The following is a 57,671-nucleotide window of genomic DNA, read 5'->3' on the forward strand; positions in this document are numbered from 1 at the left end:
CTTCTCAGGCAGGACTTTACGTTGCAAATCTTTACAGCCTACTCGCTCAAAAGGCAGGAGTTTCAGCCATTGGTACCGAGAGATTGGAAAATACTGTGATTCTTGAAAAAGCGGCTAATGACCTGTGGAAATCAAGAGGTAAGTCGATTGTCGTTAGTGGATCAAATGACAAAAATGTTCAGCTTTTAGTAATCGCTATCAATGATCTTCTTCAAAGCTATGGATCTACTATAGATCTTTCTAGAAGCGTAAATACCAGAAAAGGCAACGACTTAGCGGTTGCTCAACTAGTTAGTGATGTGAAAGAAGGATTAGTTGGTACGGTGATTTTCTACAATTGCAACCCAGCATATGATCATCCATTGGGAGCTCAGCTTGTTAGTTCACTAGGCAAAGTGAAAACAACTATTTCCACTTCGGATAGAATGGATGAGACGAACAGTTCTGTTAAATACATAGCTCCAGATCATCATTACCTTGAATCATGGAATGACTTTGAGCCGGTAACTGGTCACATCACGCTTTCTCAGCCAACAATTCAAAATATTTTTAATACTAGACAAGCACAGGAATCTTTCTTAAGGTGGTCAGATAATACATCTTCTTATTACTCTTTTGTAAGAGAAGGATGGCAACCTCTTGCCTCTGGAGATTTCAATGGATTCTTTGATAAGTGCTTGCATGATGGATTCTATAATGCGGAGTCAGCAGCTAATAATACAAGTATATCTGTAGATGCAGTTGTAGTAGCTGGTAACTTAAAAGGATATTCGGCCAAGTCTGATGGACTTGAGTTTGCACTTTACGCGAACTATTCAGTAGGAGATGGAATTCAGGCAAATAACCCGTGGTTACAAGAAATGCCAGATCCGATCACAAAGGCATGCTGGGATAATTACTTGACTGTTTCTCCAAGACAAGCTCGAGAAAATGACTGGGATGTCTTAGGTGGTGATATGGATTATAAGGTTGCTACTCTAACGGTAAATGGAAAGTCTGTAACTGCTCCAGTCATACCTCAGCCAGGTCAGGCATATGGTACGGTTGGTTTATCTGTAGGATATGGAAGAACTAAAGCTGGTAAAGTAGGGAATGGCGTAGGAGTGAATGCTTACGAGTTGGTGAGTGGTTATACAAATGGACTTAGTTACAGCGGCAAAGCAACACTTGAGTTGAATGGAGAAGAACGCAAAGTCGCTCAAACTCAAACAGCTCAGACATATGCAGGAAGAGAAACAGTAATTCAGGAAGCTACACTTGGTGAGTATCAAAAAGATCCTCAAGCTGGAAGAAGCTTCCCAATGATATCAAAAGCGGATGGCTCTAAAGTAAGACCTCATGCGGTTTCACTTTGGAAAGGTCATGAGTATCCTAATCACCATTGGGGTATGATCGTCGATCTTAACTCATGCACAGGGTGTGGTACGTGTACAGTAGCCTGTCAGACTGAGAACAATATTCCAGTTGTGGGCAAAGATGAGGTGTTGAACAGGAGAGAGATGCATTGGATTCGTATCGATAGATACTATAGCTCTAGACCTGAGGATGAATTGACATCAGAGGATAAGAACATGATGGAGGTGAAGCAAAAAGAGCTTGCTGCTGTCGAGAATCCAGAAGTTACCTTCCAGCCTATGATGTGCCAGCAATGTAACAACGCTCCGTGTGAGACGGTTTGCCCAGTTGCTGCAACCACGCACAGTAGTGAAGGTCTAAACCAAATGACATACAACAGATGCATTGGCACAAGATATTGTGCAAATAACTGTCCATATAAAGTACGTAGATTCAACTGGTTCAAGTACCATGACAATGCTCAGTTCGATAAGAACACACCAATGAATAATGATCTTGGTAAAATGGTATTAAATCCAGATGTGACGGTGAGAGCTCGTGGTGTGATGGAGAAATGTACTTTCTGTGTTCAACGTATTCAGTCAGGTAAGCTGGACGCTAAGAAGGAAGGTAGAAGACCCATTGATGGTGAAATTCAGACTGCCTGTGCAAAATCATGTCCTACAGATGCCCTGGTATTCGGAGATATGAAAGATCCGGAGAGCAGAATATCTCAAACTTTGAAGCTTAAGTATAATGATAAGAGTGTGGAAGCAACTGAGGATAGAGCTTATCACGTACTGGAAGAGCTTAGAGTGATGCCAAATGTTTGGTACCTCACTAAAATTAGAAATAAAGACAAAAACGATAAACAAGAAGCATAATGCACGCAGAATCAGAAGTACGGATACCCTTAGTAACGGGTGGAAAGACAGTCCACGATGTTTCTGAGGATATTGCTGGAAGAGTAGAGCAAAAACCCACGGTAACGTGGATGCTTGCTATGGCAGTCTCTTTAGCACTTCTCCTAGCTGGAGGGTATGCAGTAGCAATTACTCTTTGGGATGGAATCGGAATGTGGGGTCTTAATAAAACTGTAGGATGGGCTTGGGATATTACCAACTTCGTATGGTGGGTTGGTATTGGCCATGCAGGAACATTGATTTCAGCAGTTCTTTTGCTTTTCCGTCAACGATGGAGAATGTCGATCAACCGAGCGTCTGAAGCAATGACAATCTTTGCAGTAATCTGTGCAGCTATGTTCCCGGTTCTTCACATGGGGCGTCCATGGTTAGGATTCTATTGGGCTTTACCATTACCTAATACATTTGGATCTCTTTGGGTGAATTTTAATTCACCACTTCTTTGGGATGTGTTTGCGATTTCAACTTATTTCTCAGTTTCTCTTGTATTCTGGTATATCGGACTGATTCCTGATTTTGCCACGATTAGAGACAGAGCAAAAAACAAAGTTTCGAGAGCAATTTATGGCGCATTGAGTTTTGGATGGACCGGTGGTGCAAAAACCTGGTCTCATTACGAAACTGTCTCTCTAGTTCTGGCTGGACTAGCAACGCCATTAGTACTTTCTGTTCACACCATTGTATCCTTTGACTTTGCAACATCTGTAATACCAGGATGGCATACGACAATCTTCCCTCCATACTTTGTAGCTGGAGCGATCTTCTCTGGATTTGCGATGGTATTGACACTTTTGTTGGTGACCAGAAAGGTTTACAAACTTGAAGATTACATCACCATTCAACACATTGAGATGATGAACATCATCATCATTGTAACCGGATCAATTGTGGGTATTGCATATATCACTGAATTTTTCATGGCCTGGTATTCAGGAGTTGAAGCGGAACAATATGCTTTCATTAACAGAGCAACAGGACCTTACTGGTGGGCTTATTGGTCAATGATGACATGTAATGTGATATCTCCTCAGTTGTTCTGGTTTAAGAAAATTAGAACAAATCTGGCAGCCACATTCGTCATTTCGATTATTGTAAATATTGGAATGTGGTTTGAGCGATTTGTAATTATTGTTACTTCATTGCACAGGGATTTCTTGCCTTCAAGTTGGGCGATGTTCTACCCAACAATGTACGATGTGGGAGTCTATATATTCACCTTCGGATTGTTTTTCACAGCATTCTTCCTATTTGCGAAGTTCTTCCCTGTGATAAACATGGCTGAAGTAAAAAGTATTATTAAAGCAACAGGAGAAAAGCCGACAAAGTCGGGCAATTAAATAGATAGATTATGTCTCAAGGAACGAATTACGTACTGGGCGTCTATGACGATGAAGATGTTTTGATGGAGGCCATCACGACTGTTCGGGAATCTGGTGTAAAAATTGAAGAAGTTTATTCACCATTTCCTGTACACGGAATCGAAGATGTTTTAGGCTATAAAAGGAGTTGGCTATCAATAGCTGCATTCATGTTCGGTGTTACTGGAACAACATTGGCCTTAACCATGATGGTGGGAATGATGGGTGTAGATTGGCCAATGATTATAGGTGGTAAAGATTACATTCCAATACCTTCATTCATTCCTGTAACTTTTGAAATGACAGTTCTTCTGGCTTCCTTTGGAATGGTAGGAACCTTCTTTGTGATTTCGAACCTAAAGCCATGGGGTAAGCCTAGAATCTATGATATACGTATCACCGATGATAAGCATGTGATGGCTATTGATCTTGATAGTAACAAGCAATCTGAAGCTGATATTAAGAAAGTATTGCAGGGAAGTGGAGCTACAGAGGTTAACAATAAAACATTTGATTGATAATGAAACTAAAGGCATTTAGATACTTAGGAATTATCACAATTGGTGCACTGATTACTTCTTGTGCTGCAGGTGTAGATGATACCGGGTTGGAGTACGCACCGCAGATGTATCATTCCACACCTTACGAGCCACTTACTCAGATTCAGAATGAAGATGCAGGAAGTTGGTTGGATTCAAATGATGAAGATGGACATGGTGAATTTTATAATTCAAATCCGCACAATCAGTTTAAAATGAACATGCGTGAGCCAGTGGCGAACACAGTGAGAAGAGGACAATTGCTTCCTGTTCGACTTGGAAAAGACGATCTTGAAATAGCTGCTGCTACTTTGGAAAATCCGTTTCCGACCGATGACGAAAGTGTAGTGAAGCAAGGAAAGGTTTTATATGATAGTTACTGTACACACTGTCATGGTGCGAAAGGGAATGCAGATGGCCTTGTTGCTGAAGCATATGCTGGTGTAGCTAACCTAAACGGTGCGGCCTATTTGGAGATTACCGAGGGTCACATATTCCATGTGATCACTTACGGTAAGGGTTTGATGGGGGCTCATGGATCTCAGGTAAGCCCGGAAGATCGATGGAGAATCGCTCGATATGTTAAAGAATTGCAAAAGAAGAATTAAAGTCTACTCATGGTAACAGAAGAAAGATTTGAATTTACTGCTACTGCTAAGAAGCGCTTGGTTATCACACTGTTGGTAGGTCTTGTGCTATCTGTGCTAGGCTATTTTACATTAGGATCTGGTGGCGATCATGGTGGAGGTCATGGAGAAAAGGCAGACGACTCGGAAATTGTTTCTGATCAAGGTGAGGAACCATATGCGGCTGAAGATCATAGTGATGAAGAAGGTCATGAAGAAGGAGCTCACCATGGGAGCAGTTCTTCTGTGAAACGCTTGCTATCCAACCTTTGGATTAACAACGTCTTCTTTGCTGGATTAGCAATTATAGGTGTATTCTTTTTTGCTATTCAATATGCTGCTCAAGTAGGTTGGTCAGCAGGATTAAAACGCATTCCTTTTGCTTTCGGAAGTTGGCTACCTATCGCATTTGTATTAATGCTAGCTGTATTTATGATTGGCGGGCACGATATATTCCACTGGACACACTCAGATTTATATGCTGAAGTTGGTGGTGACAAAATTGTAAAAGGAAAGGCTGCTTATTTCTTTTGGCCTTTAGAAGGTGGCGCGACTCCTGTTTTCTGGATTGGAAGACTAGTGATATTCTTTGGTGTTTGGTATTTGCTATTTAGAAAGCTTAGATCGTTGGCCTTTTCAGAAGATTTAGAAGGAGGAACTGCCAAATGGTATCAAATGCGAAAGACCTCAGCCATTTTCTTAGTATTCTTTGCAGTATCATCATCTATGGCAGCATGGGATTGGATCATGTCAATTGACGTGCATTGGTTCAGTACAATGTTTGGTTGGTATGCATTTGCCAGCTGGTGGGTAGCAGGTCTTGCATTATCTCTTTTTATTGTTGTGATGCTTAAAGAACGAGGTTACTTATCAGTAGTAAATGCAAACCACATCCATGACCTGGGTAAGTTTGTTTTCGCATTTACCATTTTCTGGACGTATGTATGGTTTTCACAGTTCTTACTGATCTATTACGCACACATCCCAGAGGAAACTGTATACTTTCTGGAGCGATGGAAAGATGATCATTATGCTCCGGTATTTTATATCAATTTAATTCTAAACTTCTTCTTCCCATTCTTGGTTTTAATGACTAGAGATTCGAAGAGACATACAAGAATTCTAAAAGTAGTCTGTCCGGCAGTTGTGTTTGGTCATTGGTTAGATTTCTATCTAATGGTCTCGCCTGGAACTGTGGGGCATAACGGAGGCTTTGGATTCTTGGAAATAGGTTTGATTTTAGTGTATGCAAGTGCTTTCTTGTATGTGACGTTCAATGCACTTTCAAAAGCACCACTGTATGCTAAAAATCATCCAATGTTGAAAGAAAGTTTGCACCATCATATTTAATAAGTGAGGGAATAGATTATGCTTAGTTTAATCATTGTAATAGCGGTCGTATTAATAATAGCTGTCATATTCACAGCTTACCGCGTCACAACGTTAGTTGATGTTGTAAAAAAAGATAAAAGCAAGAGCCACGTACCTTCTGGCAATAGTTTGCAAGGTGCACTCATGGTTGTATTTCTGATAGCTGGAATTACGGGTTTCTTTTACTTCTCCATGAAGGAGTATGACACTTATAATTTACCAATTGCTTCAGAGCATGCTGTAGTGACAGAAAACCTTTTTTGGATTACCATGGCGGTGACGGTATTTGTATTCATCTTAACTCAGATTTTCCTATTTGGATTTGGGTGGAAATACAGATATAAGGAGAATAACAAAGCGCACTATTATCCTCACAACAATAAGTTGGAGATGATATGGACTATTGTACCAGCGGTTGTGCTCGCATGGTTGATCATTTCTGGATTGAAGCAGTGGAATTTGGTGACAGGACCAGCCCCAGAAAATTCGGAGGTAATTGAGGTATTGGGATACCAGTATGCATGGGCATTTAGATATCCAGGTAAAGATGGAGAGTTAGGAAACTACGACTTTAGAAAAATTGATGCTATAAATTCTATGGGCATCGATTTTGAAGATCAAAAAGGTCACGATGACTTCATGCCAGCGCAACTTGTACTTCCAAAAGGCAAGCCAGTACATCTTAAAATTAGAGGAAGAGATGTAATCCATAGTGTTTATAATCCTCACTTTAGAATGCAGATGAATGCAGTACCAGGGATGCCAACTAGATTTTGGTTTACTCCTACATTGAGTACGGCAGACATGCGTGAAAAAACGGGGAATCCCGACTTCAACTATGAGCTTGTATGCAATAAAATCTGTGGAAAGAGCCATTACGGCATGAAAGGGATCATTGTTGTTTTAGAGCAGGATGAGTATGACTCCTGGTATAAGGAGAATCAAGAAAATTCATTTCTTAAGCAGAATCCTGGATACTTAAGTCAGGTTCCTGAGGATTTGAAGGAAGCAGCGAAGATTGCCGCTGGAATTGAAAACATTGAGAAAGAACAAAAAGTTACAGCTGCGGCAAGCAGTTCTAAATAAAATTATATGTCAGTAACAGATATACAACTTCAGGAAGATTTAGCACATGATGATCACCACGATGATCACCATGAGCAAGGGTTTGTAAGCAAGTATATTTTCTCGACTGATCACAAGACCATCGCGAAGCAATTCTTGATTACAGGAATTTTTTGGGCATTGATAGGAGGAGGTCTTTCTATCATTTTCAGACTTCAGCTTGGTTTTCCTGATATGGACCTAGAATGGTTGCGACCAATGTTGGGCCAATGGATTACAACAGAGGGTAAACTCGATGCAGAGTTCTACCTGGCATTGGTAACAATGCATGGTACTATTATGGTATTTTTTGTATTAACAGCAGGATTGAGTGGAACTTTCTCAAACTTCTTGATCCCACTTCAGATCGGTGCAAGGGACATGGCTTCAGGTTTCATGAACATGCTTTCGTACTGGTTCTTCTTCGCTTCTAGTGTGGTGATGTTTGTGTCTTTATTCATTGAGACAGGACCTGCTGGAGGTGGCTGGACAGTTTATCCACCATTAAGCGCGCTTCCTCAGGCAATTCAAGGATCAGGCTTAGGAATGACTTTATGGCTAGTATCGATGGCCTTATTCATTGCCTCATCATTGCTTGGAAGTATAAATTACATCACTACAATCATAAACATGCGAACGCCAGGCATGTCATTTACAAGACTTCCGCTAACGATATGGTCGTTTCTAATTACGGCAATTTTGGGAGTGCTTTCATTTCCTGTTTTATTGTCAGCAGCACTTCTTTTGATCTTTGATAGATCATTTGGTACGAGTTTTTATTTATCGGAAATATTTATAGCAGGTGAAGCTCTTCCTAATGTGGGAGGTAGTCCAATTTTATATCAGCATCTGTTTTGGTTCCTAGGACACCCGGAAGTATATATTGTAATCCTTCCAGCTCTTGGAATAACATCAGAAATCATTGCAACAAACTCTCGTAAGCCAATTTTTGGATACAAAGCGATGATTGGTTCCATGTTGGGCATTGGATTCTTATCGTTTATTGTATGGGCGCATCACATGTTTGTGACGGGTATGAATCCATTCCTTGGATCCGTATTTACTATTTTAACTTTAGTAATTGCTGTACCATCAGCGATCAAAGCATTTAACTACATTACCACATTGTGGAAGGGGAATATAGTATTTACGCCAGCAATGCTGTTCTCAATAGGTTTGGTATCATTCTTTATATCCGGAGGACTTACCGGTATCTTCCTTGGTAACTCAGTCTTAGATATCAACTTGCATGATACTTATTTTGTTGTTGCTCACTTTCACTTGGTAATGGGAAGTGCATCGTTCTTTGGACTCTTAGCTGGAGTATATCATTGGTTCCCTAAGTTTTTCGGTAGAATGATGAATGACAAGCTTGGAAAGCTACATTTCTGGCTTTCATTTGTAGGAATCTATATGGTGTTCTTCCCTCTACACTATATTGGAATAGCAGGGTTTCCAAGAAGATATTATTCATTCACCTCGTTTGAGACTTTCAATATCTATGGTGACTTGAATGCATTGGTAAGTATTGCAGCAATTTTGACTTTTGCGGCTCAGTTCATATTCTTATTCAATTTCTTCTATAGTATATATAGAGGAAAGCTGGCACCTGCGAATCCATGGAAATCGAACACGCTTGAATGGACAACTCCTAGATTCCCAGAGCATGGAAATTGGATTGGAGCTATACCAAAAGTTTTCAGATGGCCATATGATTACAGTAAGCCTGGAGCCAAGGATGACTTCATTCCGCAAACGGTACCTTATTCACACACTCCTGAATCTAACCTTGAGCATGAAAATGAGCTAACAAAGGAAGAAGATATTACAGGAGTTGAGAAAGCTAGTTAATCAAAAGAATTTTTTAAGAATTAATGCTATTACACTAGGATCAGTTTTGGTACTGATCCTAGTGGGGAGCATTGTACGTGTCATGGGAGCTGGCATGGGTTGCCCAGATTGGCCGAAATGTTTTGGGTCTTACATTCCACCAACCACTTCTGAAGCTCTTCCTGATAACTATCAAGACATCTTTCGTGAACAGCGTATCTCAAAAAATGAACGGTTGGCAGGAGTGTTCAGCAAGTTAGGATACGAATCTTTAAGCACAAGAATTACTGAATCCCCAACGGTACTTGTGGAGCAAGAATTTGATGTGGTAAAAGCGTGGATTGAATACATAAATCGACTTGTAGGTGTAATAATCGGATTTCTGGTTTTCTTAAATATGATTTTTTCCTTCTCATTTAGAAAGAAGTCAATATGGATCCCCTTTATGGGAGTGATGATATTTGTCCTTACTGGGTTTCAAGGCTGGGTTGGGTCTTTGGTGGTATCAACGAACTTACTTCACGGATTCATTACATTTCATATGTTACTTGCTTTGGTCATAGTAGCAATGCTTATTTGGATGAATGTCGTGGTAAAGGAATTAGGAATTTTTAGACACTCTCCATTATTTTGGATCAGCCTGATCACAACTGTTTTATTTATTCCTCAGTTGATTTTAGGAACAGAGGTAAGAGGTACCATTGATGATTTGCTTATTTCAACCATTGGAAGAAGTGATTGGAGTGAGAGTTTAAGTACTTCATTTTACATTCATAGGTCATACTCGTGGCTGATGTTGATTGGTGTAGTTGTACTGTTTTACTATGCCAAAAGGACAAAAGAAAGCTGGTTAGTTAGCGCTTCTATGTACTTAGTGATATTAGTATTCCTGGCAATGGTTGCTGGGATAGCGATGGCTCAATTTTCTTTCCCATTTTGGCTGCAGCCACTTCATTTAATTTTTGCTGTAGGTATTTTTAGCTTGCTGTTTTATTTAACTTTGCGACTCAAATTAGAAAAGTGAGCTCATCGATTGCACATATTGATATTTCTGTGGCTGAAAAGGCAAAAGCTTACTATGAGTTGTTAAAACCGAGACTTTCTTTTTTGGTGGTTTTCTCCTCAGGCTTTGGCTATGCCCTCGCCACTCAATCTGTATTTAACTGGGCGAGTTTAATCGTTTTCCTATTAGCTGGTTTCATGGTTTCAGGTTCTTCTGTTACTATTAACCAAGTCATAGAGCAGAAGTATGACGCCATAATGAAGCGCACAAGGAATAGACCAATACCTTCCAATCGAATTACAGAATCAGAAGCAGTTTGGTTTAGTATTCTCACTGGAATTGTCGGCCTGGTGTTAATGTTTCTTGCTACCAATTGGTTAGCTACGTCACTTTCGTTGCTTTCATTAGTATTATATGCGTTTGTTTACACACCTCTTAAACGTGTAGGATCTATTGCAGTCTTTGTCGGTGCTATTCCCGGAGCTCTACCTCCGCTCATTGGATGGGCAGCAGCAAGTGGTGCATTGTCGTATGAGGCAATGATTATTTTCGGAATCCAATTCATCTGGCAGTTTCCACATTTTTGGGCTATTGCTTGGGTTTCCGATGAAGATTATAAAAAAGCCGGCTTCAAGTTATTACCCGGAGGAGGAGCAAAAGATTTGAATACAGCAATAAACATTATGGTTTATACACTGTTCTTATTACCTCTGGGCCTTTTACCTACTTATTTTGGACTTACAGGTTTGACTAGTGGAGTGGTAGCCACAGTTTGTGGAGTGCTTTTTTTAGCACAAACATTTAGTTTGATGAAAGACACCTCAAATCAAAAGGCACGTAGGATTATGTTTGGATCATTCATATACCTACCAATTGTTCAAATAACCTTTTTATTAGATAAGATATGACTGGAGAAATGCAAGCGGGAAATAAGGTAAGGTCAATGCACCCACAGAAGTTTGCAATGTGGCTTTTTCTGGTATCTATAATTATGGTTTTCATTTCACTATCTAGTGCATACATAGTTAAGAAATCAATTGGAGATTGGATATATATAGACTTCCCATCCTTATTTCAATTTACCACGGTCATTATCATTCTGAGTAGTATAACCATGCACTATTCATACATTTCAGCTAAGAGAAATAATATTAAAAATATCAGAATAGGTTTAGTAATAACGGCGATCCTTGCAATAATATTTATTGTTGGTCAGCTAAAGGCTTGGGGCCAGTTAGTTGATGGCGGATATTATTTTGTGGGCAATCCTGCCAGCTCTTTTATCTATATTTTCACGGGCCTTCATGTAGTCCATCTGGCTGGAGCTATAATATTTTTATTGATCGTTCTCGGGAAGGCATTTAAATATCAAGTACATTCAAAGAGTTTGGTTCGAATAGAAATGTGTGCCACTTTCTGGCATTTTCTTGGTGGACTTTGGTTGTATTTATACTTATTTTTGATTTTCAATAATTAACCTACAAAATCTAACACGAATGGCTAACACAGCTGTAATAGTAGAAGAAGATAAAAAGAACATTTGGAGTGGAGGTGTATCTCCAATGAAAGCAAGCTACGGCAAGCTGATGATGTGGTTTTTCCTACTATCAGATGCGTTTACTTTCTCTGCTCTTTTAATCACGTACGGTCTTATTCGCTTCAGTCACCCCGCATATGCAGGATCGGTTGCTGACTTCAAATTCTCTCAAGAATATTGGCCAATTCCTGAAAAAGTATTTGAGGCATTCCCTGGAATGCACGCTTTAGGCATAGAAAGTGCTCCATTGGTATTCGTAGGTTTAATGACATTCATTTTGATCATCAGTAGTGTGACAATGGTCTTAGCTGTTGAGGCTGGTGAGCGAATGGATAGAAAAGCAGTAGAAAAGTGGATGCTTTGGACAATTCTAGGAGGATTAACATTTCTTGGATGTCAAGCATGGGAGTGGGCACACTTCATTCATGGTGCTGACATTTCAATGAATCTTGAAGGTATTTTTCAAGGTGCAGGATTATCCTATAATCAATATGGTCCACCGAATTTTGCGGCATTATTCTTCTTTATTACTGGATTTCACGGATTCCACGTTTTTAGTGGGGTGCTAATCAATTTCATCATATTCTATCAAGCTACTGTAGGCGTTTTCGAAAAAAGAGGACATTACGAGATGGTGGAAAAGGTTGGACTTTACTGGCACTTTGTAGATCTTGTTTGGGTCTTTGTATTTACATTCTTTTACCTTGTTTAATCTTATCAGTTACAAATAAATGGAACAACGAACTCCACAAGTAGAAGTACAGCCGGTAAACAAGGCTAAAGTGAAAAACTTCATTAAGGTTATGCTTTATCTGGCAGTGATTACCTTAATTGAATTTGGAATCGCATTTACTGTACCTCATGAACATAAATGGGTAAGAATAATCGTATTTATCGTACTTACGATTGTAAAAGCATACTACATTGTTGCAGAATTCATGCACCTTGGACACGAGAAAAAGTCATTGAAGATGTCAATAGTACTTCCTATGCTTTTTGTTGTGTTCTTCATCTTCATCATGATTTATCAAGGTGGAGCAATTCTAGAAGCTCTCTATTGATATAGGATCACTTGAAGGGCCGAGGACTTAAGCGAATCATAATATTTCTTGTATTTCTGATACCAGTGGGATGGTATCTTCTTTTACAGCTATTTGGAGACAATAGGTTTTCTCTTACCCTAATGTCTGATATACCCCAGCAATGTCAGCAATACAGCACTATCTCAGTAGTTTCTAAAAGCGATTCTCTTTCAATTATAGAAACCAATTATTTGAATAGAGTGATTTTTGCTACAGATAAGCGTAAGGCTACTTTGTTGTATGAGTCTCAATCTTTTTTCGATTGTGTCGGTCAATCAGACGCTGATTTAGTTTTAGCTAACGAGAAAGGAATTTGGGGAAGCTATGAGCTTTCTCGTGATGGAGTAGATCAATTATTGACGGAGCTAGATATTTTAACCCTCCAGCAAACCTATGGAAAAGGAACTATCAGGTAATAAATCTTACCTTAGAATCATTTTCATTATTTCTCTTGTGATTCCACTTGTGGTAGCATTTCTGATATTTTTTCCTGCTAAGCTCGGGGCAGGTAGTTGGGTTAAAGTGCTGCCTGCAGTTCATGCGATAATTAACTCACTAACTGTAGTTACTCTAATTGCCGCCTTGGTATCTATAAAGAAAGGAAACATAGTGGCGCATCGTTCTTTCATGTTTGCTTCTTTAGTTCTAGGTGTACTTTTTCTCGTCTCATATATCTTGTATCATTCAAATGTACAGTCAGTGAAATTTGGTGATATGAATCATGATGGTGTTGTGGATGAGATTGAATTAACTAAAGCTGGAACTAGTCGAGTAGTTTATTTGGTTGTTCTAGCAAGTCATATATTACTTTCTATCCTTGTTGTACCGTTTGTTCTATTTGCTTTTTATTATGCACTGTCCAATCAAATAGTACGTCATAGAAAGATTGTAAAGTATGCTTATCCTGTTTGGATGTATGTGTCAGTTACAGGAGTAATTGTGTATTTTTTAATTAAGCCATACTACTTTTAATCTATGAAGAAGGCGCTTGCATTTGCTTCTTTGTCCATGATCCCATTCATAAATTGGGCTCAGTGTGCAATGTGCAGAACTCAGATTAAGAATAATGTAAGCGCGGGGGAGACATCTATGGCTGAAGGACTTAACAATGGCATTATGTTCCTTTTTTTCACTCCTTATATAGTCGTATTCGTCCTTATTTTTCTTTGGTATAAAAACAGCAAAACAAATAAGAGTGTCAGTTTTATCAAGCGTATTAAAAGCTAAATGCCCTCGTTGCAGAGAAGGGGAGATATTTACTCATTCCACAATGAACGTAAAAAAAATGTCTTCAATGCATGCCAACTGTCCAAATTGCAATCTTAGGTATGAAAAGGAACCAGGAAATTTTTATGGAGCCATGTATATAAGCTATGGGTTTTCTACAGCTATTTTCTTGATTACTGCTTTTGTGCTTTTCTATTTCTTCAACGATCCTGCATTGAATGTCTACCTTGTTTCTATTCTCGTCGTAGCCTTAATCCTTTTTCCACTAAACTTTCGTTACTCAAGAATAGTCTTCTTATATCTCATTTGGAAGAGTTAGAGGGCGAATAAAGGCTTGATTATTGTATATTCAAGCTTGTGAATCAAAAGCTATCCATCGGTTTACTTATCGGTTGTTCTCTTGCGTTATTTGTCAATCATTTTCTGATTAATTGGGATAATATAAACAAGCAAAGAGTAATTGCTAGTATTGATAGCATTATCGAAATTCAGCATGAAGACCTTCTTGCTTGGAAAAAAGGGGTAGATGCTGATCAGCTATTTAGAAAGCGCACTATCTGTAAAGGCAGACTTTCTGAATGGAGTGATAACCGACCATTTATATCAGAAATTTCAAATGATTCTATTCAAGTAGTTCAAAACGAATTAGGCGTCTTTATTATTCAAAAGATATCTGATGAAAAATGCACATACTTATCTTGCCATCAGCTTGTTGAAAAATACGCTATTACTAACCAATACTTAGGTAAAGGCAGAAGTGAACTGCTTGACAAATCTGTAGATAATGTCTCTATTGATAATGGTGCCTATCGATTTAGGGAGTTACTCTCGTTCGATGTGAAATCTATGCCCAATAAAGTTATTGATGCGCTAGTGTCTTTAATTGTATTGATAGTCTTGTTTGGTGAATACTGGAAGTTCAGTCAGATTAGCATAAAATCCTATTGGCGCGTATTTTTTGGGCTACTCATTCTTAGGTATCTGAGTCTAGAATTTGATGCGTTTCAATTACTCTTCAGGTATGATTTGTTTGATCCGCTCAAGTACACTTCTTCAGTTGTAAATCCGACCCTTGGTGATCTATTGATCAACTGCATTATGCTAAATGTTATCATTCTCGCAAGTGCAAGATACCTTATCAGCATACGCCGGTTAAAATGGGGAGTTGGTCTAGTGTGTGCAGTAAATACGATTTTGTCTGGCTTAGTCTTGCATGTGGCTTGGAGTATTATCAGCAACTCTCAACTTTCATTGGATGTAGGACAATCCATAGAATTTGACCTTCTTCGATCTGTTGCCTACCTCTGTATCCTTTTATCGAGCACTGGATATTTTTACTTTACCTACCTGACACTTCAGTTAATTAGAAGAAGTCATTTTATTGGGCATGCAATTATCGGAGCATTACTCGCGGCTCTGGTTATAGGATTTCTTGATGTTTTGTCTATTACGTTCAGCTTTGTACACGTATCGGTTCTTTTGATCTCATTGAGGTATCAATGGGGGAAATCATTTAAGGAATTCACTTATTCTAACTTACTCTTCATTTTGATAGTCAGCGTAGGAATTTCAACTGTATTAGCGTTTTGCATTTACAAGTATGAAGAGAGCGCCGTGTTAGATTCAAAAAAGAAGTTTGCAAACTACCTACTCTTAAAGCGTGATGTTCTTGGCGAATATTACTTGGATCAAACCATTAGAAAACTATCTGAAGATGAAAATCTAGCTTTAATTGCTAGTGAAAGGAGCCGAAAAGTGCTAGAAGATCGAATTCGTAGCGAATTTCTGACTCCATATTTCAACAAATACGATTTAGAAATCGTCTTTCAAGATTATCAGCAGTTAAAGCTAAACTCAAGATTTACTAAGGAGTATAGCTTGCTAACACCTGAAAATCAATCTGACTATGAAGATATCTACTTTGTTGATGAAGGGACTGTTTTTAAATACACCTGTAAAATTAATGTTGGAGACCTTGTTGGATTAATTATTCTGCAAATTAAGAAGCGCGTTCCAACGAGCGTTTATCCAGCACTGCTTACGGACAATAAATATTTCTCTGTTTCAAATGATTTTGATTATGCAGTTTTTGCGGGTGATGATATTCTATTTCATCGAAGCAAATTCGGACAAGGTGAGTGGCCACAGCATGAGGATTTTGAGCGCACTCAGCTTTACATAGATGGGATTGAAAAGAATGGCCGGCACTACTACGGTGTAAAAACAGTTGATGGAAGAACAATCTTGATTATATCTAATAAATATGAGGCCCAAGATAGAATCACTAATTTCTCATTTCTCTTTTTGCTTTTACTCTTCTCATTTGGGATTTTCAGTATTCTAAGTTCAGTTGTGGAACGAGGATTTAAATTAAACTTCACAGGGAAAATTCAGCTATTCTTAGGATTAGCTTTTATCATTCCTCTTTTGATTGCTGGATTTGCTTTACTCAATACGCTGAATACTTCATATCGCGAAGAGATCAATCGAAGTTACATAAAGCAAGCGCTATACATATCAGAACTTTTGTCTACAGATATTGAAGAGGTAAACAATGAGCGAGCTGCTTTTCATCTTACAGAGATTAGCAGCTATATACAATCGGATTTAAGCTTTTACAATGAATCGGGATATTTGGTGGCCACAAGCCAACCTGAAATATTCAATTTGAATTTGCTTGGAAACCTGATTAATCCAATCGTTTTTGAGGAGCTTGTAGTCAAAGAAAACCAAAGCATAATTGCCGACGAATCCGTAGGAAAGCTTGATTACAAGGTGTGCTATGCCGTAGTAAATACAGTAGATAATCAGGTTGCAGGATTCATAGCAATGCCATTTTTCGATTCAAAGAATCACCTTAGACGTCAACAGATTGAAGTTTTCGGCAACCTCATTACCATTTTTGGTTTTATATTCATTATAGCAATTGTGTTTGGTAATGCTGTTCTGAATAACTTATTACAACCACTTCGTATGGTTGCTGACAAGATCAGAAGAGTAACCTTACAAGAGGTGAATAAGCCGATAGAATACGAGTCGTCCGATGAGATTGGCTCTTTGGTTAAGGACTACAATCAAATGCTCATCAAGCTTGAGGAAAGTAAACGTGCACTTGCGAAAAGTCAAAAGGAAACCGCTTGGAAAGAAATTGCAAAGCAAGTAGCACACGAAATTAAGAACCCACTTACGCCCATGCAGCTGAAGATTCAGCAAATGCTGAGAAGGCATGAAGTTGAATCCAAAGAATATGAGACACTTACTTCGCTGCTTACGCAAGTTGATACCTTAAGTCAGATCGCGGAGTCTTTTTCTGCATTTGCAGAAATGCCAGCTCCTGATAATCAGATCTTTGACTGGGGACAGCTAACAAAAGATGTTGTAGAACTCTATAGTGCAGAAGATGTTTCTATAACTCTGGATGTAGGCACGGATATAAGAATAGAAGCAGATAAAGATATCTTCAAAAGAATTCTGAATAACATTATTCTCAACGCAATACAATCAGTAATTGAAAAGCATGCTGAGATATTGATCTCGCTTAAGGTAAAGTCTGGAAAAGGAGTATTGACTGTACGAGACAATGGCAAGGGAGTGCCGGAAGAGTTAAGAGAAAAGATATTCCTGAACTATTTTAGTACAAAATCAACAGGAAGTGGCATTGGTCTGGCATTAGCCAAAAAAGGAATTGAAAACGCGGGAGGAAATATATGGTTTGAATCTAAGCAAGATGAAGGCACCACGTTTTTCATTTCTATGCCTTTGGCTAGTCACTAGTCTTTTTTTCCTTGTTCCTCAAAGCACATTCGGACAAAATCTTAAGTGTAAAACTATTCCAACAAACACCCAGATAAGGCTTGACACGTTGGTTATTGAACCAGGATCTATTAGTGTCAATGCTTCATATACCTGGGATGATTCTACGAAGCTAATTTCAGTCAATTCGGAATTCAAACAGATTGAAGTCTGCTATCGCATTTTTTCATCTCTCCTAACAGAACCTTTTCAAAATCGAAGCTTGTCAACATATGATGATTCAAGAAGGATCACTGAAATCGTCAGAAGTAATCCGACAGTAGGTAAAGAAGAGCTCTTTGAATTTGGAGGAGTGGAAAAATACGGAGCAATTTCTCGAGGAGTTTCTTTTGGAAACCGTCAAAGTTTGTTTGTTAATTCCACGCTCAACCTTCAAATGGAAGGTAAGTTGGATGAGAATTTAAATATATCTGCTGTAATAACAGATCAAAATATACCTTATCAACCAGAAGGTAATACGCAACAGATTCGTGATTTTGATAACGTATTCATCAAACTATACAATGATAAGTTTGATTTGACTGCTGGAGATATTGTATTACAACAACCAGAAGATGCCGGTTACTTCTTGCGCTATTATAAAAACGTTCAGGGATTGCAGGGCAGCTATCGAGGGCAGTCGGGCAATTGGAAACACGAGTCAAGAGTTTCAGGTGCATTATCCAAAGGAAAGTTTAACTCCGCACTTATTGAGCCAATAGATGGCCTTTCAGGGCCTTATAAATTAAGAGGGCCGAATGGTGAGCGATTCATTATCGTTTTAGCAAACTCAGAAAAAGTATTTATTGATGGCAAACTGATGGAACGTGGATTTGATAGGGATTACGTGATTGACTACAATCTTGGTGAAATCACACTCAATAATCATATTATCATTACTCAGTTTACAATCATTCGTGTGGACTTTGAATATGCCGAGCAGTTTTATAGTCGATCAAATCTTTCTGCCTATCAATCTGTATCCAACGAGAAGGTGAAGGTATTTGCTAATTACTATCGTGAGCGAGATAACCCTAACAGCAGCTTTGGCTTCAATCTAAATGAAGCTGACTTGAGTCAATTAAGAGGTATTGGGGATGATATAGATCAAGCCTTTATTACAAGTTTCGATTCGGTACAGTTTTCAGAAAATCGAATTTTATACATTCAAAAAGACACCATAGACTTTGATGGATTAACTCAATCCATCTTTGAGTATTCTACTGCTGCATCTGCTCGACTAGTCAGCCCTTCCTTTTCTGATGTTGGCTTTGGAAACGGCGATTATATACTTAGTGAAACTACAGCCAATGGAAGAGTGTATGAATGGATATCCCCGCAAGGAGGTCAGTCACAAGGAAATTATGAAGCTGGAGCATTTATTCCGTTACCAAACAGCAGGCAGATGATTTCTGTTGGAGGAGAGGTTCAAATTTCCTCCTATGAATCTATAGAAGCTGAGGTCGCTTTCTCAAATACGGATCGAAACCTCTATTCAAACCAGGATGATGATGACAATTCCAGTAGGGGATATTTCACATCATTTAAGACATCAGGAAGGCCATCTTTCATTAATGGTTATACCTGGGTTGGATCTATATCCATGGAGTTTGATGATACTGACTTTACATTCATCGACCGATATCGGCCTATCCTTTTTGATCGTGATTGGAATTTTAGCCCCAATCCAAATGAAGGATCACAAGATCTTATTCTTTTCATAAATGGAGGACTCAGAAAGAATGATGCGAATCGTTTCGAAGCATCACTGAATCGAAGAAAGCGCTCATCTTTTATTGATGGATGGCAACATCAGCTGGACTTCAATCAGGAAGTTTCCAATTTTAAATTGATTTCTTCTCACTTTGTGCTTAGCAATGATCAGCAGGAAAGAACTACTGACTGGTTGAGATCAAGGTCGGATGTGAGCTATCGAAAATGGAAGATGGCGCCAGGATATATATTTGATATGGATCAAAACGAGGTAGCAAGAGGGGATAGCATAATCAGCTCGTTAATGAATTATAAAGCCCATGAATTCTATTTGGAAAGCACAGATTCAGCAAAATCAACTTATCGCATTGGCTATCAGCTGCGTAATGATCGACTTCCTGTCGATGGCAGCTTGGAGGACTATTTGTTTTCAAAAAATCTTAGGGCTTCATACGGCATAAGCACAGAGCAAACGAGCGTGTCCGCAGATGTCAATTATAGACAAGTGGACGATAAGTTGAATTTAAATGTTGGTCAGGATGAGGTAATTAATGGCAGAGTCAATTGGATACAATCCATGCTAGATCGAAATCTAAGATCAAATTTTTCCTTTGCTACAGGAAATAGTCGGGAGTTAAGAAGAGAATTTATATACCTACCTGTGACAACAGGAGAAGGGACGCATACATGGCGTGATACTAATGGAGATAACGTACAAGACTTGAATGAATTTTTTGAAGCCATAAATCCGGATGAGCGAAATTATGTGAAGATATTCACTCCAACAGACGATTACATTACATCGTTTCAGACATTCTATTTGCATACCATAGATGCACGATTACCCTCAAGTTGGAGAAGTCAAGGTGGATTCAGAACACTTGCTTCAAAGCTGTCTGCAAACATCAACCTGAATGTGAATTTCAAGACAACATCAGATCAATATGCGGATAGGTTAAATCCTTTCTTGTTTGATTTGGATGATGAGAAACTGATTAGTATCCAGAATAGTAAGCGCTATACGTTGTTTTATAATCGAAATGGGAGAGGATTCGCAGGTGATTTTACTTATCAAAATTCAGATAATAAGCAGCTTTTAGTTCAAGGTTTTGAGACGAGAGAAAAGAAAGAGTGGATATCTAATGCGAAAGTAGATATCGATGCAGCGTATACTTTTAGAGTGACTACAACCATTGGAAAATTACTCAATCAATCAGATTTTTTGGATTCAAGAAATTTTGAAATCATTTCCAACTCCTACAGGCCTCAGCTTATATGGCAACCATCTAATGTCTTGCGATTGATAGGGAGTTTCGAACGTAAAATCAAGCGTAATGAATGGATAGAATCGAGTTCTGAGTCAGCAACTTCGAAAGTTTACATGACAGAATTAACCTGGAACAAGGCAGGAAGCGGTTCATTGAGAGGCTCTTTTTCAATTGTTCAATTAGATTTTCAAGGGGACCCAACTTCTTACTTGGGTTATTTGCTATTGGATGCGCTCCAGCCTGGAACAAATCAAACCTGGCAAGTCAATTGGCAACAAAAACTCTCGAAGGGAATGCAGATATCATTACTATATAATGGCCGAAAATCTGAAGATGTTGGCGCTATTCACACCGGTAATGTGCAGGTTACCGCTTTCTTCTAGTTGCCGAGTTTATGAACGAAGGTAGGACAACCCAATTTTTTCTTTCTGCTCGGTGTTTTGTAAGGATCTTTTGGCATTCGAAAATTATAGATCAGTGAAAATTCATGAGCACCTCCACCAGCCACTGGATCTAACCTGGATAGGTTGAGATCAAAGCTGTATCCAAATTCGAAGTTGGCATACTCAACTCCAGCCACGAGTATGATCGCGTCTTGATTGAGTAAGCCAAAATCATTCTTAATAAAAGGCATTCCTCGATAATATAGACCAATCAAAACGGGTTGTAAATGTACGGTAGCACCAGCGTCTATCTGCTGAAACTCACCCTGCCTCCGGTATAGAATGCTTGGTGCTATAGAAGGAACAATGGTTCCAATATTTACCAGCTTTTGAAGTGGATATCGACTTCCAATATGAATTGAATATCGAATAGGTAAGTTGTCTTCACCTTCCAGTAGTGAACGATTTGGTCTTGTGAGATGGTCAATGCCTACACCAAACCAGTTCTTCTTCGTATAGATCAAAAAACCAGCGCCAATGTCCCAGTGGTTTTTTAAGCGAATGGAATTGATCTGAGGATCTTGTGATGGCGTGCCGTCAACACCAAAATCTACCTGATCACCTAGCACAAGTTTAGTGCGATCAATATCCCTGAAAGTATATCCGAACTTGAGTGCAGGACGGAATACAACCTTATTGTTAAGGTTTGCTTCATAGGCATAGATGAAGGAACCAGTTGTACTTTTTAATCCCGCCGTGCCTTCCTGATCTGAGTGGAAAACAAGTCCAAATCCACTGTTAATATTACTTGCGTTGTAATCTATTGATGCAGTGGAGTTAGAAAAGGCTTGTGGAAGGTTTGGCCATTGAATGCGATGAATGAAAACAGCACGCGTATCAGGAGCAGTTCCGGCAAATGCCGGGTTGAGATAAATCGGATTTGCATAAAATTGAGAGTACTGAGCATCTTGTGCATATATGATCCTTGTTAGCAGGAGAATGATGATATATATACTAACCTTCTTCATCAGCGGATTAGGGTTACGTCACCAACTTTCACAATGTCTCTTCCGTCCGAAAATCTCAACTCCAACTTAAAAACATAGGCACCGGATGGAGCTAATTGGCCTCTATAGTATCCGTCCCAACCTTGATCTTGCGAGTTACTTTCAAAAATCAATTCACCCCATTTATTGTAGATCAGCATTCTGAATCTTTCTACTCCTTCAAGACGAGGTAAAAAGACGTCATTAATGCGAGATGGGTCTCCACCATTACCACCGCCAACAGTACCTCCAGATGGTCCATTCAAACTAGGCGTAAATGCATTTGGTGTATTTACTTGTCCTCCTGAAATCGCCTCCACTTCGGCCGAGCGGAACAGCGTGTCCACACAACCAAAATCGTTGGTGGCTATTAAAGTAATGTCATAAAATCCTTCATCCGCGTAAGCATGCCTTGGATCTGAATCGGTAGAAGTTGTGCCATCGCCAAAGTCCCAAAGGAAGGTTGAGGCGTTTTCACTCAGGTTTCTAAAAACAGCCTCTTGGTCTGGAATGTAAACTACACGTGTCGAAACGAGGAAGTCTGCAAAAGGGCGTGCATAAACCGAGATGTATTCTTCTCTCTCTATTTCGGAATTGGTGCCTACTTCATTTTCCCCTCTGAGGCGTACTGTGAAGTTGCCTCCAGCAAAGAAGGTATGTGTTGGATTGTCTGATCTGGAAATACTTCCATCATCAAATTCCCATAGATATTCCCCAGCGACGGCAAATTGAGATAGATTGGTAAACTGTACGGTCAACGGAGCACACCCTTCCAATACATCAGCCTCAAAATCAAGGATGGGAGCAGTTGGGAAGACAGTTATATTCTGAGAAGTCTCAATCGTACAGAAATTATCAATTATTGCTAGCGTAATTTCATACGTTCCGAACTGATTATATACATGTGACCCGGGATCATATCCAGAAAAAGAGCTTCCATCGCCAAAATCCCATTCATAAGTAAGTCCTCCTCCTGTTGTGCTGTTATTAGTTATCGTAACTGTATTGTCTGGCAATTGCAATGTCGTCGTTGACAAGGTGAAATCAACGATGCTTGCAGGCCGTTGTTTTTCGATCGTCTCGTTAATAATTTCCGGGTCGCTTTGACAAGATGCTAAATTGGTTGTCACTAAAGTGATTTGCGCATTAATGTCATTGCCTGTGTTTGCTTCACGGTTGTATGAGATCATAACCAGATCACCTGCTCCGAATGTGACATCAGGCACTGGGGTGAAAGTCCAATCATAGTCTGACAATCCTTTTTGAGTGGCCTCAAGCGTGTAATTGACCTGATCGCAATCCTCCGATCGATCAAAGGTAAAATCCGCCAAAGGCTGTGGGCTTATTTGAATATTAAAGGTATCATTAGAAATACACACTCCTGCTTTCTCAGCTTCTAATACCATTGCATAGTTCATGATTGTGGCAGACGTATTAATGATCTCATAATCAAGCTCATTGAAATTTGCATCTACACTATTCTTCACTATTGGATAGCCAGTAACGGTGCCATTGACATCCAGCAAAGTCCAGCGATAAAGGTCTGCAGATAAGCTTTGAGTGGCTGCATCCACCAACATGGTGCTGTTCCATGGAGAGCAATTAGTATTGAAAAAATTATAGGCTGGGTCATCAAACCCAGCTACCTCATCCGGAGAAATACGAAATGTTTCTATTCCACTGAAAGTGACACAACCATCTGTAGATTCGGCTCTAATCTGCACTTGATAAGTTCGTGTTGTGTCGTCCGGGTTATCAAACGAAAGTGGTGTGCTGGCTAAGGTTAGCGTTGAGGAGAAGGTAAACCCTGAGGGAGGATGAGTTACTTCTAAGCTGTAAGTGGTGCCCGGTAGGCTTGGATTATTTGAATCGTTGTTAAACGTGATGATATCCCCTGGACACACATCACCAACAGCATCATGTGATAGCTGTGCATCGGGATTTTCATTAATGATAACACTTTGAGTAATTAGGTCGGTACAAGTGCCTTTTTGTGTGGTCATTCGAAGTGCTACAGTATATGTGCCATCAACTGAGGTAACAGGTTCTACTCCTGTGGCTATATCCGAACCATCAAGGTACCAGTTGAAATTACTATTGTCCGTTCGGATAAGCTCAACATTGAAAACGCCATTGTAGCTGAAATCCCACTCATATAAATCCACCTCATCAGCATTAACTTGAGTGGTAAGGCTGGTAATGGGATCGGCAATTCCTGAAAATGTAGTTCTGTCTTCTGCACAAACTTCGTTAGAAGCAAAGGCTGGTTGAGGTCTACCATAAACAAAAACTGTGTCTTGATCTGTGCTACCGCAAAGCGTGGAAGTATTACGAGCCACCAATCGTACGATGGTATATTCTTCAGTAGAAAAATCACGCGTAAAATCAGGCACAGGATCAACAAGGTAGGAGCCATCCGTTGGCTGAGTCGCGATTAGAACATTGCTTTCATTGTAAAACTCGAATCTGAATTCGGTATTTGGCTGGTCTACAGTATTATCTCTAAAACCTACTGTAAACACATCGGCACCTGTTTGGCAGAAGTCAGCGTTAATTGGAGCTGCGAAGGCACCATCATAAAACTCAAAATCTGCCACCGCGTCTGGAGAGAGATTCACCAAGTCATCGAAGACAACATCGCATGTGCCATCAGCGTTGGGATCAGTTGCAGTTAGTCGAACCAATTTAGGACCACCGGAATCAAAATTAAATGTGGGGTTGACGGCCGTCGATGTACCTAATAGAGGATCTGAATCCAAGGGTCCATCATAAAACTGCCATAAATAACTGTATGGTCCACCCGGTGTTTGATTGTCGAAGTAGATATCTGAATTGATACAAAATTCGGTGAGAATAGGACCACCGGATCCACCATCTCTAGCTACATAATCGGGAACGGGTGGGGCTATAACCTGTATCACCAGAATTTCCGAAACCGCATCTACATAGTTGGGATCATTTTGGTCTCCATTGAATGGATTACAGGTATTCCAATTGTACATGGTAACCTCGAAGGTGGTTCCAATTAGATTAGCTGCATTAGCTGGAGCTGAAATAGGAAATGTGGAGTGAATAGGGACATCCGCTGGAAAAGGCACTTCTTCCACCGGTCCAAAATAACCTGCTGTGACCATCACTGCACCAGTACCTCTTGTAGATGCGGCAGAAAGATTGCCCGAATTATCTGTGACCACAACTGCTCCACCATCATCAACAGTCAAATCTCTCAATCGACCTACAGCAGGTGCAGGATCGGTTCCATAGACAAACTGAACCCAGCGAGAGATTTGGTTGGGATTGTCCGGGTTGTCATTGATGTTGCAGTTGAATGTGGAGGCATCATCAAACACGACGTTGGTAAGTGCGGTATTTTCACACATATCATATTGACCAGGATCAAAAGCTATTACACCACCGTTTTCATCATCAAAATTCCATGATGGTACAATTTGTGTCTGCTCGGATGTCTCGCAGATGTCACTTGCTACAATGATAAAAGCCTGGGCTTCAAAGAAGCATTCCGGGCCAGTATCCGGATAGGGGAAAGGTGTTGCTGTAGCCTCATAGGTTCTGTCTCCATTTGAAACGGTCAGGCCAGCACCAGAAATGGTCTCTGTAGTATTTGCGGGATCATTCCAGATAAACTGGATTTCTATGTCTGCAGGATTTTGAGCAGCATTGAAGGTGTATGTAACGGTAAAGGTATTGACTGTGACAGGTGCACAGGTACCGTCTGCGCTAAAATCTACGCTGATGGTGGTGCTTAATAAACTGCATTGCCCGTAGCCCAACAGTCCGATCAAGGCCAAAAGTATGGTGAGAAAAAGCCTGGCGATCATGAGATTGAATAGTAATATTCAAAGATCAAATTTACTCATTTGAATATTACTAGAATGCTAAAATCTTGTAAATATTGTATTAAAAGTACAATAGTTTCAAATATGTGTATGAAGGATTGACTCTCTTTTACTCATATTTCAAAGTCTTGGCTGGATCGAGTTGGGCGGTCTTGAATGTATGAAAACTTACCGTCAGAAATGCAATCAGCAATACCATCAAGGCAGCGAATCCGAAAAACATAAAGTTAATCGAAACATGGTATGGGTAGTTGTCTAGCCATCCACTCAAGAAGTACCAGGCTGTTGGCCAGGCAATCAGATTTGCTATTCCAATTAAGATTAGAAAGTCTTTAAACATTAATTTGATAATTCCACTGGTAGAAGAGCCCAAGACTTTTCTAATGCCAATTTCTTTGGTTTTCTGGACAGCCGTGTAGGAAGATAGTCCAAATAATCCGAGGCATCCAATGAGTATTGCCAAGATGGTGAAGATTAAAAACAAGTCTCGAAAGCTCTTTTCCGATTGATAATAGCTATCGAAATAGCTATCGAGGAAGAAGTACTCAAAAGGATTCCCTGCAAAACTTTGATCCCATTGCGCCTTTACAGCGTCAACAGTTGCCGCAATATTATGTGTACTCATTTTTATCATCATGTATTCATGATTGTATTGCTGCAAGAAGAATCCTAGTGGTTGCATAGACTCCTGAAGTGATTCATTGTGAATGTTTTTTAGCACTCCAACAACCTGAGGTTTCCATCTAAACTGATCTATCGAGACATATTTTCCCACAATCTCTTCAGGAGAATATCCAAGTGCTCTGGCTCCATATTCATTAACAACAATTGCCGTATCCGGATCTTTTATAAAATCTCGTGAGAAATTTCTCCCAGCTACCATTTCCATGTTGATCAGATCAAACAATTCATAATCCATGCTGCTGATGGCAAAAGTGGTTGCTGCATCAGGTTCTTGATCCAACTTTCTGATCTGTGTTTTAAATCGCAATTTTTTCCCTGGTAACATGCCCGAACCTGCAACGCCTGTGATCATAGGTTGGTCGGCAAGGCCATCTTTAAAGGACATGTAATCATTCCGAGCTTGTACATTTGATGTGTCTCTTGTAGACGGACGCTCCACGACCATAATTTGTTCTGTACTATAGCCAAGGTCTTGGTTTTGCATGAATGACATTTGTTCATAGACGATGAGCGTTCCTATAATGAGCGCAACGGAAGTAGTAAATTGCATAATGACCAATGCCCTTCGTAGAAGAATTCCCTCACCTTTTCCTTTGAATTGCCCTTTGAGGACTTCCACCGGTTTGAAGGAAGACAAAACTAACGCTGGATAAAATCCAGTAATTAATGAACCGCCAATCCAGAAGATCAGTGCGCTGATCCAAAACCATGGTTGCGTCCAAATAAGGTAAGAAGAAGGGGTTCCGCCAATATCATTAAAAAATGGATTAACAAGTAACACCAAAATGAGTCCTACTAGAATGGCCAGCAAGAAAATAATGCTAGATTCAATTAGAAAATGGATGATTAACTGCAGTTTCTGTGAACCCACTACTTTCCGTAATCCCACCTCTTTCGCACGTTCCACTGACTTGGCTGTACTTAGATTTACATAGTTGATGCAAGCGATGATGATGATAAACCAGGCGATTATCGCTAGATATCCCACAGCTTCCCCATTCCCATTTATCTCAGCTTCATCAGTAAGTCGAGAATTTAGATGAATGTCCTTTACTGGTTGAAGTAGTAATACATCCTCACCATTTTGCTCTGCTAATTCAGGCTTGAATTTTGAAACCAATTCTGGAAGCTTCCTTTCAAGTTCGTTTGGATTAACGCCCTCTGCCAATCGAACATACGTGTAATAGTCTTTCCTTCCCCATCCGGTTTTATAACGTGCTAAAGCTCCATCATACCTGCCATAGATCGTGGGAAACGAAATAAGCACATCAAATTTCAAGTGAGTATTGTTTGGATGATCTTTGAAAACTGCAGTTACGATACATGGTTCATCGTTAAAGTCATCGTCTTCCAACCGAAGCGTTTTGCCAAGTGGATTTTCGTCTCCAAAGTAATTTTTAGCCATGGTTTCAGAAATGGCAATTGTAAAGGGCTCTTCTAATGCATTATCCCGATCTCCATGAACCATTTCATATGAAAAGAGCCTTAAAATAGATGCATCAGCATATAGAAATTTTTGCTGTTTGAATACCACTGGACCATTTGGACCATTTTCCCAAGTGATGATCACATTATTCTTGGAGCCCATGTTATATAATCGAGCAAAGTCGATCACCTCAGGGAATTCTTCCATCATAGCGGCACCTACTCCTGCATAGTTTTCCGAGCTCTTGTAAATGAGCTCACCATTTCGATACACATCCAACTGCACTCGGTAGATATCGTCACCATTCTCCATGAAATTTTCAAAACTTCGCTCATAAGAGACATAATGGTTAATTAGCCAAAAAGCACATAGGCCAATGGCTAATCCTAGTACATTTAGAAAGGTAAAAAATCGCTGCTTCAATAGATGGCGAAAGGAGGTTAGTAGGTAGTTTTTGATCATAGTGGAATTGATTGGCTAATAACAGTTTACTGATACTAGCACGAATAGTTACAATCAAGGATGGATTGAAAGGAGCGAAAGTTTCACCTCACAGTGAGGATTTTTGATTATTTACCTTTCACCATTTTCATCAAACGACCGGCAAAGACAAACTCATTGAGCTCTTGAACATCTGAATTACCGATATCATCGCTCGGCCCAGTCCATAATAATCGTCCCTCATGCATGAAATTTACAATGTCTCCAATTTCAAGGACAGAATTCATATCATGAGACACCACGACTGTCGTCATTTCATATTCGTCGGTGATGTCTTTAATCAGGTTGTCAATTTTGATGGATGTTTGAGGATCAAGTCCTGAGTTAGGCTCGTCGCAGAATAGATAATTTGGCTTGGTTACGATTGCTCTAGCAATACCAACTCGTTTTTTCATCCCTCCGGATATCTCTGAAGGCATTTTATGATTTGCGTTTTCCAATCCAACGCGTTCCAAGCAAAAATTCACACGATCAAGTTTCTCATCCATCGATTGCTTTGTGAGTACATTTAATGGAAACATCACGTTTTGTTCTACTGTCAGACTATCGAATAGCGCACCTCCTTGAAAAAGCATGCCCATCTCACGACGTACTTCTGTTTGAAGTTCCTTAGAGGCGTTAGCAAAACTTCTTCCATTGAATTCAATTTTTCCTTCATCTGGCAAAATTAGACCTACGATGCATTTGAGTAAAACACTTTTGCCTGTTCCACTCGCACCAATGATCATGTTGGTTTTATTTTTTTCAAATTCAACACTGATGTTGTAGAGAATTTGCTTGCCATCAAATGATTTTGATATGTTAGAAACTTCGATCATGGTGTGAGAAATGGTGCTAGCATGTATGCGAGAATGTAATCACCTGCCAGGATTGCGATACAGCTGCTTGTTACAGCATTGGTTGAGGATTGACCAACCTCCAATGCGCCACCGCTTGTAAAATATCCTTTGTAGGAGCTAATGGCCGCAACCAGAAACCCAAATACCACGGCTTTGATCAATGCAAAAATTACTTGAAAAGCATTGAAGTCCATTTGAATGCCGAGGATATAGTCAGTTCCTGAGATCACTCCAGTAAACAGCGCTGTGAGATAGCCTCCGTAAATAGAGACAAAACCAGCCATTATTACCAACAGCGGAAACATTATGACAGAAGCAACAATCTTTGGCAAAACCAGGTAGGAGGTGGCATTAATACCCATTACCTCCAAAGCATCTACCTGTTCCGTTATTTTCATGGTGCCAATTTCACCAGCAATATTAGACCCCACCTTGCCCGCATACACAATAGCTGTAATGGTTGGTGCCAGCTCAATGAGCGTCATATCTCGTACAACGAGCGCGATAATAGGATCTGCAATCAAAGGAGAAATGAGATTGTATGCGGTCTGAACGGTAGTAACCGCTCCCATAAACGCTGAAACAATCACTACAATGAAAACAGAATTGTAACCAACTTTAATGCTTTCATCCACAATGCGATGGACGTATGTTGCGAATGTTTCTCTTCGAACAAAAAGCTGACCTAAAAAGATGATGAATTTACCTAAACTCTTCATGAAGTTGCGTGCGCTAAGATTGTTAGCTTTGTCAAACATAACACCTTAAGGAATAACCGAAAAGTTAAATATGAATAATTCAGAGAGATTAGTTGTTGTGACTGGTGGAACCAAGGGAATTGGGAAAGCGATTATCCAACGATTTGCTGAGGATGGATTCCCAATAGCCACATGTGCCCGCAACGATCATGACCTTACTGTCTTGCGCGAAGAGATCAATAAAGAGTATGATGAATTGATTCATACATACGCAGTAGACCTTTCTAAGAAGGAGGGAGCGAAGGACTTTATTGAGTTTATTCGAATGATCGGTCAGCCGGTAGAAATTCTGATAAACAATACAGGTGTATTTATCCCAGGACTGGTCCACGAAGAAGAGGATGGAGTGCTTGAAAAGATGATAAATACTAATCTATACAGTGCATATCATGTTTCTAGAGGCATTATTCCTCAGATGAAAAAAGATAAGAGTGGTCATATATTCAATCTATGCTCAGTAGCAAGTTTAAATGCGTATCCAAATGGTGGTTCTTACAGCATTTCCAAGTTTGCACTTTACGGCTTCTCACAAGCCTTGAGAGAAGAATTGAAAGAATTTAACATTCGTGTGACTTCTATTTTGGCAGGAGCCGTGTTAACACCTAGTTGGGATGGTGTGGAGCTCCCAGAAGAACGATTCATGAAGCCATCAGATATTGCCGAAACCATCCATGCGACTTATCGGTTGAGTGAACATACCGTGGTAGAAGATATTGTGTTAAGACCTCAATTAGGAGATATATGACTCACAAATATTGCAATAGTCTGACTGAATACTCCAGAAGAAAGACCCGTGAGGTTTTTATCGGTGATGTGCCCATGGGTGGAGATAACCCAATCAGGGTACAGTCCATGACTACTGTGGATACCATGGATACCACGGGTTCGGTGGAACAGACATTGCGAATGGTGGAGTCTGGTTGCGAATATGTAAGAATTACTGCTCCAAGCATAAAGGAAGCGCAGAATCTGGAAAACATTAAGAATGAACTGCGAAAGAGGGGCTGTGATGTGCCTCTGGTTGCAGACATCCACTTCACCCCAAATGCAGCTGAGCTAGCAGCGACCATTGTGGAAAAAGTGCGTGTCAACCCGGGCAACTATGCTGATAAGAAGAAATTTGAACAGATAGAATATTCGGATCACGCATACGCAGATGAGCTGAAGCGTATCGAAGAAAAGTTTGCTCCACTGGTTAAGATTTGCAAGGCAAACAAAACCGCCATGCGAATTGGAACCAATCATGGTTCTTTATCTGACAGAATCATGAGTAGATATGGGGATACCGCCCTTGGAATGGTAGAGTCTGCGCTAGAGTTTATCCGTATTTGTGAGGCGATGGATTACAAGGATCTGGTGATTTCCATGAAAAGCAGCAACCCACAAGTGATGGTACAGGCTTACCGGTTGTTGGTAAACAAATTGGATGAAGAAGGTTTAGAACCGTATCCATTGCACCTCGGAGTGACGGAGGCGGGAGAGGCAGAAGACGGTCGAATCAAGTCGGCAGTTGGGATCGGAACGTTACTGGCAGATGGACTTGGAGATACGGTTAGAGTGTCGCTCACCGAGGAGCCGGAAGTAGAAGCTCCAGTGGCTCAGATCATGGTAGATCGACTCAAACATAAGCTCAATCATGAGCCGATAAATCCAGTCAGCGATAACCCTATCAACCCATTCGAATATCACCGAAGAGCAACTTATGAAGTACTGAATTTTGGCAATGAAAATGTACCTCGAGTCATTGCAGACTTTTCTAAATTGGAGCAGATCGATGTAAAGGATTTGAAGTCCATTGGCCATTCGTATCTTCCCGAATTGGATAAGTGGGGGATGAATGATCTAGGTGCAGACTACATTTATACAGGTTCAAATCCGGTCGAATTTATGCTACCAAATGGACTCAAAGAGGTCTTGGATTATGAAAAATGGCAGTCAAGCAGCGATCAAACAAATAGGTTTCCATTAATAGCTGATTTACAAGAAGTTGAAGCACTTCACGAGAAGTTAAACTTTGTATTGATAGATACGGATAATTACAACCAAACAATCTTTGGTTTCGTAAGAAAAACCCTCAATACGGTTCTTATTCTACATTCTGAGCAGTCTCATTCCTCCTCAAGCATTCGCAGATTCGTGATTGAGCTCATGAATCAAAACATCGATGTTCCTGTAGTCCTTCGACAATCCTATCCAGACCTTAGTGAAGATGAATTCATGATCTATGCTGCAACAGACGCCGGGGCTTTATACATTGACGGAATTGGAGACGGCATCATGCTAACTCCAGAAAATGTTCTTTCTATAGATCAGTTGAAATTGTATAACAATACGGCTTTCGGAATTCTTCAGGCTGCTCGTACCAGGATAACAAAAACTGAGTATATCTCATGTCCATCCTGTGGCCGAACACTCTTCGACTTGCAGGAAACAACCGCGATGATTCGCAAGCGAACAGATCACCTCAAAGGTGTGAAGATCGGAATCATGGGATGTATTGTAAATGGTCCCGGAGAGATGGCCGATGCAGACTTTGGATATGTGGGGTCTGGTAAAGGAAAGATCACACTTTACAAAGGTCAGGAAGTCGTAAAACGAGGCGTGCCATCCGAGCAAGCACTCGACCAATTAATTGAACTGATTAAAGAACATGGAAGGTGGGTGGAACCGGAAGGGGTAGAAGTCTAATGGCTAAATGCAAATCCGTTTAAATGCATTCTTTGTCTTTCCTATCACATTACTACTGATACAAAAAGACCTATTCTTCGTAACTTTCTGGCTAACCGCTTTCAGATGAAGTACCTACTTTTTTGTGCAATCTTCTTGCCGTTCCTTTTATCCGCTCAAATGAAGGAAAGCGGAGTTGCCCCTGGTGCCAGTGTAGTTATGGGTGAGCACACAGGTGTCAATTTAAGATTTCACTATTTCCCCAGTCACAAAATGTGTTTTGGCTTGGAAAGTAACTTATTTCCCAAATCAGGTCATTCGGTTTCAGAAGGAATGGAACTGACTCTGAATGGGCATTTCATCTTAGAAGTAAGTGAACATTGGGGTGTTTATCCCCTGGTAGGTGCTGGCTGGAAAAACCTGGAGCATGAGTCTGGCTTTCGAGCGCTAACAGGGGGAGGACTGCATGGAAATTATGGAAGGCTGGCGCCGTACGTAGAATACATCTACAGTAGCGGGTTTGAGCCAGAAGGAATCTTTATCATCGGGACGTTCTTCACATTTGCTTTAGGTGAGGAACATTGATGGATGATTTGCTGAATCAAAAATCCAATTTAAACTTCTCTGTTAAACCCTTTCACTATTAGCCAGATTCCTAGGAAGATCTCATTGAGACCTAGCGGCATCATAATCATCATTCCTCCGGCAGTGGTGTCGTATACATTGGCTAATATCTCAATGAAAAGGAGTGTGACAGCAATGAGACCCCATATTGATATAAAACGTGGAATGAGGCGAATGTAAAATAGTAATCCATAAAGCGACCATGCTCCGAGGCAATAGACTAAGAGTGCAATATTTTGGACATTTCCTCTGGCATTTCTCAAGTAGTACGCGGTTGTTTCGAGTTGTGTAGCCTGTGTTTCAGTGACATCTCCCATTTGCAAGCTTATTTTTAGCACCGTGAGAAGCAATAGGCCACTTATCATGAACCCTACAAGTTCGGTCAATCGCTGTCCGACATACCATAGTGCGATACGTTCACTGGTTTGTTTGAGGATAGGGTAAAATAGAATTGCGATCCCAAAGACAGCAGCACCACACAACAAATCCAACAGCATTGCCAATCTGACCATATTTGCATTAGAGGAAAGCGCATTTAAATAATCGGATGAGTACAATATGGGCTCAAGTATTATGCTGTAGCTGGATACAGCTGCTGCCATTTGAATGATAAATAAGATTCCTATAAGTCTTGCTATTTTGTTGCGATTCATCTCTTCATAGTGTAGGTGCAGTGGTAAGATGAAAATACGATACAAATGGTTGCTTGGAAGAAATCACACCCTATCATTTTAGTATTTTTCACCTTACAGAGAGTGAGGAGGTCAATTATATTGATTCGTAAATTCAATTATCTTGTAGATTTAAACCTAATCCACCCAATGAGCCTAAGCCTATATGCAATACTACGATCCTAAAACGCTGTCCTTTCTACTTGCGGACGTACACCACCTTGAAGAACTACTGCAAGCCGATCGATATGCTGCATATGATCGTCAATCCATAGACCTGCTGCTAGATGCAGTTAAAGATTTTAGCGATACCTCATTGTTTCCTGCTATTAAGATAATGGATGAAAACCCTTGTGTTTTCAACGATGGACATGTGACGATACCTGAGCAGTTTGGTCCAATCCTGAAGAAAGCAGGAGAAATGGGGCTGATTGGGGCATTTATGGATGAGAAAGACAATGGACTGCAATTGCCCATGCTGGTATTTAATGCCATCTATTTTATTATGGAGGCTGCCAACAACCATGTGACCGGATACCTGGGATTGACTGCCGGTTCTGCCAACCTGATCCTGACGTTTGGATCCGAAGAACTTAAGCAGAAATACGTACCTAATATGCTAGAGATGCGGTGGACAGGCACCATGTGTTTGACAGAGCCACAAGCAGGCAGCTCACTTTCAGATATCACTGCATCCGCAAAACCCAAAGGTGATGGTACCTATGCAATCAAAGGGCAAAAGATCTTTATATCTGCAAGTGATCACCAGTTTTCAGACAATTTTGTTCACCTGGTACTCGCTCGTTTAGAAGGAGCACCGGCAGGGACAAAGGGCATCTCATTATTTGTAGTGCCGCAATACTTTGTGAATGATGATGGCTCCATTGGAGACTTCAATCATGTGGATGTGGTAGGAGAGTTTGAGAAACTTGGCCAACGAGGCTATTGTACAAACCACCTGGCATTTGGGGAGAGTGGGGAAAGCATTGGCTACCTCGTAGGGCAGGAGAACAAAGGCTTGAGCTACATGTTCCAGATGATGAATGAAGCACGCATTGCTACGGGAAGAATGGGTACTGGCATTGCTTCAGCTGCCTATTACGCCTCTTTGCAATATGCCAAAGAACGTCCTCAAGGTCGAAAATTGCAGAGTACTGGAAAGAAAGATCCGGGAGAGGAGCAAACCTTAATCATCAATCATCCGGATGTAAAGCGGATGTTGCTCCATCAGAAAGCCATAGTTGAAGGTTGCCTTAGTTTAATCCTGCAGTGTTCATACTACGTAGATAAGTCAGTTACCACAGAAGGAGAGGAGAAGAATACGTATCATTTGCTGTGCGAGATCCTGAACCCTATTGCAAAGACTTATCCTTCGGAAGCCGGGAAGGATGCAGTAGATACCGGGCTGCAAGTGCTGGGAGGCTATGGTTACATGATGGACTTCATCTTGCAGCAATACTTGCGTGACATTCGCATCATCTCCATCTATGAAGGTACCACTGGTATTCAGTCGTTGGATTTGCTGGGGCGTAAAGTCACCATGATGGAAGGAGCTGCACTTAAGCTATTAGCAAAAGAAATGGAAGATACCATTATGGCCGCTATGGATAATGACGAGCTGAAGCCTTATGCCTTGATATTAGGGGAGGAAGCAAAGTTGATAGAGACATGCCTTGCTCACTTGATGCCGTATGCGATGAAGGGCAACCACGAACGCTACCTTGCAGATGCGACGATCTTCATGGATCTGTTTGGAACGGTTGTGATTGGCTGGCAATGGCTCAAAATTGGACTTGCAGCCTTAGATCAGGACGAAGCCTTTAAGCAAAGCAAACTTCATACGTTGAATTACTTCTACAAGTATGAAATGTCTCGCTGCAAAGGTCTGCAAAAAATCATTTGTGATGATTCGGAGGTGACGATCAAGATGGGAACGGAGATGTTTTAAAAGGAACTGGGAAAGATTAATTGGGATGAGTGGTGAGTATTCAAATTCCAATAATTATTATCTTCGGCTAAATTCAACCTTGTTGCTAGAACTCATACGCTTACCACCATTTCGAATTGCCACATGCATCTTAGTGATGCTTGCCAGTAACATTCACTCGTTTGCTCAATCGCTCCCTCACCCCATTCTTTACGATGGAGCTGAAGCAGTAAAAGTTGATAGTGCCTTTACGTTGAAGATTGCGGGATCCGATTCAAGTAGAATCAAGGAGTATCGGCTAGACAGCCTTTCAAGCATTGCTGGACTCAACCTGGTAGACGAGTTTGCCATCAAGCCATATTGGTTGATTTTCTCCATACGCAATGAAACAGACAGCAAGCAGCGAGTGAGCTTGCGTTACGCTGCTGACATCATCAAACTCATCGAAGTTGATTCCGCTGGAGCCTTCAAAATACATACAACAGGGATTTGCCCTCCAATATCCTCTATTTCTTCTATGAAACAAGAAATACCATTCTTTGATCAGGCTGCAATCTTCCTGGATTTGGAAGTCAATCAAACCCAAATGTATGCCATGTGGGTAGGTTCAACCACTTTGGTGGGTTACGAAGACACTTTGCAGCTTCTTTCGGTAAGCTACTACGGGGAAAATTACAATGCTGTGAAGCATGGGTATGCTTTGCAATTGTTGTTTGTGGGCATGATGGCCTTGCTGGCTGCATTTAATCTGCTGATTTATTTTGGAAATCGGGATCCCACGTATCTTTTCTATAGCCTATATGTCATTGGAATGGGCAGCTATTTCTTTTCCATGATGAGTTTGGATCGCGTCGTATATGGATCAGAATTACCACTAAGCCTGCTTAAAATCAATATCACAAGTTATTCAATCCCTATTTTTTATCCATTGTTTTGTTGGTTTCTGTTGCACCGGGATGGTTGGCGGCCTAAGATTAAACGTGCGTATCAGTTGGTCGTCTATTTGAGCATCGTTCTCTGTTTTGTTTCTTCAGCATTATTGATCTTTCATCCATCCTGGAAATTCATGGGTGCAACATATATGAGTATGTTGTTTGCCCCTGTAGGTATATTAGGTACCGGCGTGTTTCTATATACCGTTATTGCATACATCTTTAGTAAAGACGTGTTGGTCAGATACATTGGATGGGGAGGATTTTCTATGGTTCTATTTGTGATAGTTCTTGTGGTGCGTTCCCTTATCCTCACTTTTGGTCCGTCTACAGGCTTATTTAATATCGATTGGGCACTATTTGGTTTTCAGCTGGCATGTCTGGTACAAGTACTCATCTATGCATTGGCATTAAGCTATAGAAGCAGAAAGATAGAAATGGAACGTAAGGCGCTACTAGAGATACACCAAACGAAGACTCGATTCTTTGCCAACATCTCTCACGAATTTAAAACGCCACTCACGCTAATCATTGGGCCAGCCACCGAGTTGATGAAAAATACCAAAGACAGTGCAGCTAAGAAACTCATAGCCGGCATTACACAGAATGCCAATCGGCTCCTCAGACTGATCAATGAAATACTGGACTTGTCAAAAATAGAATCCGGTCAGTCGCAGGTAGAAAAATCTCCCATTGAAATCAATGGATTTATTCAGATCATTGTAGCCCAGTTTAAGTCTTTTGCGATCTCTCGGCATCAGCAACTCCTCTATGAGCCATCCAAACAGGAGCTATGGATTTCATCAGATGCCAATAAGCTTGAAAAGATTCTTATCAACCTTATTTCTAATGCGTGCAAATACACTCCAGAAGGTGGTTCCATCGAGGTGTCTGTTGCAGTAAATACTGAGATGAAAATAACAGTCAGAGATACAGGGATCGGAATTCCTGAGCAGCATCAACATGAAGTATTTGATCGGTTTTATCATAGCGCCAATTCTCACTACACCACTGACCAAACATCGACTGGCATTGGTTTGGCCCTGACCAAAGAGCTTACGCAACTTCTGGGTGGTGTGATTACCCTTTCCAGCCAGGAAGGGATAGGCACGGAAGTTATAGTCACAATACCAGTTGAAGAAATAGAGCCAGTACAAGTGAATGATCAGGAGTCGGCGAGCGTTGAGACTGACGCCATTGGAAATGAACTGACTTTACTGCTCATCGAGGACAATGAAGAGCTACGCTCATTCATAAAATCGTGCTTGCCGGAAGACCTTCAGGTGCTGGAAGCCGCAGATGGAGTAGAGGGCGTGCATAAAGCTGAGACTCACATTCCGGACATCATAATCACAGATGTGATGATGCCTAAAAAGGACGGCTTGCAAGTATGTAAGGAGCTAAAGAGCAGCCAGGCAACGGACCACATCCCTATAGTAATCCTGACGGGTAAATCTTCGCAGCCAAGCAAGATCGAGGGACTGGAAGCGAATGCCGATGCTTATATAGCTAAGCCCTTTAACCCTGATGAACTTCGCCTCATCATTCGCAACTTGTTGGCCACTAAGGAGCAGCTTCGCAAGTATTACAGTCAGACCATGAAGCTAGAAGCATCAGAAATAGAGATCACCTCTCAGCAAGAAGTATTTCTAAAGCGGGCCATAGAGGCAGTGGAATCCAACATGATGAATGATGCTTTTACTGTAGAAGATCTAAGTGATCTACTGGCGATGGATCGGACGCAATTGTTCAGGAAAATGAAAGCCATGACAGGAGAGAGTCCCAGTAGCTTCATTCGCAATATTCGACTAAGGAGGGCGAAGCAAATGCTGGAATCAGATGCCGCCTCGGTTGCAGAGATAGCGTATGCTGTAGGGTTCAGCAGCCCAAGCTATTTCATCAAATGCTACAAAGATCAATATGGAATCAGCCCTGGAACAGCAGTGAAAAATGTCTCATAGATTATTGTTAACCAGCGAAAAGGGCAGGTTGCAACATATGTGATATTCGTTACAACATCTATGCTACCGAAATAGAACGTCATGAGATAATCTTGTAGTGATGTTTCATACAAACAGTATAACAATGAAAAATAGCATGAAATCAATCCTTGGAATAGCTATCATAGCATCTGCTTTATTGTCTTGCGGCGAAGATGAGCCAACCCCCTTGTGTGAGGAAAGAAATACGGGATCACTCATTGTCACAAACAATTACCCAGAGAGCCCAAACAGTCATAATTCTTTAGCAGTATTTATTAATAGAGACGCAAGAAGCTCGAACTCTTCTGGAGATCTGAACATCGGTCCTGGAGAAGTTGGTTTGGTGACGTTACCGGCAGGTATCCATTCAGTTAATATCTATTTAAATACCGGTAGCTGTTCAGGTACCCGATGCGAAGTAAGTCGTGATTTTATTGATGAGCGGGAGGTTGATCTGGAGCAATGTGAAGATTTAAATATGGCCTTTGGAATTTAAATGAGTGAACCACTGAGAGGCTTGTTTAGCATCGAGATAGAGAAGTGCAGTTACAAACTATACTTAGAAGTGGAATTTAAATTTGGGTTTGAATGGCGTAGTTAATCTGCAAACACTTCGTAATGAATTACTTTTTCTTCAAATTCGAGGAGGTATTCCTTGTCTCAGGATAATACTTTGCTTGCTCAAAATTATCGCCTGCAAAATTTCTGTTAACGTCAAGATTTTCTCAGAAAGTAATGAGAGTAAAGTGTCCAGTGTTTTCTTCTAATCTTCTTAAAAAGGTCAGTTTCTTGAACCAACTGATGCTCCCGGAACCTCCCAGAATGTTTATTTCAAGGGATTGAGCATACAATATTAATTGAGTTGTATTATTATTGATCTAGGTAAAGATTGAACCTAATATGAAGAAAATAATCTATCTACCATTCCTATTTATAGCAATAAATTTAGCCGGTCAGAATGCAGACTCTTCATTGGTGAAAAAAACCATGCGTTTTGGTATTGAAATAAATGAACCATTCTTATGGTTAGAAGACCTTAACTCGCAAAAAACTCGAGCTTGGTTAACCGAGCAGGAGAATAAGACGATCGAACTTTTAGGCAAGGGTGCGAAGGGAAAAGTTAAAAGACATCTGCAGGCCGCCCCGAGTGATAAGGTTACCAATTTTGGACAATTGCAGTTTAAATTCGAGCGATTTGATAATAAACCTCCGACCTTAAAATATCGATTAGGGAAAGAAGGAATTTTCGTCACTATTTTCAACGGCAAGGACTATCAAAATGATGAGAATGATATTCCATTTATCGAAAGATATTGGGTTACACCTGAAGGCAGCTTTCTGATTGTTGCGCTTTCACATTCTGGAAATGATTGGATAGAGTTTGCGATAATAGATATAGAAAAAAAAGGTATGTTGACTGTCCTAAAAGGCATCATCAGACCTTGGCTTATTTTTCGAGATGGTGGTTTTTTATATGTTCATTATGATGAACCCGATGACGTAATAAGCGGTGAGCGGATTGATCAGAAGATCAGTTATCATAAATTCAATACATCGCAATCAGAAGATAAGATTGTATTCAGAAATGGTGATCGTAGCGGAACCAGATTGTTCAATGTTTTTCAACATGAAAGATCGCCCTCACATATATTCATCCAATACCCATTTAAGGTTGATGGAAAATGGAAATATGCCATAAGTATGATGGAAGTCTGGAAGGACCTCATCATTCCAAAGCCCTTCCTGATTTATGAATCTGACTATGAAGTAGACTTTAGACCGGTAAGTGAGGATGAGGATTTCATATACTTCAGGACAAACTTAAATGCTGGTAACTACTGCTTGATTAAATGTAGCTTGACTGAGTTAAATAATTATGAAATTATACATCCTGAATATAAGGAGGTCATGATCGACGCAACATATCTTGGTTCTGGTACATTCGGAATTACCTATTTATATAATGGTCAATATTCTGGTATGTTAAAAAAGGATGAAAAAAGAAGATTGATTTCTGTGCCAAAAGGTGCCAGTATTGAATTTTCTTATGGAATTGATGCATTGACAGGATATTTTTCCTATAACACTCACTACATTCCTCCTCAATATTACGAGATCGATCTTACGGCAATGAAGTCTAAACTAATTTCTGAGCTACCCTATGCAAGAGGGAAGTATGAAGTTGAAATTCTTCATTATACAAATTCTGCGGGTGACAAGCTTCCCATGCAAATTGTTTACTACAACTCAGATGACCGATCCATTGTTGGTGGACCAAGACCTGCATTAATGCATGTTTATGGTGGTTATGGATTGATAAATAAGCCTTACTATTCACGCGAAAATCGATTTTTCTTGCTGAACGGTGGAGTTCTAGTATATCCCAGCGTTCGAGGAGGAGGTGCTATGGGCACAAGTGGAGAATTAGCAGGTAAAGGACGAAATAAGTACAATGGTATTTCAGATGTGATAAGTGCAGCTGATTTTTTAATTAAAAGTGGATATACAGAGAAAGAAAAGCTTTTTATAGAAGGGCATTCTCATGGTGGTTTTCTTGCTGCAGCTGCAGCCATTCAACGGCCTGACTTATTTCGAGGAGTATTTACCTATGCGGGAGTTTTCGATCTTATCCGTGATAATAACTTTGATGTACGAACACTTCACGAAAACCTAATAGAGTATGGAAACCCGAAGGATTCATTGGATTTTGAACATATATACAAGCTATCACCGATCCATCAATTAAAAAAAGGTGTAAAATATCCTTCTTTCCTTATCCTTACCGGAATTAATGATTCTCGTGTACCAGCTTCCAACTCATTTAGATTTAAGGCTTTATTGGATGAATATTCCACTAATTCTTTTAATGTTTTGGAAGTAACTAATGGCGGACACTCAGTCACAAGCTATACTAGTGAAAGTATGGAGATAGAAAGCTTGAAGTTTCAGTTCATTTATGAACTCACAGGACATAAGTTGTGGAAGTATTATTAGACTTGTTTTTTTTCATGGATTAAGGGATAATGAAGTGTTGTTACAAACGAGTCGCTCTATCAAGTAATTGGAGATAAAATAGAAAAAGAGGAGTTGTAAAAGGCTCCTCTTTTCTATGTGGTGATTAGATGTATCACTGGCCGCCCCAGATCCTCTGGGAGATGGCATCAGCGCAGGGTGTTTGGCCTGAGGTATACAAGTACTTCAGTGTCTTAGCGATGGTTCCTATTTGCTCATCTCTGCCAGACCCTGGTTCTGTAGCACAAATGATGGCACCAGCTTGTCCGCAGAATGCCCATACCTGTGCATTACCTGGCTCTGTGCCCATTTTTTCTAAATATTTATCTGACAGCTCGCAATCCATCATGGCATTGGCTATGGCTTGATCATCGCGATAGGTATAAAAAGTGCCGGACCTTCCTACCTGATATGCATACACTTTCGTTTCAGAGTCCACCCTCATTCGGTAGTTGGCATATTTAGGTGTGGTGCACTTAAAAACCTTTCCCGATTCTCTTTCATACACATCGCTACTGCCGCCCGCTTCTACGAGTAGATTATCTTGATCTACTTTCGAAATTTGACACGATATTCCCATATCACTTACATAACGTCCTTTCTTCTGGGCGTAGGTGAGATTGCAAGCAATAAGAATGGTGAGTATTAGTATTAGATATTTCATGACTATTGGAATTTGGTTCTCATGTTTTTCCAGAACTTGACATTCTGATAATCTCTTCTTTTGACGCCTGCTTGGTTGTTGACGATGCCTTCATGGACCATGATGTATTGATCACATAGTTTACGTGCAGCGATTTTATCTAGGCTGCCCGCTCTTTGTAGCATTTTGCCGACTTCTTCCCAGTCCGTAGTGGCCACCGAGTACAGCTTGCCCGGATCAGGTGATGATGAAAACAGCATTTGAAATGATGCTACGCCCAGAACTGCTCTTAAAACCTGCCCTTGATCTAAGATTTCTTTAAGTTCCGCCAGGCCTTGTTCGGTGTCTTTGGTAGGTACAAATTTCTGGGAGGTAGCAGAGAAACTAACAAGTGTAACACATACAGATAGTAGTAAAATTTTCATGATAGTGAGTTTATAATTAGACTAATAATTTGGTTGATTAAAACTAACGGAGCCAGTTAGTCAGATCAATACCTATCAAGGGGTATTCTAACCTTATTGATGAATAATTGGCATTTTTGATTTGAGTGAATCATCGCCATGAGCCTAAGATTGGGAAGTGACATAAAAAAAGAAGAGCTCTGAAGCTCTTCTCTATTAGGATTAATAGCTAGCTAATTCTTATTAATCAGCACATGCAGGTTTAGGATCTGCTTTCATTGCAGCTCGGTATGTTTCAAGGCGACATGTTGCTGGGGGGTGTGTACACCCAGCATTTATACCTTCTTTATTCAGTGCAACCATATCCAATTCAAAAAGATTTTTTTTCAGCCCATATGCCATCAAATTGTAGAACTGAATTGATCCCTTTTCAATATTTTCAATGGCGGAGTGTCCAAACCAAACTTTTCGCATACCTACCAAAGCACCCCAATAATCTGCCTGTCCTTCACATGATGCCCATGGATGATTTGACATCCTAGGTTCGTCACCCAGATGATGGCCAATTTCATGAGCCAGGGCAAGACTTACTCCTTCTATTTTCATGTATGGATTCCTGAATAACCCACCAAAAAGTGCTACATATTGACGCCCTCCTCGTTTGTAAGCAATTGCGTTTGCAAGTGGATTATTCCAATCGATTTGTATGACCATATCAGGATAATAGGTATTGAAATGGTCTTTAAGGTATAATGCCATTTCGAACGGAACTGGATCATTAAGTGATTTTATGGTGTTTTCCTTTAATGTATCTAGCCCTGGAGGAATGAAGTAAACTGCGTCTTCGGGGATAACGAGTCTTTTGCTTGGAATGAATTTGAATTTTTCTGTGAGGTGAATTGTATCCTTCAGCCCACGGATGCCTAAATCTTCGGTGAGTTTGTTTACTGAATAATATTCTTCAGTGCCTATTTGTGGCAAATCTTTGGATGATTTGGGCTGTAAAAGCAACTCTGCAAAGTAATCTCCAGATATCACACCAGAAGTATTGATGAGGTGTCCATCTTTTACTAAGCTAGTTTCTTTCCATTCGGTGGCTGCGATCTGGTGCAATGGCCCTAAGTAACTACCACTAGCCAAGGTGGTAATTTTTAGTTCTCGTTGATTTTTGTCAAGCAATCTATCGCTGCGCGTCAAACGATCGGCACGCTTAAATTCACCGTCCGGCATGAGGAATAGATGTTCGGGCGTTACAATTAGTGTAATATCATTTTCTGTGGTAATGTAAATGGTATAAGGTATGGGTTGTTGTGGCATAGATGTGCCATCACTGTAAACCACTTTAGATCGTTTCCATGCACCATCTTTACCCAGCGCAAGTACGGTTTCTCCCACTTTCACATCACCAATTGGTTTCCAGACGTTATTGGAAGTTTCAACGGGAGTATTTGAAGCTAAGCAGCTGCACTTGCACCAACAATAGGTACCATTATTTTCCATGAAAACTGGTTTTCCTTGACTCCCAAGTTGCCTGCATATCATATTGACGATTGCTGCCTTTGTAGCGCAATGCTGATTGGAACAGGCCTCTTGTCCAATTGCTTTATTTGTGGTTAACAATAGAGCAATCAATCCCAAAGCGCAAAAGATCATTTTGGTTTTCATAATTATGTAGGTTGTAGTTCTAAATTAATGCCATGTTTGTCATGAAGAATAGACATCTGGTACGTTATTTATCTGCCAATTAACAGTTAGGAATAATGAAGTTAACTGAAGGAGATATAGCTATCAATACCTAGCGCGAGGTATTTTATAATGAGACTTAACCCCAAACGGGTCTACTTATAACTTATCAATTGGGATAGCTATCTGTTTGTAAGTATTCTTTGGCTTCCCTAACTTCCTTTCTTCCTTCATTAGTGGCTTTAGCTAATTCCACAAGTTGAAAAAAATACTTTGAGGCTATTTCAGGCTCACCTAAAGCCACCGCTGCTTTAGCAGCTCCATAAATCCCATTGAATCGATTGGGGTGCTGAGATAAATCATATTGGTATACTTTCAGTGCCTCATCAGCTCTATTTAGAGATAAAAGCATATCTCCATAGAGCTCTCCTGCGGGTAGCACTTCTCCAGGGGTTACTGCGTGCTTAGCAGTGTTATATTCCATTTCAGCAGCACTTGACATTAAGGTAAGTGCTTTACTTTCTTCTCCGAGTTCAAATGCAATCCATGCCTGTATAGTTTTAATTTGGATATTTACCTGGTTTGCCTTGTAGTCATCATTTTTTTCAAGCAACTCGAGTCGATTAAGTTTCAGAATTTCTAACTCTTCTTCAGTCGCAGCAATATTTCCTAAACGGACGGAACCCATTGCCCTTGTAAAGTGAAGAATAGATCTTTGCCAGGGGTACAATTGCCAGTCAATTTCAATTTCTGGTAAGACAAGATCAGCTGCCTCTTTCCAATTTCTATTTTCCAGAACAATCCGAGCGGGAACAGCTGCTATTGTATAAGCGACTTTGAAATTAGTAGGGAATATGCGTTTGAATGTTTTGAGCTGGGATAGTTGTTCTTGAGTTTTTACATTTTGTCCGGTTTGCAAGTAGGCATATACCAGGTAGTCTATTCCATGTAGTTCTTCATCCCAGCGTGCAGTTGAATCTAGGCTTTCAGCGTAACATTGAGCTGATGAAATCATCTTTATATTGGATGCAATAGATTCATCCCAAAGTCCAAGTCGAGTAAATATATGTGAAGGCATATGTTGTGCATGTGCAGAGGCAGGAGCTATTTCAGCATATCTTCTGGCGGCAGGCAGAGCAAGTTCAGCAAGTTCAGGGTAGTCATAGTTATGGATGATATAATGTGCAATACCTGGATGATTTGGTTGGTCTGGATAAATGGATTCCAATATCTCACCAGAAGTTTTTTGATTTTTGTAACTTTTATCACCAGGGTCGGCTGCTGCTCTTAGTGCAAGAGCATAAAAGATTGCTGCTTCTTTATCTTGATTATATTTCTGATATACATTCTTCATTCTTTTTTCGAATCTGGCGATACGTATCTGCCTGCTTTCTGATTCCCAATTCTGGTAAAAACCATTAATGGCATTGATGTAGTCGCTTTCCCTTTCAGATTTCTGAATCGAGGAAACACGATCTAATATTTTATTACCTTTTATGAGGTAATCATTACCAGACTGAAACCACAACGAATGGAAATTAGCCATGGCAACTCCCCAATATGCCATGGCACAATTTGGATCTGTATCAATGACCTTTACGAATGCTTTTTCTGCTTGATCGTATTCAAAAGAATGTAGAAGTGCGATTGCCAAATCGAACGTTTCTCTCACATTAAGTTCACAGGATAGTCCAAAACTAACTTCACCAAATTCTCCACTACCACATAAGGTAATGTCTCCTCGAAGAAGGTCAATGTCCCCTAAAGAACGATTCTCAGACTTTTGGCAACTAATTAATATGAAAACTGAAGTAAACAGATGAATAAATACTGGTGAGGCTTTCATGTTCTGTAGGTTAGTTACTTAATCTAGTAAGAACCATTGATTAAAGTCCTACATACTTTGATAATAACCTTTTAAAACTGCACGTTGTACTTCACTTCAAACTGCTCAGGAATGTCTTCTTTTTTCTCTCCAAGGTTTTGTCTCAGGTCAATTTCTATACCACGGGCGATGGTAGATATTGGTACATCATTGGATGTCCCTTCAAAAGGATTGTCTCCGGTGCGGCCAATACGCTCCATGGTATGAAACACCCACCCAACTGCTGTGTAAACAGGAATGGCAAACCATATAAACAGTTTCCCAATCATGGGATAAGTACCTGATAGGCTCACACCGATTTCCATAAACTGCGGCACCAGCGCAACGGGCAAAAACATTAATAGAATCCACATGAAGTAGTGATTGAGCGTGGCAAACTGCCGTGGATACGGGAAATTTTTAATGCGTTCACTTTTGCCTTGCAAGTCGAACAGGTCTTTGAGAACTCCTTCAAGCTCAAGAAAAGAAAACTCCCAGATGAGACCTTCTTCTTTGAGTTTCCTCAAATGATGCGACTGTTGGTATAACAGTGCCGTGTGCTTGTTGTCTTTGGATAAGATGTCTTCCATATCCTCTTTGCTGAGGTAGGGTTGGAGGTCTTCTTCGAATGTTATGATTCGCTCGGGAGGACGGATTCCCCACTCTTGATTGGTTCGCTGATCTGCGGTTGTCTCCCATTGTTTCTTTGTTCGCATGGCATGCCTTAGGGCTGTCATCCATGCAATGTGGCGATAGGTGAGTGTTTTCACTTCTTTTAAAAGTGCATCCTCCGTTTGCTTTTCTTTGGCGTGTTCATTCGTCACCATGTCCTGAACAAACATTCCAAAGGAGCGGGAGGTATTTACGATTCCACCCCAAATCTTCCGTGCTTCCCAAATTCGGTCATAAGTGGCATTGTTTTGAAAACCAACGATAAAGGCTACTGCGGTACCGATTAATGCAATGGGTGTCCACGGAATTCTCAACCAGCTTAAATCCAAAAAGTAGTAGGCTAGCACCCAGGCACAAATGATAACCAGGATTCTCAGTGTATCGAACCGTGTCCATATGGCTAGTTCGGAGGCTTTGTAGGTTCGTCGGGTGTACATGGTCTGTGAATTAGATACTCTCAACAAGTATCATTATGTGATTGGTTTCAACTACCTACTAAAATAACGAGGATTCATTAACTGGTGCCAATCAGATTGAAGGCTTGGAAAGAAGGGTACATAATATTGAAAACGCTTAAGATCTTGAGATATGATTTGAACTAAGCTTTTTTCACAAACTCTGACTTTAATCCCATGGAGCCAAAACCGTCAATTTTGCAATCAATGTTATGATCTCCATCAGTAAGACGAATGTTTTTCACTTTAGTGCCAGCTTTCACAGGCTTAGGTGCACCTTTTACTGGTAAGTCTTTGATAACGACCACAGAATCTCCATCCTGCAGCACGTTGCCATTAGCGTCCTTGATGACAGATTCATCTTCTGTCGTTTCCTCGGGATTCCACTCATGTCCGCACTCCGGACACATAAGCAGACTGTCCGCTGGGTAAGCATAAGGTGATTTACAATTGGGGCATGGAGGTGTTGCAGACATGGAGGTAAAGGTAATTAATCACACATGGACACTCTATTTTACTACAACTTTTCCTGCACCGTGGTACGAATGGTATTCATTATTATACATCGCGTCTGCAGCTACAGGTCCAAGGTTGTATGTTCCTTTGGAAACTGCTCGAACCATGTAGTAATAGTTTCGGGTATTACTATAGTTGAGGTCAGTAAACAGATGCACTCGGTCATCCCTAAAGTCCGAGTAATCTGGTCTACTGGCATCTCTGATCCATCTAAATGCAGGCAGTTGACCAAAACGAGGATTTTCTACCTCAAAGCAACCCGGTAGCATATCTGTAACCACCACATTTTCGATGTTGGAATTGAAGGTTTTGGATAAGCTTAATTTGACAATTAAGCGATCGTTTTGCTTGATGTTGCTAAGGTTAGCAATCGCACCATTTTCGTGATAATAGGTCCTTCTCACACGGATGTATTTATCTTCCTGAACATACGATCCGTCTTTACTTATACCTTCAGATTCCCAAAAGTAATAGAGTGTACCTTCTCCGGATGTGTTGATGCTCACTTTGCCTTTCACATCTTCGCCGCTGAGTTCAAGTGGTTCTTTGGTGTTTTTGTAGGATCCAATTGTTTTACCATTGGCTGCTATTTCAGCGTTAATTGACGTTTTTTCAGCTTCCCTGGCAATTCTACCTAGTGCAATCAAGCTAAAAGCTCGCTCTTGTGTACTGAACCACCTGCGGCTTTTAAGCGCTTCTGATATGTTCTTGGCCATTACGGGTATTTCAGAATTGGTCGGATCGACATCTAGCAATGCAGTTAGGGCAAGTGCTTCGTCGCGAATCGGAGAGTAGAAGCTTCCACCGGTAGATCGAATTTGAGATTCGCTCTTAAATTGGGCACCTATGAGTTCCCCACTACGTGAAGGATCACCAGAAAGTACATATGCTGCACTCAGCAAATACTTGCTGTCAGAAGTGAGATATTCCGTTTTCGATAGATAGAAATTCATGGTGGAAACCTGTGGCTGGCCTACTAGAGCAAGTACATAAAGCGAGTAGATATTCGCTCGTGGATAGATCGCTCGCTTTTGTGTGTAGGTATAATAATAATCGATAACCTTCTTTTCATTGGCTTTCTTGGCTAAATAGTCAAGTCCTTTGGATAGGACATTCCCATCTACATTGTAGCCAGCTCGCTGAGCTTCTACCAAAAAGTGAATGGCGTATACTGAACCCCAAAATGATTCTCGTCCTTGCCCGGGCCAATAGGTAAAACCTCCATTATATAACTGCATCAGATAAAGCCTTTTGATAGCTTCATTCACAATGTAGTTGGCATTTTTGACCTCCAAATCGTCTTTACTAAGCACACTACTGGTTATGTTTCGATAATAAAGCAGTGGAAATCCTTGGGAAGTAGTTTGCTCAAGACATCCATAAGGGTAACGTAGCAAGTAGGAGAGGTCTTTGGTGAACTCTACCATTGGAGATTTACTCACAATGAGTTTTCGTTTTACTGTCCTTTCTATAAAGTTCGAATCCTTAATTTCTGCCTCTTCCGTTTTCGAGCCTTTAATAACCCCCGAACCAGTAATCTTAAGGAGCGGTGAGTTAGGGCGGATGGTTATATCAGTTTTGTGAGAATAGGTGCTGCTTCCGTCTTCTACCTTTACATGTATATCACTACTTCCGATGTTGTTGTCAGCATAGAGCGTGTAGGTCAAAGCAGTTTCCTGACCAGCCGACAGCGATTCTTTGTATTTGGCTTTTCCAATCACATTCAGCAATTCACCGGCACTGACTTCTACATCGGCTTTGATTTGATCACTAGTAGTATTTGAAACAGCTACGGGCATGATCAATGTATCTGTTGGGCTAAGGAAACGGGGAATTCCAGGACTGATTACGATAGGATCAGCCACGGTCATATTGTCCTGTCCATTGCCGAAAGCTTGATCCTTAAACGCTACTGCCATGATTCGCAGGTCACCTGAAAACTGAGGAATATCTATGGTGTATTCCAGGTTTCCTTTACTGTCTGCCTGTTTTACACCGTTCCAGAAGCTAACTAACTTCACCCGATCATTGTTCATCGGATTGATTCTGGAAGATAGCTCTCTGGCCAGTCCAGCACCACCGCCAGTCAGATTTCCAGCTATTTCAGGAAATAGGTATGGATAAACATCATACGACTTTACTCCCAAGGCTCGTTTCCCGTAGAAGAAATTGTATGGGTCAGGAGTTTGATATTTAGATACTTGAAGTATACCTTCATCAACCACAGCTAGTCCTACCATGGCATTAGGTGTGGTAGAAATCTTGATAGTTTGAGACTGATTTGATTTTGATTTTTCTACCGCTTCAATTTTGATATCGAGTTTATTGGCTGCCTTATCTACTTTGATTGGACTGTATCCATGTGCCACAGTGAGAGGGATATCCGATTCTTTTTGAGGTTTGAAAAGGGTAGTTGAGACGAAAACATTGGGTAAATAGCTGTCTTTAATTGGTAGGTCAAATTGGGCTGAGCGATTGTCTGCCTGCACATAGAAGTGATCCAGCACATTGTTACTTTCTATAGTAACCAATACTTTTCCTGAAAACGGCGTTTTCAAAAGCACTTTGGCCGTTTCCCCCGGACTGTATTTTTCCTTGTCAAAAACAATATCTACTTCACCTTCATTGTCTACTTCAAATGAATTGGTGGTTGTGGAACCGTACCCATAGGCGTAGAAACTTCTGGAAACGTAGTTATTCACTCCAGGAGGAAAAATGCGAACTTCATATCTTCCGGAAAGGTCGGGTATAAAGGAGATACTGGTGTTATCACCGTTAAACACCATTTCCTTGTCTTCGATCACTCGTTCATAGCTCTGAGATCGGTAACGATAATAGCTTCCAGACTTGGCAAGCACTGTCTTGTACTCGTGTTTGATCACTTTTACAGTTGCTTTTTTACCATCCAGGATGTTTCCGTCTTTGTCCAATGCGATGAGATTGGACTTTACCAAATCACCTGTTTTCACCCAATAGTCATCGCTTTTCAATCCAAAAAACACGTCCTGTGTATACACGTTGGATCGATTTATCACTGCCACAGGTCTGCCTGTTTCGTCAAAGACTGTTACGAATGCAGTCATGCGGATGATGCCATTGTCTTTGAAACTGGTAGGAATGTCCACTGAAATATTGGCTTTGCCTTCAGAATCGGTCGTTCCTTGCTTGGTTATGTCATAAAATTGGGTGTTGGTTTTATCAAAGTTGAAATTGTAGCCACCAAATCCTTTAGGATAAAAGCCAATCTTCGTCCACTGCATGCGGAGTTCATAGTTTTTATCGGCAGCTGGTGGGCCAAAGAAGTTTACTGCTCTTACATCTATATTGATCTTTTTATCAGCAGATGTGTACTCTTCCTTATCTAGCTCAGAATCAACTTTGATACGATCCGGTAGGAATTCCTCTACCTTGAGCGTCTGGCTCGTTAAAAATTTATCGTTTGATGTCTTAATTGTGATAGAGTAATTACCTGTCAGACTCGCTTTTGGTAAGGCAATGGATGTCTCTGTTGATCCTTGGCTGTTTAGAATTTTCTGCTGGTTAATGAATTCACGTCCGTCCGGCGTACGCACATTGATTTTGATTGGGATTTCTCCTGGTAAGCCCCACTTTCTATCTCTGACTATCACCGCAAAGTTTGCTGTTTCACCAGGCCGATAAAGATCCCTTTCCATAAAGATGAAACCCTCATAGACTCTGTCGGTCAGGTACTTGCCACCAACATCATATCTGGAAGTTTGCACCGCGGTAGAGCCAAAGTCCAGCAAGTTATAGTCGTCCTGAAGGCTAGCGGTTACCATTTGTGGTCTGAATCCATTCGGAAGGTTGGGTTCAAGGTTTAATACTGCGACACCTTGCTGATTGGTGTTTACAGTTTGGAGTTTTTGATTGTTGGTGCCAATCAGCGCGACTGAAGCATTGGAAATAGGCTCTCCGGAATCCAGCGAGTTGATGAACACATGGACATTGTTTTCACCATTCTTCACTATGATGCCCAGGTCAGAAATAGAAACCAGACGTGCGTCTTTCAACCATCGATTTTCTGTAGATCGAACTTGCACTACATAAATGCCTCTATAGTCCCTGAGTTTGTCTTCAAAATCAAGGTTCAGCAGGCTGAAATTGCCTTCGCGTGTCAGCTCAACAGTCTTGATTTTTTTAGACCATACTTCATCCTGGAGGTTAGTGTTGTTGTAGTTATATCCGTAATAATATTCGTCTGAGTTATAGTCGTAGTAGTAATCTCTGCTAGCCAGAAATGACTTTGCATTGTTTTCATATAGCTTGGAAACAACAACTTCAACTTCTGGAATATTTAGAATCTGAACTTTGATGTTTTTGAACCCTTTCCTGCTTAGGAAACGAGTCTTGTTGCTTGCAAACTTAATGGTAGGTTGCACTTTTCCGAAGGAAAACTCCTCACGGTAGTTATTCTTTAGCAGCCCACCAATCTCTCCCTCAATACCTTTTTTCAAGGTTACTTCATACTTTTCAGTCACTTCAAAAGCTTCACTGGTAATGATGAATCCATTGTTTTTCCGTTCTACATCGTAGGCCAACTTTGGTTTGATTTCAATGAACTTTTCATAGTTTTTAAGTTGTGGAGCTTGCGAGGTTACTATAGTAAGAATGCCTTTTGAACCATCATAGTTTGAGCTGACACTGTTTACTTTGAAATTGTAGGGACTATTGAGATTTGTTGTTATTTGTTTAGCTTCTTTCGTTGCTTGATTGCCTCCAAAAGGCCTAATTCCCGGTTGCAAAGTCACTTTGACTGGTACGGTCACATCTTTGAGTTCAAACTGATCTACATAAAATTTGACTGTTCTGGCGTACTCTTCTTTGGTGTCCATGAGAATTGCTACATTTTCGGAACCAAGCTGTAGCTCGAGGCGGCTTTTAAGCTCAGAGACAGGAACCGGGAAGTTGAACTCCAGTTCCACAAACACCTTAGGAGTATCCTTTGATTCCTTGTTTAGTCGTGCCCAGTAAGATGAAATTTTAGACACGCTCAATGGAGTGGTCTTGAATGAAAATGAGACATCATCGCCCAAAGCGAAGGAACCATCTGGAGGTAGCACCTTCTTTGTAACTGTACCGCTTATGGTTGTAGCAGGAGGTAATTTTTCAGAGGGTGAGAATGTAAGTCGATTTGGAGTTTCCCAATTGAAGACGCCGGCAATTTCAGGCTCAAATTGAATGTATTGCGTACTATCCCACAGGTTGAGTTTACTTTCATCCGCAATATTTTGTGAAAACTCTATCGTAAGGTTTTGTGTCGTGTTGACTTCTTCACCAAAGTTCTTGTATGAAATTTCTACCTTGTCTTTATTGCTGCACGAAACCAAGAGAGCAACTGAGGAAAGAGTAAGCAATGCATTTTTGATGGACATAAAATGAGAAAAGGAATTGGACATGATGTGAGAATTGGGTTAGGTGTGAGCAAACTAAATAATAAAAAATCAAACCCGCTTTACGGTTAGATGAACTTTCAAAGAATAGCATCATATTTTAAAAATCGAAGGAAAAGGATTCTGAAAAGGATTATTGCTGGGCTGGCAATATCAATAGGACTCTTTTTGACCTTTTTGGTCCTTGACTATGTGTTTCCATTTGATCAGAGACTGGATTATTCCACATTAGTAATAGATAGCAATGGAGATATACTGAATGCCTATCTGTCTAATGATGATAAGTGGAGACTTTACCTCGAACAGGAGGATATCACCGAAGAATTAAAGAAAGCAATTCTTTTCAAAGAAGATCAATATTTCTATTCGCATCCTGGTGTAAATCCTATTTCTATCGTGCGTGCATTTGTTCAGAACATTACTAGTGGGAAAAGGAAGTCAGGTGCATCCACTATAACCATGCAGGTGTCACGTCTACTCAATCCAAAGGAGCGAACCTATGGAAATAAAATCGTGGAAATGTTCAACGCACTTCAACTGGAGTATCATTGCAGCAAGGATGATATTCTACGTTTATACCTGAACTTGCTACCTTACGGCGGGAATATTGAGGGAATTAAATCTGCTTCTCATATTTACTTCGGCAAAGATCCAAAGTTGCTTAGTCTTGCAGAATTAGCAGGTTTGGTGGCGATTCCCAATCGGCCCAGCTCACTCTCCATTAAAAATGATCATGCGCCCATCAATCAGGCAAAAGACAAATGGTTGAAGAGGTTTCAGGTCGCCAATGTGTTTCAGTCACACATTATCGATTTGGCCATGACTGAAGAGTTGAAGCCAAAGAGAAGAGACTTGCCCAATCATGCGCCGCATCTATCCAGAAGATTAAAGGCTAACACGAAAAATAAGATTATCAAGACTTACCTGGAGTATGAAAGTCAGAAACGAATTGAGGAAATAGCTTCTGCGCACATCAATCGACTCAAATATCTGAATGTTACGAATACGTCTATTATAGTGATTGAAAATAAAACCCGAAGAGTGATTAGCTATGTAGGCTCAGCCAATTTTTATGATGAGCAAAGCGCTGGTCAGGTCGATGGTGTTTCAGCCATTCGTTCCCCCGGAAGCACACTCAAGCCACTGCTCTATGCCTTGCACTATGATAAAGGCAACCTGAGTCCAAAGCGCAGAATTGCAGATGTACAAATGAGCTTTGGAGGCTATGAGCCTGAAAACTATGATAACACCTTTCATGGATGGATTTCTTCAGAAGAAGCCTTGAGGCAATCGCTTAATGTTCCAACTGTGCAATTGCTCAATGATTACGGCATCTCTAAATTTATAGAACCATTAGTGAGATCACAGTTTAGAACCATAGAACGTACGAAAAATAAGCTGGGTCTTTCGTTAATATTAGGAGGTTGCGGAGTTTCATTGAAAGAACTTGCCGGTCTCTATTCGGCTTTTGCCAATGCAGGGAATTATCAGCCGTTACAGTTCTATAAAAATGTGGATTCCACTAATCGTGAAAGCCCTATTGTTTCAGAACAAGCAGCATATATTCTAACAGAAATATTGACAGAGGTGACCAGGCCTGATTTACCGGACAGCTGGAAAGACAATCCTAATCGTCCGCGAATAGCGTGGAAAACGGGCACCTCTTTTGGCCGACGCGATGCCTGGAGTATTGGCTACAATCAAGAATATACAGTAGGAGTGTGGGCTGGGAATTTTTCAGGGGAAGGTGCGCCGGAGCTATCCGGTGTTGGAGTAGCAGCACCCATTCTCTTTGATGTATTCAATGTTATTGCTGATGTCTCCACTTATGACTGGTACGAACGTCCGCCGGGTGTCGATCGGGTTTTGGTGTGTGACGAAACAGGCTTAACACCAAATACTTTTTGTACGAATACCGTGGTGGATCAAGTCATTGAAGGCGTGACGATTCCTAGTTTATGTCAACATTTAAAACCTGTGCTTATTGCTCCTGATTCATCAGAAAGCTACTGCATGACCTGTGTAAAGGATGCTGAAGAATATAAAGAAGCGCTATTTTCCAATCACTCTGCTGAGCTGTTAGATTATTTTAAAACGGAGAAAATAACCTATACGAAAGCTCCTGATCATTACAAGTTTTGTGAGCGTGTTTTTCCGGATCAAGGTTTAGAAATTGTGTCTCCGGTAGATCGGCTTGAATACTACGTAGATGCAGATGATGAAAAACAGATTCAACTCAAAGCACAATCGCCATCCAATACCACCAGGTATTTCTGGTATATCAATGATGTCTTTTATAAGTCAGTTTCAAGAAACGAAGAAATATACTTTACCCCTTCGGAGGGGAAAATAAAGATATCCTGCAGCGATGATCGAGGCAGAAATCAGAATATTACGATTTCAGTAAAGAAGGTCAGTTTTTAAATAAAAAAAGTCCTGCTAAAAGCAGAACTTTTGTCTCTAACCTAATATTAATGAGGATTATTCGCTTACGTTGATGGTCCATGTAATATCAATATCTGTTTCTCCATCGGAAGAAGTAGAGGTGGCGGATTTAATGTCTGGTTGATGCTTCAATAAGACTCTAAACTCTCCACCTGTTGAACCTTGATTAGTAGTAATCCATGTTGTGGATAGTCCAATTGGGTTTCCGCTATCATCCTGATCGGTGTAGTTGATTGTTCCGGTTGATCCAATATTTCCTGTTCCGGATGGATCTGAGAACACACCACTACTGAACCCAAAAAATAGTTGATGTTCATCGCCTTCTTCTTCAACTTCCACTGTGATGTCTTCAGCAGGGGATTCCAACGTGTTGGCCATTGTTATGTTCAGAGTATAGGTGGTTTGCGTGTTTAGCTCGATATCAGAGAGCACTGGGTTACCTGTTCCTTCACCATCTGCGTCTAAATAAGTAGCTACAATTGCTGACCCTCCACCAGCAGGTGTAAATGTTAGTGTCACACTGTTGATAATTTCTTCTTCATTTTCTGCAGCTGGCACATCGTCATCACTACACCCAACAAAGGCAAAGCTCATGGTCATTAGTCCGATCAATAAATAATTTTTGAATGATTTCATATGTTTTTCTTATTTGCAATACTGTTGCAAGTATATGAAATATTTACATAAATGCAACAATGTTGTAAAAACTAAAAAACATAGCTTGCAGCTAAACCTACATTGGTGCCTAAGTCGTCGGCATAGTAGCGAATGTTATCCGTGTATCTGCGATAGCGTGAGTTCAAGAGGTTTTCACCTGACAATTTGATGGAAAGATTCTTTTTTGTGTATTTGATTGAGGCATTCATCAGTAGAAATGCATCAGGTGAATCCACAAAGTCAAATGTTCCTGAACGATCAAAAGGAAGGTCCGCATTGGATTCAAAATTTTCAGGAGCGATGACGGAAGGAGTAAGCGACTGTGATGCCTCAAATTCTGGATAAAATTCGAAAACAAAATTGCCGATTCTTTTTTCCAAACTGAGCTGAATGTTTAGTGGGGGAATACCAACGAATCGTTGATCATTGCCCCGATCTTTGGCGTAGACATAGGCTAGTTTAAAATCTGCGCTAAACGATTCATTCCACATTTTTTGGATATTCAAATCCAGTCCGGTATAGATCGCATCTGTCTGATCATGGATGAAATAGGGGAATGTGCCTCTTACAGTTTCAGTAATTCCGTATGGTCGAAGAAAGAAGTAGTTGTTAATCCAGTTTACATACGGAGTGAATTCAACTTTCCAGTCATTGCTGTGATAGTTGATAGTTCCGATCCATTTCAAGCCTCTTTCACTCTCCACTTCTCGATCATCATTCGTCAACACATTTTGCGTCGAAATGCTGTCATTTGAAGGGAAAAGCTCATATCGCCACAAGCCAAATTCAAAAACCGATTGATGTTTTCCAAAACTGTACAGCTCATTGATGTTTGGAGCTCGCCAGGCAGTGCCAATATTGGTACGAATGCTGAAATTTGGCCATTCCTTCAGCAACCCTAGCG

Annotated in this window: 41 protein-coding genes (2 of these 41 running past the window's edge); 26 read left to right on the forward strand and 15 right to left on the reverse strand. The window is 40.5% G+C overall.

Annotation, left to right across the window (positions count from 1 at the left end; all coding sequences use genetic code 11):
• The 18 genes from ABJG98_RS01305 to ABJG98_RS01390 form a co-directional block, all read left to right on the forward strand.
• Positions 1-2,219, forward strand: partial view of a TAT-variant-translocated molybdopterin oxidoreductase gene (locus ABJG98_RS01305; RefSeq protein WP_348277647.1) — the 3' portion only. 883 nt of this gene lie to the left of the window's left edge; 2,219 of the gene's 3,102 nt are visible here — the last part of the coding sequence; its start codon lies beyond the left edge, outside the window; it ends in the stop codon at positions 2,217-2,219.
• On the forward strand, positions 2,219-3,595 hold the full coding sequence (nrfD, locus tag ABJG98_RS01310) for an NrfD/PsrC family molybdoenzyme membrane anchor subunit (protein WP_348277648.1): 1,377 nt from the start codon (positions 2,219-2,221) through the stop codon (positions 3,593-3,595). The genes ABJG98_RS01305 and nrfD overlap by 1 nt, the downstream gene beginning before the upstream one ends.
• 11 nt (positions 3,596-3,606) lie before the next feature.
• The gene (locus tag ABJG98_RS01315) at positions 3,607-4,134 is read left to right on the forward strand and encodes a DUF3341 domain-containing protein (protein WP_348277649.1); all 528 of its coding nucleotides are present in this window, start codon (positions 3,607-3,609) and stop codon (positions 4,132-4,134) included.
• Positions 4,135-4,136: 2 nt separating this feature from the next.
• Positions 4,137-4,763, forward strand: a complete 627-nt coding sequence (locus ABJG98_RS01320; protein WP_348277650.1) for a cytochrome c — start codon at positions 4,137-4,139, stop codon at positions 4,761-4,763.
• Positions 4,764-4,772: 9 nt separating this feature from the next.
• Positions 4,773-6,131, forward strand: coding sequence for a quinol:cytochrome C oxidoreductase (locus tag ABJG98_RS01325; protein ID WP_348277651.1), 1,359 nt, complete (start codon positions 4,773-4,775; stop codon positions 6,129-6,131).
• 18 nt (positions 6,132-6,149) lie between these two features.
• On the forward strand, positions 6,150-7,238 hold the full coding sequence (locus ABJG98_RS01330; protein WP_348277652.1) for a cytochrome c oxidase subunit II: 1,089 nt from the start codon (positions 6,150-6,152) through the stop codon (positions 7,236-7,238).
• Between the two features lie 6 nt (positions 7,239-7,244).
• Positions 7,245-9,107: a cbb3-type cytochrome c oxidase subunit I gene (locus tag ABJG98_RS01335; protein ID WP_348277653.1), complete on the forward strand. Its 1,863-nt coding sequence runs from the start codon at positions 7,245-7,247 to the stop codon at positions 9,105-9,107.
• Positions 9,091-10,110, forward strand: a complete 1,020-nt coding sequence (locus ABJG98_RS01340; RefSeq protein ID WP_348277654.1) for a COX15/CtaA family protein — start codon at positions 9,091-9,093, stop codon at positions 10,108-10,110. The genes ABJG98_RS01335 and ABJG98_RS01340 overlap by 17 nt, the downstream gene beginning before the upstream one ends.
• Positions 10,107-10,997 (forward strand): heme o synthase, encoded by an 891-nt coding sequence (cyoE, locus tag ABJG98_RS01345; RefSeq protein ID WP_348277655.1) that lies wholly within the window; start codon positions 10,107-10,109, stop codon positions 10,995-10,997. The genes ABJG98_RS01340 and cyoE overlap by 4 nt, the downstream gene beginning before the upstream one ends.
• Positions 10,994-11,566, forward strand: a complete 573-nt coding sequence (locus tag ABJG98_RS01350) for a cytochrome c oxidase subunit 3 (RefSeq protein WP_348277656.1) — start codon at positions 10,994-10,996, stop codon at positions 11,564-11,566. The genes cyoE and ABJG98_RS01350 overlap by 4 nt, the downstream gene beginning before the upstream one ends.
• 19 nt (positions 11,567-11,585) lie before the next feature.
• A complete protein-coding gene (locus ABJG98_RS01355) occupies positions 11,586-12,338 on the forward strand; it encodes a cytochrome c oxidase subunit 3 (RefSeq protein ID WP_348277657.1) in 753 nt (250 codons plus the stop codon).
• A 19-nt stretch (positions 12,339-12,357) separates the two neighbouring features.
• Positions 12,358-12,687, forward strand: coding sequence for a cytochrome C oxidase subunit IV family protein (locus tag ABJG98_RS01360; protein WP_348277658.1), 330 nt, complete (start codon positions 12,358-12,360; stop codon positions 12,685-12,687).
• 122 nt (positions 12,688-12,809) lie between these two features.
• The gene (locus ABJG98_RS01365; RefSeq protein WP_348277659.1) at positions 12,810-13,124 is read left to right on the forward strand and encodes a hypothetical protein; all 315 of its coding nucleotides are present in this window, start codon (positions 12,810-12,812) and stop codon (positions 13,122-13,124) included.
• Positions 13,102-13,680, forward strand: a complete 579-nt coding sequence (locus tag ABJG98_RS01370; protein WP_348277660.1) for a DUF420 domain-containing protein — start codon at positions 13,102-13,104, stop codon at positions 13,678-13,680. The genes ABJG98_RS01365 and ABJG98_RS01370 overlap by 23 nt, the downstream gene beginning before the upstream one ends.
• Positions 13,681-13,683: 3 nt before the next feature.
• Complete coding sequence (locus ABJG98_RS01375) at positions 13,684-13,935, forward strand: hypothetical protein (protein WP_348277661.1); 252 nt, start codon at positions 13,684-13,686, stop codon at positions 13,933-13,935.
• A 43-nt stretch (positions 13,936-13,978) separates the two neighbouring features.
• Positions 13,979-14,254 carry a DUF983 domain-containing protein gene (locus ABJG98_RS01380; RefSeq protein WP_348277662.1) on the forward strand — a complete coding sequence of 92 codons (276 nt, stop codon included), beginning with the start codon at positions 13,979-13,981 and terminating at the stop codon, positions 14,252-14,254.
• 38 nt (positions 14,255-14,292) lie between these two features.
• Positions 14,293-17,709, forward strand: a complete 3,417-nt coding sequence (locus ABJG98_RS01385) for an ATP-binding protein (protein WP_348277663.1) — start codon at positions 14,293-14,295, stop codon at positions 17,707-17,709.
• Entirely contained in the window at positions 17,663-21,091 is a 3,429-nt protein-coding gene (locus tag ABJG98_RS01390) for a hypothetical protein (protein WP_348277664.1), read from the forward strand. Before ABJG98_RS01385 ends, ABJG98_RS01390 begins: the two co-directional genes overlap by 47 nt.
• On the opposite strand, the gene ABJG98_RS01395 is transcribed toward ABJG98_RS01390, so the two are convergent.
• The 5 genes from ABJG98_RS01395 to ABJG98_RS01415 all read right to left on the reverse strand — a co-directional run bounded on the left by ABJG98_RS01395 (position 21,088) and on the right by ABJG98_RS01415 (position 30,163).
• Positions 21,088-22,119, reverse strand: a complete 1,032-nt coding sequence (locus ABJG98_RS01395) for a PorP/SprF family type IX secretion system membrane protein (protein WP_348277665.1) — start codon at positions 22,117-22,119, stop codon at positions 21,088-21,090. The two genes, ABJG98_RS01390 and ABJG98_RS01395, sit on opposite strands and share 4 nt — an antisense overlap.
• Entirely contained in the window at positions 22,119-25,976 is a 3,858-nt protein-coding gene (locus ABJG98_RS01400; RefSeq protein WP_348277666.1) for a PKD domain-containing protein, read from the reverse strand. Before ABJG98_RS01400 ends, ABJG98_RS01395 begins: the two co-directional genes overlap by 1 nt.
• A 127-nt stretch (positions 25,977-26,103) precedes the next feature.
• Positions 26,104-28,566 carry an ABC transporter permease gene (locus ABJG98_RS01405; RefSeq protein ID WP_348277667.1) on the reverse strand — a complete coding sequence of 821 codons (2,463 nt, stop codon included), beginning with the start codon at positions 28,564-28,566 and terminating at the stop codon, positions 26,104-26,106.
• 107 nt (positions 28,567-28,673) lie between these two features.
• On the reverse strand, positions 28,674-29,423 hold the full coding sequence (locus tag ABJG98_RS01410; protein WP_348277668.1) for an ATP-binding cassette domain-containing protein: 750 nt from the start codon (positions 29,421-29,423) through the stop codon (positions 28,674-28,676).
• Entirely contained in the window at positions 29,420-30,163 is a 744-nt protein-coding gene (locus ABJG98_RS01415; RefSeq protein ID WP_348278092.1) for an ABC transporter permease, read from the reverse strand. The genes ABJG98_RS01410 and ABJG98_RS01415 overlap by 4 nt, the downstream gene beginning before the upstream one ends.
• Before the next feature lie 70 nt (positions 30,164-30,233).
• Between ABJG98_RS01415 and ABJG98_RS01420 the strand changes: the two genes are divergently transcribed.
• From ABJG98_RS01420 to ABJG98_RS01430, 3 genes are all read left to right on the forward strand, one after another.
• Positions 30,234-30,947, forward strand: a complete 714-nt coding sequence (locus tag ABJG98_RS01420; protein WP_348277669.1) for an SDR family oxidoreductase — start codon at positions 30,234-30,236, stop codon at positions 30,945-30,947.
• On the forward strand, positions 30,944-32,890 hold the full coding sequence (gene ispG / locus ABJG98_RS01425) for a (E)-4-hydroxy-3-methylbut-2-enyl-diphosphate synthase (protein WP_348277670.1): 1,947 nt from the start codon (positions 30,944-30,946) through the stop codon (positions 32,888-32,890). The genes ABJG98_RS01420 and ispG overlap by 4 nt, the downstream gene beginning before the upstream one ends.
• 105 nt (positions 32,891-32,995) lie before the next feature.
• Positions 32,996-33,454, forward strand: coding sequence for a hypothetical protein (locus ABJG98_RS01430; protein WP_348277671.1), 459 nt, complete (start codon positions 32,996-32,998; stop codon positions 33,452-33,454).
• A 29-nt stretch (positions 33,455-33,483) separates the two neighbouring features.
• Here the strand turns inward: ABJG98_RS01430 and ABJG98_RS01435 are convergent, their stop codons facing one another.
• Entirely contained in the window at positions 33,484-34,146 is a 663-nt protein-coding gene (locus ABJG98_RS01435) for a DUF4386 domain-containing protein (protein ID WP_348277672.1), read from the reverse strand.
• A gap of 184 nt (positions 34,147-34,330) precedes the next feature.
• On the opposite strand from ABJG98_RS01435, the gene ABJG98_RS01440 reads away from it, so the two are divergent.
• The 4 genes from ABJG98_RS01440 (at position 34,331) to ABJG98_RS01455 (ending at position 41,999) form a co-directional block, all read left to right on the forward strand.
• On the forward strand, positions 34,331-36,112 hold the full coding sequence (locus ABJG98_RS01440; RefSeq protein ID WP_348277673.1) for an acyl-CoA dehydrogenase: 1,782 nt from the start codon (positions 34,331-34,333) through the stop codon (positions 36,110-36,112).
• Between the two features lie 82 nt (positions 36,113-36,194).
• Positions 36,195-38,984: an ATP-binding protein gene (locus ABJG98_RS01445; RefSeq protein WP_348277674.1), complete on the forward strand. Its 2,790-nt coding sequence runs from the start codon at positions 36,195-36,197 to the stop codon at positions 38,982-38,984.
• A gap of 124 nt (positions 38,985-39,108) precedes the next feature.
• Positions 39,109-39,501, forward strand: a complete 393-nt coding sequence (locus tag ABJG98_RS01450; protein ID WP_348277675.1) for a hypothetical protein — start codon at positions 39,109-39,111, stop codon at positions 39,499-39,501.
• A gap of 404 nt (positions 39,502-39,905) precedes the next feature.
• Complete coding sequence (locus tag ABJG98_RS01455) at positions 39,906-41,999, forward strand: prolyl oligopeptidase family serine peptidase (protein ID WP_348277676.1); 2,094 nt, start codon at positions 39,906-39,908, stop codon at positions 41,997-41,999.
• Between the two features lie 133 nt (positions 42,000-42,132).
• On the opposite strand, the gene ABJG98_RS01460 is transcribed toward ABJG98_RS01455, so the two are convergent.
• The 7 genes from ABJG98_RS01460 to ABJG98_RS01490 form a co-directional block, all read right to left on the reverse strand.
• The gene (locus tag ABJG98_RS01460) at positions 42,133-42,681 is read right to left on the reverse strand and encodes a hypothetical protein (protein WP_348277677.1); all 549 of its coding nucleotides are present in this window, start codon (positions 42,679-42,681) and stop codon (positions 42,133-42,135) included.
• A 2-nt stretch (positions 42,682-42,683) separates the two neighbouring features.
• The gene (locus ABJG98_RS01465; protein ID WP_348277678.1) at positions 42,684-43,085 is read right to left on the reverse strand and encodes a hypothetical protein; all 402 of its coding nucleotides are present in this window, start codon (positions 43,083-43,085) and stop codon (positions 42,684-42,686) included.
• Between the two features lie 222 nt (positions 43,086-43,307).
• On the reverse strand, positions 43,308-44,729 hold the full coding sequence (locus tag ABJG98_RS01470) for a hypothetical protein (RefSeq protein WP_348277679.1): 1,422 nt from the start codon (positions 44,727-44,729) through the stop codon (positions 43,308-43,310).
• Between the two features lie 187 nt (positions 44,730-44,916).
• Positions 44,917-46,593, reverse strand: coding sequence for a hypothetical protein (locus ABJG98_RS01475; RefSeq protein WP_348277680.1), 1,677 nt, complete (start codon positions 46,591-46,593; stop codon positions 44,917-44,919).
• A gap of 71 nt (positions 46,594-46,664) precedes the next feature.
• A complete protein-coding gene (locus tag ABJG98_RS01480) occupies positions 46,665-47,720 on the reverse strand; it encodes a bestrophin family ion channel (protein WP_348277681.1) in 1,056 nt (351 codons plus the stop codon).
• Between the two features lie 161 nt (positions 47,721-47,881).
• Entirely contained in the window at positions 47,882-48,214 is a 333-nt protein-coding gene (locus ABJG98_RS01485) for a zinc ribbon domain-containing protein YjdM (protein WP_348277682.1), read from the reverse strand.
• A 33-nt stretch (positions 48,215-48,247) separates the two neighbouring features.
• Entirely contained in the window at positions 48,248-53,671 is a 5,424-nt protein-coding gene (locus ABJG98_RS01490) for an MG2 domain-containing protein (RefSeq protein ID WP_348277683.1), read from the reverse strand.
• 66 nt (positions 53,672-53,737) lie between these two features.
• Here ABJG98_RS01490 and pbpC point away from each other — a divergent pair, with 66 nt between their 5' ends.
• Complete coding sequence (gene pbpC / locus ABJG98_RS01495; RefSeq protein WP_348277684.1) at positions 53,738-56,089, forward strand: penicillin-binding protein 1C; 2,352 nt, start codon at positions 53,738-53,740, stop codon at positions 56,087-56,089.
• 57 nt (positions 56,090-56,146) lie between these two features.
• On the opposite strand, the gene ABJG98_RS01500 is transcribed toward pbpC, so the two are convergent.
• On the reverse strand, positions 56,147-56,746 hold the full coding sequence (locus ABJG98_RS01500) for a hypothetical protein (protein WP_348277685.1): 600 nt from the start codon (positions 56,744-56,746) through the stop codon (positions 56,147-56,149).
• 71 nt (positions 56,747-56,817) lie between these two features.
• On the reverse strand, positions 56,818-57,671 hold the end of the coding sequence (locus ABJG98_RS01505) for a carboxypeptidase-like regulatory domain-containing protein (RefSeq protein WP_348277686.1). It continues 1,522 nt past the right edge of the window; only the last 854 of its 2,376 coding nucleotides appear in the window; its start codon lies off the right edge, out of view; it ends in the stop codon at positions 56,818-56,820.

Origin of the sequence: Ekhidna sp. (genome assembly GCF_039960695.1) — a bacterium.
GTDB lineage: Bacteria > Bacteroidota > Bacteroidia > Cytophagales > Cyclobacteriaceae > Ekhidna.

Coding starts and splice junctions, on each gene's coding strand:
- nrfD (WP_348277648.1), top strand. CDS start 2,219: ATGCACGCAGAATCAGAAGTACGGATACCCTTAGTAACGGGTGGAAAG.
- ABJG98_RS01315 (WP_348277649.1), top strand. CDS start 3,607: ATGTCTCAAGGAACGAATTACGTACTGGGCGTCTATGACGATGAAGAT.
- ABJG98_RS01320 (WP_348277650.1), top strand. CDS start 4,137: ATGAAACTAAAGGCATTTAGATACTTAGGAATTATCACAATTGGTGCA.
- ABJG98_RS01325 (WP_348277651.1), top strand. CDS start 4,773: ATGGTAACAGAAGAAAGATTTGAATTTACTGCTACTGCTAAGAAGCGC.
- ABJG98_RS01330 (WP_348277652.1), top strand. CDS start 6,150: ATGCTTAGTTTAATCATTGTAATAGCGGTCGTATTAATAATAGCTGTC.
- ABJG98_RS01335 (WP_348277653.1), top strand. CDS start 7,245: ATGTCAGTAACAGATATACAACTTCAGGAAGATTTAGCACATGATGAT.
- ABJG98_RS01350 (WP_348277656.1), top strand. CDS start 10,994: ATGACTGGAGAAATGCAAGCGGGAAATAAGGTAAGGTCAATGCACCCA.
- ABJG98_RS01355 (WP_348277657.1), top strand. CDS start 11,586: ATGGCTAACACAGCTGTAATAGTAGAAGAAGATAAAAAGAACATTTGG.
- ABJG98_RS01360 (WP_348277658.1), top strand. CDS start 12,358: ATGGAACAACGAACTCCACAAGTAGAAGTACAGCCGGTAAACAAGGCT.
- ABJG98_RS01365 (WP_348277659.1), top strand. CDS start 12,810: ATGTCTGATATACCCCAGCAATGTCAGCAATACAGCACTATCTCAGTA.
- ABJG98_RS01370 (WP_348277660.1), top strand. CDS start 13,102: ATGGAAAAGGAACTATCAGGTAATAAATCTTACCTTAGAATCATTTTC.
- ABJG98_RS01375 (WP_348277661.1), top strand. CDS start 13,684: ATGAAGAAGGCGCTTGCATTTGCTTCTTTGTCCATGATCCCATTCATA.
- ABJG98_RS01380 (WP_348277662.1), top strand. CDS start 13,979: ATGAACGTAAAAAAAATGTCTTCAATGCATGCCAACTGTCCAAATTGC.
- ABJG98_RS01390 (WP_348277664.1), top strand. CDS start 17,663: ATGAAGGCACCACGTTTTTCATTTCTATGCCTTTGGCTAGTCACTAGT.
- ABJG98_RS01395 (WP_348277665.1), bottom strand. CDS start 22,119: ATGAAGAAGGTTAGTATATATATCATCATTCTCCTGCTAACAAGGATC.
- ABJG98_RS01400 (WP_348277666.1), bottom strand. CDS start 25,976: ATGATCGCCAGGCTTTTTCTCACCATACTTTTGGCCTTGATCGGACTG.
- ABJG98_RS01405 (WP_348277667.1), bottom strand. CDS start 28,566: ATGATCAAAAACTACCTACTAACCTCCTTTCGCCATCTATTGAAGCAG.
- ABJG98_RS01410 (WP_348277668.1), bottom strand. CDS start 29,423: ATGATCGAAGTTTCTAACATATCAAAATCATTTGATGGCAAGCAAATT.
- ABJG98_RS01415 (WP_348278092.1), bottom strand. CDS start 30,163: ATGAAGAGTTTAGGTAAATTCATCATCTTTTTAGGTCAGCTTTTTGTT.
- ABJG98_RS01420 (WP_348277669.1), top strand. CDS start 30,234: ATGAATAATTCAGAGAGATTAGTTGTTGTGACTGGTGGAACCAAGGGA.
- ispG (WP_348277670.1), top strand. CDS start 30,944: ATGACTCACAAATATTGCAATAGTCTGACTGAATACTCCAGAAGAAAG.
- ABJG98_RS01430 (WP_348277671.1), top strand. CDS start 32,996: ATGAAGTACCTACTTTTTTGTGCAATCTTCTTGCCGTTCCTTTTATCC.
- ABJG98_RS01435 (WP_348277672.1), bottom strand. CDS start 34,146: ATGAATCGCAACAAAATAGCAAGACTTATAGGAATCTTATTTATCATT.
- ABJG98_RS01440 (WP_348277673.1), top strand. CDS start 34,331: ATGCAATACTACGATCCTAAAACGCTGTCCTTTCTACTTGCGGACGTA.
- ABJG98_RS01450 (WP_348277675.1), top strand. CDS start 39,109: ATGAAAAATAGCATGAAATCAATCCTTGGAATAGCTATCATAGCATCT.
- ABJG98_RS01455 (WP_348277676.1), top strand. CDS start 39,906: ATGAAGAAAATAATCTATCTACCATTCCTATTTATAGCAATAAATTTA.
- ABJG98_RS01460 (WP_348277677.1), bottom strand. CDS start 42,681: ATGAAATATCTAATACTAATACTCACCATTCTTATTGCTTGCAATCTC.
- ABJG98_RS01465 (WP_348277678.1), bottom strand. CDS start 43,085: ATGAAAATTTTACTACTATCTGTATGTGTTACACTTGTTAGTTTCTCT.
- ABJG98_RS01470 (WP_348277679.1), bottom strand. CDS start 44,729: ATGAAAACCAAAATGATCTTTTGCGCTTTGGGATTGATTGCTCTATTG.
- ABJG98_RS01475 (WP_348277680.1), bottom strand. CDS start 46,593: ATGAAAGCCTCACCAGTATTTATTCATCTGTTTACTTCAGTTTTCATA.
- ABJG98_RS01480 (WP_348277681.1), bottom strand. CDS start 47,720: ATGTACACCCGACGAACCTACAAAGCCTCCGAACTAGCCATATGGACA.
- ABJG98_RS01485 (WP_348277682.1), bottom strand. CDS start 48,214: ATGTCTGCAACACCTCCATGCCCCAATTGTAAATCACCTTATGCTTAC.
- ABJG98_RS01490 (WP_348277683.1), bottom strand. CDS start 53,671: ATGTCCAATTCCTTTTCTCATTTTATGTCCATCAAAAATGCATTGCTT.
- pbpC (WP_348277684.1), top strand. CDS start 53,738: ATGAACTTTCAAAGAATAGCATCATATTTTAAAAATCGAAGGAAAAGG.
- ABJG98_RS01500 (WP_348277685.1), bottom strand. CDS start 56,746: ATGAAATCATTCAAAAATTATTTATTGATCGGACTAATGACCATGAGC.